We start from the raw sequence: 57,671 nt of genomic DNA, 5'->3' as shown, positions 1-57,671 counted from the left end.
GCACCCTGCGTGCCGTGCTGGAACTGAAACTGCCGATCAACCTGGTGTGCATCCTGGCCTGCGCCGAAAACATGCCGAGCGGCACCGCTTCGCGTCCGGGCGACATCGTGACCACCATGAGCGGCCAGACCGTGGAAATCCTCAACACCGACGCCGAAGGCCGTCTGGTGCTGTGCGACGCCCTGACCTACTCCGAGCGCTTCAAACCGCAAGCGGTGATCGACATCGCTACCCTGACCGGTGCCTGCGTCGTAGCCCTGGGTGCCCACACGTCGGGCCTGCTGGGCAACAACGACGAACTGATCGAGCAACTGCTGAGCGCCGGCAAGGCTGCCGACGACCGCGCCTGGCAACTGCCGCTGTTCGATGAATACCAGGAGCAGCTGGACAGCCCGTTCGCCGACATCGCCAACATTGGCGGGCCGAAGGCCGGCACCATCACCGCTGCATGCTTCCTGTCGCGCTTCACCAAGAACCTGAACTGGGCGCACCTGGACATCGCGGGCACCGCGTGGACCAGCGGCGGCAAGGACAAGGGCGCCACCGGCCGTCCGGTTCCCCTGCTGACCCAGTACCTGCTGGATCGCGCAAAGGCCTGAAACCGATGACGGCAAGCGCCGCACCTTTCGAGGGGCGGCGCTTGCCGCTCAGGAACCGCAATGACCAAAGTCGACTTCTACATCCTGCCCAGCGCTGATCCTTCGGCGCGTCTGGATTTTGCCTGCAAGCTCACCGAGAAAGCCTGGCGCATGGGCCACCGCATCTACCTGCATTGCAGCGATGCCACCCAGCGTGATGACCTCGATGCGCGACTGTGGGCGTTCAAGGGCGAAACCTTCGTGCCCCATGGTCCCGCCGAAAGCGAACCGGAAGGTTTGATTGTGCTCGGCTTGGGGGGCGACTGCGGCCAACATCAGGACTTGCTCGTCAATCTCGACCTGAAAGTCCCGGATTTCGCCAACAAGTTCGCCCGTGTGGCGGAAGTGGTGGTGGAAGATCCGGTGATCCGCGCAGCTGCGCGGGAGAGTTTCCGTTTCTACCGGGAACAGGGCTATCCTCTGCAAGACCACCGTTTACAGCGACTCTGAGTACGCCGATGGACACTCCAAAACCGCTGCAAAAACCCGCGCACCTGCTGGATGACCTTGAGTCGATCCGCCAGTTGCTGGGCGATGACAACCTGCAACCGCCGCTGCTGACCGACACGGTCGATGATGGCGAACAGGAACAGATTCCGATGCTGTTCGACTCGGTCGCCACAGAGCCACCCGCCGTCGAACCGCCGCCAGCCCCCGTCGTGAAGCCCGCTACCGCGCCCGTCGCACCTGTGGATAAAGGCCCCGACGCCCTATTGCATCTGGACAGCGAACTGCGCGCCGCCGCGCAATTGATCATGCAAGACGTGATCGACGACTTCGCCCCGCACATTGAAAATGAAATCAAACGTCGCCTCGAGGCGCGGATGGAACGGCTTCTCGGCCAGTACGAATAATTCCCCGATCTCCTGTGAGAGCTGGCTTGCCGGCGATAGCATCACTGCGGCTTTCCTGAAAAACCGCGGCGCCTGCATCGCTGGCAAGCCGGCTCCCACAATTAAGCCTCCACCCGGCCTCCCCCGCTCGCCCTCGGCCCCATGCCCCGCTATACTTCCCGGCTTTTCCTGAATAAATGCCAATAGGGTCCCGCCGCGCATGGATAAGACCTACCAGCCGCACGCCATTGAAACTTCCTGGTACAACACCTGGGAGTCCGAGAACTACTTCGCCCCGCAAGGCGCGGGCGACTCCTACACCATCATGATCCCGCCGCCGAACGTCACCGGCAGCCTGCACATGGGTCACGGTTTCAACAACGCGATCATGGACGCCCTGATCCGTTTCCGCCGCATGCAGGGTCGCAACACCCTGTGGCAGCCGGGCACCGACCACGCCGGTATCGCCACGCAGATGCTGGTGGAGCGTCAACTCGAAGCCCAGGGCCAGAATCGCCACGATCTCGGCCGGGAAAAATTCCTCGAGAAAGTCTGGGAATGGAAGGATCAGTCCGGCGGCAACATCAGCCGTCAGATCCGCCGCCTCGGCTCCTCCGTGGACTGGAGCCGCGAGCGCTTCACCATGGACGACGGCCTCTCGGAAGCCGTTAAGGAAGCGTTCGTGCGTCTGCACGAAGACGGCCTGATCTATCGCGGCAAGCGTCTGGTCAACTGGGACACCAAGCTGCACACGGCGATTTCCGACCTCGAAGTGGAAAATCACGACGAAAAAGGTTTCCTGTGGAACCTGAAGTACCCGTTGGCCGACGGCGCAAAAACCGCTGAAGGCAACGATTTCCTGATCGTCGCGACCACCCGTCCGGAAACCATGCTCGGCGACTCCGCTGTCGCGGTGAACCCGAACGACGAGCGCTACAAAGCCCTGATCGGCAAATTTGTCGAGCTGCCGCTGGTCGGCCGCCGCATCCCGATCATCGCCGACGATTACTGCGATCCTGAATTCGGCACCGGCTGCGTGAAAATCACCCCGGCCCACGATTTCAACGACTACGAAGTCGGCAAGCGCCACAACCTGCCGCTGCTGAACATCTTCGACAAGAACGCCAACGTGCTGCCTGCGGCCCAGGTGTTCAACCTCGACGGCACACTGAACGACAGCATCGACGGCAAGATTCCGGCGGAGTACGCCGGTCTCGAGCGTTTCGAAGCACGCAAGCAGATCGTGGCCGCGTTCGATGCCGCCGGCCTGCTGGTCAGCGTCGACGACCATAACCTGAAAGTGCCGAAAGGCGACCGCTCCGGCACCGTCATCGAGCCGTGGCTGACCGACCAGTGGTACGTGTCCACCAAACCGCTGGCCGAGCCTGCGATTGCCGCCGTTGAAGACGGTCGCATCCAGTTCGTGCCGAAGCAGTACGAAAACATGTACTTCTCGTGGATGCGCGACATCCAGGACTGGTGCATCAGCCGTCAGCTGTGGTGGGGCCACCGGATTCCGGCCTGGTACGACGAGTCAGGCAAGGTCTACGTCGGTCGCGACGAAGCCGAAGTACGCGCCAAGCACAACCTCGGCCCGGACGTTGCGCTGCAACAGGACAACGACGTTCTCGACACCTGGTTCAGTTCGGGCCTGTGGACCTTCTCCACCCTGGGCTGGCCGGAAAAGACCGAGTTCCTGAAGAAATTCCACTCCACCGACGTGCTGGTCACCGGTTTCGACATCATTTTCTTCTGGGTTGCCCGGATGATCATGCTGACGATGCACCTGATCAAGAACGAGGACGGCACGCCGCAGGTTCCGTTCAAGACCGTTTATGTGCACGGCCTGGTGCGTGATGGCCAGGGCCAGAAGATGTCCAAGTCCAAGGGCAACGTCCTGGACCCGCTGGATATCATCGACGGCATCGAGCTCGAAACCCTGGTGCAGAAACGCACCTCCGGTCTGATGCAGCCGAAACTGGCGAAGAAGATCGAGAAGCAGACCCGCGAAGAGTTCGCCGACGGTATCGCCAGCTATGGCACCGACGCCCTGCGCTTCACCTTCTGCTCGCTGGCGTCCACCGGTCGTGACATCAAGTTCGACATGGGCCGCGTCGAAGGCTATCGCAACTTCTGCAACAAGATCTGGAACGCTGCGCGTTATGTTCTGGACAAGGGCGAAGACTGCGGCCAGAACGGCGAAGCCTACGAGCTGTCGCTGGCGGATCGCTGGATCATCTCGCAGCTGCAACGCACCGAAGCCGAAGTGACCCGTCAACTGGATCAGTTCCGTTTCGACCTCGCCGCGCAAGCGCTGTACGAGTTCATCTGGAACCAGTACTGCGACTGGTACCTGGAATTGTCCAAGCCTGTGCTGTGGGACGAGAACGCGCCGATCGAGCGTCAGCGTGGCACCCGCCGCACCCTGGTTCGCGTACTGGAAGTGGCGCTGCGTCTGGCGCATCCATTCATGCCGTTCATCACTGAAGAAATCTGGCAGCGCATCGCGCCGCTGGCCGGCATTCAGGGCAAGACGATCATGTTGCAAGCCTGGCCGGTGGCCAACGAAGAGCGCATCGATCCGGCGGCCGAAGACGACATCGAATGGCTCAAGGGCCTGATGCTCGGTACGCGCAACATCCGTGGCGAAATGAACATCGGCCCCGGCAAGCCGCTGCCGATTTACCTGAAAAACGTCACCGCTGAAGACCAGCGCCGCCTGACCGAGAACGAAGCGCTGCTGAAGAAGCTGGCGCGTCTGGAATCGATCACCGTACTGGCGACCGGCGAAGAAGCGCCGTTGTCCGCCACCGCGCTGGTTGGCGAGATGGAAGTGCTGGTGCCGATGGCCGGCCTGATCGACAAGAACGCCGAACTGGCGCGTCTGGACAAGGAAATCCTGCGTCTGCAGGGCGAAGTCCAGCGGGTCGGCGGCAAGCTGTCCAACGCCGGTTTCGTTGACAAGGCCCCGGCCGAAGTCATCGAGAAGGAACGCGCCAAACTGGCCGAAGCCGAACAGGCTCTGGGCAAACTGGCCGAGCAGCACGCGCGGATTGCCAGCCTGTAACGGCAAATCGCACTGAAAAAGGGAGGCCCGCAACGGCCTCCCTTTTTTGTGCCCGGCACTTTTCCGGCCAACAACTAGGCTCCCTGTGGGACAATAGCCGCCACTTTCAGCCCTACCCGAATCGACCACGCCCATGAACGCCCCACGTACACCGAAACCTGCGCGCAAGAAGCCTGACTCTGCCACCCCGGCCAAGCCCGTGGAGCCGCGTAAAGAGGCCAGCCTGCACCCGCGCAATCGCCATCAGGGTCGTTACGACTTCCCGGCGCTGATCAAGATCACGCCGGAACTGGCGAAGTTCGTGATCATCAACCCGTACGGCAAGGAAAGCATCGACTTCGCCAGTCCCGACGCGGTGCGCGTGTTCAACCGGGCGTTGCTCAAGTCGTTCTACGGCATCCAGCATTGGGACATCCCGGCCGATTACCTCTGCCCGCCGGTGCCGGGGCGCGCCGACTACATACACTTCCTGGCTGACCTGCTGGCCAGCAACAACGACGGCGTGGTTCCGCGCGGCGCCATCGTCAATGTGCTGGACATAGGCATGGGCGCCAACTGCGTGTACCCGCTGATCGGTAACAGCGAATACCGCTGGCACTTCCTGGGCTCGGAAATCGACCCGACGGCCGTGGCCGCCGCCAGGGCCATCGTCCAGTCCAACGATCTGAGCAAGGTCATCAAGCTGCGTCAGCAGGAGAACCGCAAGCACATCCTGATCGACCTGCTGGAGCCCGGCGAGCGTTTTGACCTGACCATGTGCAACCCGCCGTTCCACGCGTCGATGGAAGAGGCCACCAAGGGCAGCGAGCGTAAGTGGCGAGCCCTGGGCAAGGCCGATCCGAAACGCAAGTTGCCGGTGCTGAACTTTGGCGGTCAATCGGCCGAATTGTGGTGTGAAGGTGGCGAAGCACGTTTCGTGACGCAACTGATCGCCGAAAGCGCGAACCTTGCGCACAAGGTGTTGTGGTTCAGCACCCTGGTCTCGAAAGCCTCGAACCTGCCCGCCATCGAGACAGCGCTGAAGAAAGCCGGCGCGCTGGAAAGTCAGGTAGTGGAAATGTCCCAGGGCCAGAAGCAGAGCCGCTTCGTCGCCTGGACCTTCCAGACCAAGTCCGAGCAGCAGATCTGGCGGCGTGAGCGCTGGGTTCGCAAGTAATACGTTTCAACCGGGGCGGCGCTTGATCGCAAGCAGCCGCCACTACTGCCGAACACAATCGACAGGCACAAAAAAACCGTGCCCGGATCGCTCCGGTGCACGGTTTTTTTTATCGCTGCGTCTTACTTGTTCACAGCGTCGGTCAGGCCTTTGGCCACAACCAGCTTGATCACTTTCTTGGCAGGGATTTCGATGGCAGCGCCAGTCGACGGGTTACGGCCAGTGCGGGCAGGACGCTCGGTCACTTTCAGCTTGCCGATACCTGGCAAAGTGATTTCGGCACCGTTTTCCAGCTGATCGGCAACGATTTGGCCCAGTTGGTCCAGAGCGGCACGCGCGGTGGTTTTCGGCGCGTCGATAGCTTCAGCGATGTCGGCGATCAGTTGGTCTTTAGTAAGAGCCATGTAGTGTTCCTTCCCTATCAAATTCATATGGATTGCAGAGTGCAGTGTCAGCCATCGAGCCCGCTCTTCTGGATCTGGCACCCTCGGCGATAACCACGACGAGTCGGGGTTATAGATGCCGAAATCAGGGTTTGGTTCGACCTGACAAATGCTGAATGCACGCTTAACGCAGTGACTACGCGTAAGACCGGGCAAAACTAGCACAGAGACAAGGAAATATCCGCCTCTAGCTAGCCAAATGGTCAGGTTTATTGCGCTAAATCGGTAAATAAATGCATAAGCGCCAGCCCATGACCCCGAATTGCCCTTCAACCCGCGCCAAAACCAGTGGTTGCGGTACACTGAGCGCTTTTTCGGGGGAGCCCGCCCTCCTCCCTTTCACTTGCCGAGAAGCCCATGCCGATCCGTCATTGCATCGTCCACCTGATCGACAAAAAACCCGATGGCACGCCCGCAGTCCTGCACGCCCGTGACTCCGAACTGGCGGAGTCCGCCGCCATCGAGAACATGCTCGCCGACCTCAACGAGAGCTATAACGCCAAACAGGGCAAAGCCTGGGGCTTGTTCCATCCGGAGTCCGGTGCATTCCCGTTCAGCGGCTGGCTGAAGGAATACATGGAAGGTGGCAAGGACTTCACCGCGTTCAGCAAAGTCGCAGTCGAGCACCTGCAAAAGCTGATGGAAGAGTCGAACCTGTCGGTGGGCGGCCACGTGCTGTTCGCCCACTACCAGCAAGGCATGACCGATTACCTGGCCATCGCCCTGCTGCACCACAGCGAAGGCGTGGCGGTGACCGATCAACTAGACGTGACGCCTTCGCGCCACCTCGACCTCGGCCAGTTGCACCTGGCGGCGCGGATCAACGTCTCCGAGTGGCAGAACAACAAGCAGTCCAAGCAGTACATCTCGTTCATCAAGGGCAAGAACGGCAAGAAGGTCTCGGAATACTTCCGCGACTTCATCGGTTGCCAGGAAGGCGTCGACGGCCCGGGCGAGACCCGCACGCTGCTCAAGGCCTTCAGCGACTTCGTCGAGAGCGAAGACCTGCCGGAAGATTCCGCCCGCGAGAAGACCAAGACCCTGGTCGACTACGCCAGCAGCCAGGCCAAGCTCGGCGAGCCAATGGGCCTGGAAGAACTCTCGGAGCTGATCGACGAAGAACGCCCGAAGGCCTTCTACGATCACATCCGCAACAAGGATTACGGCCTGTCGCCGGAAATTCCGGCGGACAAACGCACACTCAACCAGTTCCGTCGTTTCACCGGCCGCGCCGAAGGCCTGTCGATAAGCTTCGAAGCGCACCTGCTGGGCTCGAAGATCGAATACGACGAAGAAGCCGGCACTCTGGTCATCAAAGGCCTGCCAACTTCGCTCACCGATCAGTTGAAGCGTCGCAACTGATGCTTGGCAATGTGCTGAAAAAGGTTGCGCTGGTTCTGCTGGTGGTCGTGGTCTATCAGAACTGGGGCAAGATCGAGCGGGTGTTCAACCCGTCGCAGATGGCCTCCGAGCAGGTCCGCGCCAACGCCAAAGTGGTGCTGTACACCACGGACTGGTGCGGTTACTGCAAGCAAACCAAGCGTTTTCTCGATCAGAAAGGCATTCCGTTCAAGGAATTCGACATCGAGAAGGACGCCGAGGCGCGCAAGGCGTACGAAGCGCTGGGCGGGCGCGGAATCCCGCTGATCGACGTCAATGGCACGTTGATTCGCGGATTTGATCCGGACGACATTCTCGCCGCACTGAAATGAACGAGGGAGCCAATCGGCTCCCTCGTTTGTTTCAGCGTTTCTCGATCCGGAAACCGAACCGCGGAAAGTGCACATGCACCACGCCACCGCGTTCGTCTTCACGGCGCAGGATCAATTCTTCACGACCGGTAAATACCAGCTCGCCGGCAACCGGATCAACACCGTAGTCAGTGGCCGCAATCACGACTTGCTGGCCCGCTGCAAACCCGTTCGGATCGACAAACTGCTCGTCAGGCAAAGTCGCCGGCGTCGAACTGCGCGCAACTTCCAGTGCCTCTTCTGAAGTCATTGCACTAGCCGCACCATGGCCGAAGCCCAGCACTCGCCCAAGCCACGCCGCCACCGCCGGATAGTCATCCACCAGCGGCGCCGTTACATGCGTAGCCTTGAGGAACCACAGCGGATGCGCCATGGCGAAGTCGGCTATCGACGGCTCACCGAACAGGAAGTCACCTTCCTCGCGCTGCAACTGCTGCTCCAGACGCGTCATGATGGTTGGCCAATTGTGCTTGGCTTGCTCGGCCGAAATTTTGGTCGCGCTGCCACCACTGAACAGTCCGGCACGATCGGCGAGGAAGGCCTTGATTGCTTCCGGCGGCAATTTGCCGAAACGCACCGCTACCGATTCCGGCTGGAACACCAGGCTCACTGCGTGCTGGAACACCACAGAATCAGCCCAGGCAGCGAAACTGGCGGCGATCATTTCCTGACCTTCCGGGAAGAACGAAGGCTGGGCCTTTTCCTGCTCGAGGCGGCGGGCGATCAGCGCGGTGTCGCAATAGATATCGGCGCCAATCTGCAGCACCGGGGTCTTGCGGTAACCGCCGGTCAGAGCGGTCAGATCAGGCTTGGGCATCACCGGCGAGATGTGCACCGAACGCCAGGACAAGCCCTTGAAACCCAACAGCAAGCGGGCCTTTTCGGCGAATGGAGAGGTCGGGTAATGATGCAGAATCAACTCGGACATGCTCGGCTCCGCCGCACAGAAAGTGAACCAGCAGCTTAGCGCGCAATTCGTTCGCAGCCTACGGATCCGGCTGATGGGAACTGATCAGTCAGGTTGATAAGGCACTCGAAAGTTCTCGAAAAAAACCGCCTCAGCCGAAGCCAAGACGGTTTTCCCACATCAATGACCTTACATCAGGTTATCGAAGTGATCTCGCAGGAACTCGTAAAAGCGAAACGCTTTGAACGACCTCCATACGAGGCTCAGAGTACGCAGCAAAAGCTTCATACGTTTTGGCCTCCGGTTGGGGGCCAAACCTCCAGCGTGCTTACCGGACCACGTACGCCTTCGGAAGACACGTCAATATCTCCTGTGAGGCGGCCGGTTGTGATACCCCCTGAAAAATCATTCCGGCACGGGAGCAACTCCGTGTCAGAGGGCATGAAACCGTTACGCCGATCGGCCAGACCTCAATGGTTGCACTGCCATGTGAGCGGACGGATCGTAACCGGGTTTCTGACCCTTCGCTTAAACAAATAAACTCAAAATTGAGTTTATTTGGTAGGCGTGCCTTCAGGCTTGCTCAGTGACGCAAAGAGGAATACTCTCCGCCTACGTCAATGTCTCCTGTGAGATCAGTAAACCCGGCCGCAAACCGAGGTTTACAGAAAAACCGCCCCGCAAAGGCGGTTTTTTTTCGCCTGTCGTTTGCCTGAAAGCGCCGCTTCGATGTGCAGGGGTTTCTACCGTTCGCACCTGATCAGTCCGGCCGATAAGACGCCACCAGACATTCCTTCGCACTCTTCCTGAGTTTCTTGATCAACCGCTCCTGACGTAACGCATCACCCTTGTCGCGGCACAGCTCGGTATAGACCAGCGCCATTGCCGGGCTCGAGAGAAAGAATCGCGCGCCCTTGCCGCTCTGATGCTTGGCGAAACGGCGCACGGGATCATCGCTGATCCCGCAGTACAGCGAACCGTTGGCGGCGCGAACGAGGTAGACGAACCAGGACTTGCTCACTGGAACGTCGGCTTCGGGAGGATTTTCGCTGAGGCTGGTCACGGGACAATTCAGGCGTGAGGAAAACAGGCGGCGATCTTATCAGCGACTCGCCTGAAATGCCTTCAGCCCTTTCAGTGCCTGGGCGCGCACCGCGTTGCGCACCAGCGGCGTCCAGCCCAGCAGCAGCCCCTTGAAGCCCAGCGCCTGACGGGACCAGCGCCACAGGTCGAAGTGGTCGTGGTGCTCACAGATCCTGCCGTCGCGGAAGACGAAGCGTGCCTGGATGTCGTTGATCACGACGTTGCCGGTCTGGCTGAACAGGTAGGTCGCCACCCAGTGGGCGCCGCCGCTGCGCTCGTCGGCGCGGACGTTGTCGAAGGTCAGGGAGAAGTCCTTGGCCCGGGTGGTGAGCATGCGCCACATGTCGCCGGCATCGCGGCCGCGCAGCTCGCCGAAGGCCGGGTCGCTGAACACCACGTCGTCGGTGTAGCAGGCGGCCATGGCCTCGGCGTCGAGGCGCTGGAAAGCCTGGTAGAAACGGGTGATCAAGGCGCTGTTGGCTTCTTCGCTCATGGGCAATCTCCAGGAAATGTACAGATTGCCAGCACGATAATCCGCAAACGCCCGAAACACTATCGGCATTCGCATTCCGAATACCGACAGTGTGTGCGCGTCAGACCTTTTCGCTTTCGACCTGCACGTACAACGCACGCCCGGCACCGAGGCCGGCAAGGATCGCACCCGCACCGAGGATGCCGAAGATCCAGCCCACGGCGTTCCAGCCGCCGGTCCAGTCGTGCACCACGCCGACCGCGAACGGACCCATGGACGCGAGGGTGTAGCCGAAGCCCTGGGACATGCTCGACAGGTTCGCCGCGACATGGGAGTCCCGCGAGCGCAACACGATCAGGGTCAGCGCCAGGCTGAACGTACCGCCCTGCCCCAGGCCCAGCAGGATCGCCCAGCCCCACAAACCTTCGATCGGCGCATAGAGGCAACCGAACAGGCCGCCGAGGGTCAGCGCCATTACCACCACGATCGCCAGTCGCTGATCCTTGCCGCGTGTGGCCAGCCACGGCGCCGCCAGCGAACTGGCGAGCTGGATGATCACCGAACCGGACAGCACCAGACCGGCCTGGGTCGGCGTCAGCCCGCGACCGATGAGGATCGACGGCAACCAGCCGAATACGATGTAGGCCAGCGACGATTGCAGGCCCATGTACAAGGTCACCTGCCAGGCCAGCGGATCACGCAGCAAGCCGCGCACCCGGTAGGCGACATTGTGTGCACCATGCTTCTGGCCGATTTGTGGCAGCCAGAACACCGCAGCAACCAGCGCCGGAATCACCCAGAAGCCGAGACCCATGGCCCAGCTGTGGTCGAAGTGTTCGCTCAACGGCACGGTCGAACCCGCCGCCATTGCCGCCCCCAGGCACAGGGCCATGGTGTAGACACCGGTCATGGTGCCGGCATGCCTGGCGAAGTCACGCTTGACGATGCCCGGCAGCAGCACGCCGATGATGCCGATACTCGCGCCCCCCAAGACACTGCCGGCAAACAGACCGATTTCGCCAAAGTTGCTGCGCAGGATGATGCCGCCGGCCAGTGTCAAAAGAATCCCCAGCACCACCCGCTCGGCACCGAAACGCCGCGCCAGAACCGGAGCCAACGGGGCGAACAGGCCGAGACACAGCACCGGCAACGTCGTCAGCAACCCCGCTTGCGCAGCAGTCAGACCAAGACTTTTCGACACCTCACTGAGCAGCGGCGCCATGCTCGACAGCGCCGGGCGCAGGTTCAACGCCACCAGAATCAGCCCCAGCAGCAACAGCCACGGGCGCCGCACCAGCGGATGACTTTGCTGCACCTGCTCATCGTCAGCCTCGGCATCGATCAGCAGCTCCTCCAGTTCGGCGGTGCGCTTGGGGGCGTTGGCGGTTTCAGGGCGGGACATGGTTTTCTCGGTTTCAGGGTTCATTGATCAGTTGCCTCGACAGGGCCTTGGCCCGTTCCGGGTCACGCTGTTCGACGGCTTCGAACAGGGCGATGTGCAAATCGAAGACTTCCTGTCGACGAGGGACGATGTTCAGGGTCTGGCGCAATTGCGCGCCGACGATGCTGGAAAAGTAGCGATACAGCTCGCTGAGTGTCGGGTTATGCGCGGCGTCCACCAGACGGCGGTGAAACACCAGGTCACAGGCGATGTAGCTGTCGAGGTCACCGTGATAGTGGCTGCCGGCAACGCCAAGCGCCTCGCGCAGGCCCGCCAGATCCTCATCGGTGCGGCGCAACGCCGCCAGGCCGATGGCCTCGACTTCAAGGATGTGCCGGGTTTCCCGGGCCTGATCCAGTGAGCATTTGGACAGCGCCTTGAGCGTGTCCATCGGATCGACCACCGCCCGCAGGTAACTGCCGTCACCCTGGCGGATCTCGATCAACCCGGAGAACGCCAGCACCCGCATCGCCTCGCGCACGGTGTTACGGCTGATACCGAGTTCGGCGCACAGCTCGGGTTCGGTCGGCAGACGCTGACCGACCTGCCAGGTGCCGTCGGTAATGCGCTGGCGCAATTGATCCAGGGCCTGGTCGACCAGGGATCGCTTAATGAGTGGAGAAATGTCTGACATAGGATTCGCCCTTTCATCCAATCATGGGATGAATTTTCTGACATGTTAGTCAGCTCCGTGTAGGACGGCAACCACCTAGGTTGATTAGGAGGCAAATGAAGCGGGATTTTCGATTGGTCAAAATTACCCTTTAAGGGTAATTTCAGGGACAGGGTTTTGGTTTCTTATGGAAAAGAACACACCCCATTACGACTTGGCGGTGATCAAGGCGGATGTCAGGCGACTCGGTTGGAGGGCATTCACGCACACGGCGAGAAAGACGGGGACTGCACTCGAACTGAGTCTCGCAGAAATGCAGGAAATCGTTCTCAAACTGCAGCGCGGCATGTTGTACAAATCGATGACGACTTATGACGACCATCGTATTTGGCAGGACGTCTATCACATCCAATCACATGGTTTGGAGATTTACATCAAGGTGTCATATCACTACGACAGGCGCCCACCCGTGATCTCCTTCAAGGAGAACAATTCATGAACACGCAGCAGTGTTTCAGTTGCGGCGCCCCGGAAGGCATGGTGCATTTCAAAGGTCGAGGCGAAACCTTGAGCGCCAAGGGAATGGAGCGTCGCATCGACGACTTGTCGGGCTGGGAGTGCCAGAAGTGCGGCGAGGTCGAATTGGATGACGAGTGCGGGCAGCGCTATTCGGATGCATGCGATGAACTCGTTCTCGCCTGTAGAAAAATGGTAGGTAACGAAATGAAAAGGATCCGCCGCAAACTGCATCTGACGCAAAAGGAAACGGTGCAATTGCTTTCAGGGGGCGGGCACAACGCATTTTCACGATACGAACGCGGCGAGGTACTTCCGCCGAAAGCATTGATGCTACTCATGCGTCTGCTGGATCGCTATCCACACTTGCTTGCCGATGCGAGAAACCTGGCCGAAGGGGCTGATTTGAGAGGGGCTTTCAAGTTCACCGAGCACAAAGAACAAGAAGCTCTCACCGCCTCCTGACCCACAAAAAACAAACCCGGCACAAGGCCGGGTTGGTTTTATGCATCAGATATCAATGCAGAATCTGACTCAGGAACAGCTTGGTCCGATCATTCTGCGGATTGTCGAAGAAGTCGTTCGGTGCTGCCTGCTCGACGATTTCGCCTTTGTCCATGAAGATCACGCGGTTGGCCACGGTGCGGGCGAAGCCCATTTCGTGGGTTACGCAGAGCATGGTCATGCCGTCTTCGGCCAGGCCGATCATGGTGTCGAGAACCTCTTTCACCATCTCCGGGTCGAGTGCCGAGGTCGGTTCGTCGAACAGCATGATTTTCGGCTTCATGCACAGCGCACGGGCAATCGCCACACGCTGCTGCTGACCGCCGGACAGTTGCCCCGGAAACTTGTGCGCCTGCTCCGGAATGCGTACGCGCTCCAGATAGTGCATGGCGATTTCCTCGGCCTTGCGCTTGGGCATCTTGCGCACCCACATCGGCGCCAACGTGCAGTTCTGCAGAATGGTCAGGTGCGGGAACAGGTTGAAGTGCTGGAACACCATGCCGACTTCACGACGGATCGCTTCGATCTGCTTGAGGTCGTTGGTCAGCTCCACGCCATCGACCACGATGCGGCCCTGCTGGTGCTCTTCCAGACGATTCAGGCAGCGAATGGTGGTGGACTTGCCGGAACCCGACGGGCCGCACAGCACGATACGCTCGCCCTGCTTGACGTTGAGGTTGATGTCTTTCAGCACGTGGAACTGGCCGTACCACTTGTTCACGCCCTGCATCTGAATGATGCCTTCAGGGCCCACTGGCTTTTTGATTGCTTCGCTCATCGAAAAAACTCCTAACGCTTGTGGCCAGTGTCGAGCTTGCGTTCCAGATGCATGGAATAGCGCGACATGCCAAAACAGAAAATCCAGAACACCAGGGCGGCGAACACGTAGCCTTCGGTGGCCATGCCCAGCCATTTCGGATCGGCAGCGGCTTGCTTGACGCTGTTGAGCAGGTCAAAGAGACCGATGATGATCACCAGGCTGGTGTCCTTGAACAGCGCGATGAAGGTGTTGACGATGCCGGGAATCACCAGCTTCAGGGCTTGCGGCAGAATCACCAGGCCCATGGCGCGCCAGTAACCGAGGCCCATCGCGGCCGCGGCTTCGTACTGGCCTTTGGGGATCGCTTGCAGACCGCCACGCACCACTTCGGCAACGTAGGCCGACTGGAACAGGATCACGCCGATCAGTGCCCGCAGCAGCTTGTCGAAGTTCATGCCTTCGGGCAGGAACAGCGGCAGCATCACCGATGACATGAACAGCACGGTGATCAGCGGCACGCCGCGCCAGAACTCGATGAACGTCACGCAGACCACACGAATGGCCGGCATGTTCGAACGGCGTCCCAGGGCCAGCATGATCCCCAGCGGCAGCGCGCCGGCGATACCGACGGTAGCGATCACCAGAGTCAGCATCAGACCGCCCCACTGGCTGGTGGCAACGGCGCTCAGGCCGAACACGCCGCCATGCAGCAGGCACCAGGCAACGATCGGATACACCACCAGGAAGCTCAGCCCGTATACCGCTTTACGCGGCACGCGCTTGATAAACAACGGTGCCACACCGATGACCGCCAGCCACACGGTCAGGTCCACGCGCCAGCGCAGGTCCGCCGGGTAGTAGCCGTACATGAACTGGCCGAAACGCTGCTCGATGAACACCCAGCAGGCGCCTGCCTTGGTGCAGTCGGCGCGAGTGGTGCCAACCCAGTTGGCATCGAAGATCGCCCAGCTGAGCAACGGCGGAATCACCAGGTAGATCAGGTAGAACGCAAACAGGGTCAGCAGGGTGTTGAGCCAGCTGGAGAACATATTCGCGCGGATCCACGCCATCGGGCCGAAGACCTTGGCCGGCGGTGGCATGTCGGGTTTGAAAGTATGAGTACTCATGCGCTATTCCTTACCGCTCGATCAGCGCAATGCGCTTGTTGTACCAGTTCATCAGCAGGGAAATGCTGATACTGATCGCCAGGTACACGCTCATGGTGATGGCAATGACTTCGATCGCCTGGCCGGTCTGGTTCAGCACGGTGCCGGCGAACAGAGAAACCATTTCCGGGTAACCGATACCGGCCGCCAGCGAAGAGTTCTTCGCCAGGTTCAGGTATTGGCTGGTCAGCGGCGGAATGATCACGCGCAGCGCTTGCGGAATGATCACCTTGCGCAGGGTCGGGCCGTTGCGCAGGCCGAGGGAACGGGCCGCTTCGGTCTGGCCGTGGCTGACCGACTTGATCCCCGAACGCACGATCTCGGCGATGAACGCCGCGGTGTACACGGTCAGGGCCAGGGTCAGGGCCAGCAGTTCCGGGATCAGCACCCAGCCGCCGACGAAGTTGAAGCCTTGCAGCTTCGGCATTTCCCAATGCAGCGGAGCGCCGAAGATCAGCGCGCACAGTGTCGGGATCACCAGGAACATCGCCAGGCCGACCCAGAACTTGTGGAACGGCTCGCCGGTTTCCTCGAAACGTTTGGTGGCCCAACGGCTCATCAGCACGATGGCGACAATAGCCACCACGACACTGATCACAAACGCCCAGAAGCCGTCGGCCATCTGCGCGGCCGGCATGTTCAGGCCACGGCTGCTGACGAAGAAGGTGTCGCCGAAGTTGTGACTGTTGCGCGGCCCCGGCATGGTCAGGAACACCGCGAAATACCAGAACAGGATTTGCAGCAGCGGCGGAATGTTGCGAAAGACTTCCACATACACGGTCGCCAGTTTGCTGATGATCCAGTTCGGCGACAGCCGCGCCACACCGATGATGAAGCCCAGCAAAGTCGCCAGGATCACGCCGATGAAGGTCACCAGCAAGGTGTTGAGCAGGCCGATCACGAACACGCGGGCATAGCTGTCCGCTTCGGTGTAGGAGATCAGGTGTTGAGCGATGCCGAACCCGGCACTGCGCTCCAGAAAGCTGAACCCGGACGTGATGCCCCGGTGCTGCAGGTTGGTCTGGGTGTTGTCGAACAGATACCAGCCCATGGCGACCACCGCCACGACGGTGATGATCTGGAATAGCCACGCACGCACACGCGGATCGCTGAGGCTGAACCTCTGCTTTGGTGCGCCGATTGAATTTTGCATGAAGTGCCCCGCAAGAAATGGAACAGAACATCACCCGGCGGTTGGCCCGCCGGGTGATAGAACCATTAGCGCACTGGTGGTGCGTACTGAATGCCGCCGTTGTTCCACAGCGCGTTCAGGCCACGGTCGATTTCCAGCGGAGTGCTCTTGCCGAGGTTTTTCTCGAAGATTTCGCCGTAGTTACCCACCTGGGAAACGATTTTCACCACCCAGTCCTTCGGCAGTTTCAGGTCCTTGCCGTACTCGCCGTCGCCACCCAGCAGACGGGCAACGTCCGGGTTCTTGGTGGACTTGGCTTCTTCGAGTACGTTTTTCGAAGTGATGCCGGCTTCTTCAGCGTTGAGCAGCGCGTAGCCGACCCAGCGCACGATGGCCAGCCACTCGTCGTCGCCGTTACGCACGACCGGGCCCAGCGGTTCCTTGGAAATGGTTTCCGGCAGAACCACGTAATCCTTCGGCGAAGCCAGCTTGCTGCGCTGGGCAAACAGCTGGGATTTGTCGGAGGTCAGCACGTCGCAACGACCGGATTCCAGCGACTTGGCGCTTTCATCGGAGGTGTCGAAAGTGATCGGGGTGTACTTCAGGCCGTTGGCGCGGAAGTAGTCGGAGACGTTCAGCTCGGTGGTGGTACCGGCCTGAATGCAGATGGTCGCGCCGTCGAGTTCCTTGGCACTTTTCACGCCCAGCTTGTTGTTGGCCAGGAAGCCCACGCCGTCGTAGTAAGTGATGAAGCCAGGGAATTTCAGGCCCATGCCCGCGTCACGGGAGCTGGTCATGGTGGTGTTGCGCGACAGGATGTCGATCTCGCCGGACTGCAGCGCGGTGAAGCGCTCCTTGGCGTTCAACTGACTGAACTTGACCTTGGTCGCATCGCCGAACACGGCAGCGGCCACGGCACGGCAGACGTCGGCGTCGATGCCGAGGATCTTGCCGGTCGAATCCGGTACAGAGAAGCCTGGCAGACCGTCGCTCACGCCACACTGCACGAAACCTTTCTTCTGTACCGCATCCAGGGTTGCACCCGCCTGAGCGAACCCGCTGACACCCAGTACTGCAGCAGCAGTCACGATCGCCAGCGTGGATTTCAACATCTTCATTCAAACCTCCAGTTTTGCTCTTGTTGTGTCGGAGCTTGAGTCCAGTCGCACCCTTTTGAGGCGTTGTTGACCCGTGTTGGCTTTTTATGGGGTCAACCGACGCAGGACCTTCGCTATGAGTCTAGTAGGAGAAAATCCACATCATGGACAACTCACTTCTCACCAGTCGGCCGAACGGGCGGTAGCCCTTTCACGTTCGCGAAGCCCGTTGCGGCCATTGGCGAACATCCATCACCGGATTCTTTGCTATCCCGTCGCCGGGCGTTCACTGATAGTGTTACCGCCAGGCGCGAGATCGATTGCACGACTACCTCATAGCAAAGCCCGTACCACACCGCTCGCTGAAGCGATTGAGCGACAGGTCAATAGCAAAACTTGTAGCCTTGCGACATCTTCTTAACGGATCAACCGGGCGCGCACCCCAATCACGCACTTAATGAGAGCGCCCGCACATTTTTGGAGCAGCCATGACCGAGCCCCTGATTCTTCAGCCTGTTAAGGCAGCCGACGCCTGCGTGATCTGGCTGCACGGCCTCGGCGCCGACCGCTATGACTTCCTGCCGGTGGCCGAGGCCTTGCAGGAAAGCCTGCTGAGCACCCGCTTCGTCCTGCCTCAGGCGCCGACCCGCCCGGTGACCATAAATGGCGGATATGCCATGCCGAGCTGGTACGACATCAAGGCCATGAGCCCGGCCCGGGCCATCGATCGCGATGAGCTGGAAGCGTCCGCCGATCACGTCATCGAATTGATCGAACAACAGCGCGCCAGCGGAATAGACGCTTCGCGGATTTTCCTCGCCGGTTTTTCCCAGGGCGGCGCCGTGGTCTACCACACCGCTTTTCTGAAATGGCAGGGACCGCTGGGCGGCGTGCTGGCGTTGTCGACCTACGCGCCGACCTTCAGTGACGAACTGGAGCTGTCCGCCAGCCAGCAACGGATTCCGGCGCTGGCGCTGCACGGCCAGTTCGACAACGTGGTGCAGAACTCCATGGGCCGCACGGCGTATGAGTATCTGAAGGCCCATGGTGTCACCGTGACATGGCAGGAATACCCAATGGAGCACGAAGTGTTACCCGAAGAAATTCGCGACATCGGCGTATGGCTGAGCGAACGCCTGCGCTGATCGTCCGGGGCTCGATTTTCCGGTGGTCGGGCCCCTTTGATCATCCCACTACGCCGCGCCCGTTTCTTGCATTACACTGGCCGGCGTACATTCCTTAACCAATTGATGAGATGACCGTGCTCAAAGCACTCAAGAAGATGTTCGGTAAAAGCGAGGCTGAGCAGCTCGCGCCCGCTCCCAGTGCGCCGTCGCACGCCCCCGGCCATCGCAGCGATGGCAAACAGGCCGACCGCCAGGCTCCCGTAGCCACACCGAAACGCGAACCGAAAACCGAGCCTGTCGCCGCACCGGTCACTGAACCGGCCCGCAGCGAAGCACCCAAACCGGCCAAGCCACGCCGCGAACCGAAGCCCAAGGCGCCGGTCATTCCATGGAAACTCGAAGATTTCGTCGTCGAGCCACAGGAAGGCAAGACCCGTTTCCACGATTTCAAACTCGCCCCGGAACTGATGCACGCCATCCACGACCTGGGTTTCCCGTATTGCACGCCGATCCAGGCCCAGGTGCTGGGTTTCACCCTCGCCGGCAAAGACGCCATCGGCCGCGCCCAGACCGGTACCGGCAAGACCGCCGCGTTCCTGATCTCGATCATCACCCAGCTGTTGCAGACCCCGCCGCCGAAAGAGCGCTACATGGGCGAGCCACGGGCGCTGATCATCGCGCCGACCCGTGAACTGGTGGTGCAGATCGCCAAGGACGCCGCCGACCTGACCAAGTACACCGGCCTCAACGTCATGACGTTCGTCGGCGGCATGGACTTCGACAAGCAGCTCAAGCACCTCGAAGCCCGCCACTGCGACATCCTCGTCGCGACCCCGGGCCGTCTGCTCGACTTCAATCAGCGCGGCGACGTGCATCTGGACATGGTCGAAGTGATGGTGCTGGACGAAGCCGACCGCATGCTCGACATGGGCTTCATCCCGCAAGTGCGTCAGATCATTCGCCAGACCCCGCCGAAAAGCGAACGCCAGACCCTGCTGTTCTCCGCGACCTTCACCGATGACGTGATGAACCTCGCCAAGCAGTGGACCACCGACCCTGCGATCGTCGAAATCGAGGTCACCAACGTGGCCAACGAAAACGTCGAACAGCACATCTACGCGGTGGCCGGTGCCGACAAATACAAACTGCTCTTCAACCTGGTGAACGACAACGGCTGGGAGCGGGTCATCGTATTCGCCAACCGCAAGGACGAAGTGCGGCGCATCGAAGAACGTCTGGTGCGCGACGGCATCAACGCCGCACAACTGTCCGGCGACGTGCCGCAGCACAAACGGATCAAGACGCTTGAAGGCTTCCGCGAAGGCAGGATCCGCGTGCTGGTTGCCACTGACGTGGCCGGTCGCGGCATCCACATCGACGGCATCAGCCATGTGATCAACTTCACCCTGCCGGAAGTCCCGGACGACTACGTGCACCGCATCGGCCGTACCGGTCGCGCCGGCGCCGATGGCGTTTCGATCAGCTTCGCCGGCGAAGACGACTCCTATCAGTTGCCGTCCATCGAAGAAAAACTCGGTCGCAAGATCAGCTGTGAAACCCCGCCGACCCATCTGCTGCGGGCAGTTGAGCGCAAGCGTCCACAGTAAGCGACGCCATAAAGAGAAGCGCAGCCGGCAACGGACTGCGCTTTTTTTTCGCCCGGATATTGTTCAATAAAACTAAAAGTCCATAATGGACAAATTAGTTTAAAAACAGTCTTCGGAGTCCGACATGTCCAGCACGCCGTACGTGATTGATCAAACCCAGGCCCGCGAGCTGTTGGCCCGGATCGATGTGCCGCAGATCCTGCGCAAGCTGTTCCGCGATCTGGCGGCCGGGCATGCGGTGCAACCGGCACAGCAACTGGTGGAATTTCCCCAGGGCGCCGGGGACTTCATCAACTATCTGGGCGTGCTGGCCGAAGACGGCGTGTACGGGGTCAAGACTTCGCCCTACATCGTTCGCGAGCAAGGCCCGCTGGTGACAGCGTGGACGCTGCTGATGTCGATGCAGACCGGCCAGCCGCTGCTGCTCTGCGATGCCGGCGAACTGACCACCGCACGCACGGCTGCAACCACAGCGGTCGCGGTCGATGCCCTGGCCCCTTCGAACGCAAAACGCCTGGCAATCATCGGCAGCGGCAAGGTCGCCCAGGCGCATCTGCATTACGCCAGGAATCTGCGCGACTGGCAGAGCATCAACGTGTACTCGCCCTCCTTGAGCGAAGACGGGGCAACCGCCAGCCTGCTGCAAGCCCTCGATCCGCGCATGCAAATCACCGACAGCCGCGAAACCGCCATTGCCGACGCAGACGTGATCATGCTCTGCACCTCCTCCGCAGGACCTGTGATCGACCCGGCAACCCTGAGCAAACCGGCACTGATCACCTCGATCAGCACCAACGCACCACGCGCCCACGAAGTACCGCCACAGAGCCTCAACGACATGCAGGTGTTCTGCGACTATCGTCTGACCACGCCGGGTTCCGCCGGTGAAATGCTGATCGCCAGCGAACAGCATGGCTGGGACAACCGCGCGATCCTCGGTGACCTCGCGGACCTGCTCAGCGAAAAAGTGCAGCGTCCGGATTACGACCGTCACGTGTTCTTCCGCTCCATCGGCCTGGGCCTGGAAGACATCGCCCTGGCCAACGCCGTCTATCAATTGCAGCGCTGACACCGGAGATTTTCATGAGTCATGCAGATTTCATCATCATCGGCGGCGGGATTGCCGGCGCCTCCACCGGTTTCTGGCTGTCGCAGCACGGCAAGGTCGTAGTGCTGGAGCGTGAATCGCACCCGGCCTATCACTCCACCGGGCGATCGGCTGCGCTGTTCACCGCTGCTTATGGCACTCCGCAGGTTCGGGCGCTGACCCAGGCCAGCCGGGCGTTTTTCGATCACCCGCCCAGTGGTTTCTGCGAACATCCGCTGCTGACCCCGCGCGGTGAAATGACCGTGGATTTCACCGATGACGCCGCCGAACTGAACAATCAATACCTGAGCGCCAAAGCCACGGTGCCGGAGATGCAACTGCTCAGCGCGGAAGAAGCCTGCGTGCGGTTGCCGATCCTGCGTCGGGAAAAGGTCCACGGCGCGATCTACGACCCGACCGCCAGCGACATCGACACCGATGCGCTGCACCAAGGCTATCTGCGCGGCATCCGTCGCAACAACGGGCAAGTCCTGACCGATTGCGAAGTGCTCGGGCTGGACCGTGATGCCGACGGCGTCTGGCAAGTGCAGACCAACGGCCAGACCTTCAGCGCGCCCATCGTGATCAACGCGGCAGGCGCCTGGGCCGACAAGATCGGCGCCCTCGCCGGTGCGCGGCCGCTGGGCCTGCAACCGAAACGCCGCGCCGCGTTCATCTTCGCCGGCCCCGAAGGCGTGGATATCCATCACTGGCCGATGCTGGTCAGCCTCGACGAATCGTTCTACATGAAGCCCGACGCCGGGATGTTCCTCGGCTCCCCGGCCAACGCCGACCCGGTCGAACCCCACGACGTGCAGCCGGAAGAACTGGACATCGCCATGGGCATCTACCAGATCGAAGAAGCGACGACCCTGACCATCCGCCGACCGACCCGCACCTGGGCCGGACTGCGTAGTTTCGTCGCCGATGGCGACTTGCTGTCCGGGTTCGATCCGCAGGTGCCGGGGCTGTTCTGGGTCGCGGCCCAAGGCGGTTACGGCATCCAGACCTCGCCGGCGATGGGCATGGCCAGCGCAGCGCTGGTACGCGGTGAATCGTTGCCTGAGCACCTCAAGCAGTTCGGCCTGACCGCCGCCATGCTCGCCCCTGCCCGCCTGTCCTGACCGCCCAGCCGGATGACTCGCCCAACGGATTGCGGCACACTCGCAACGCCCCCGGACCACGGGGGCGTTGACGTTGCCTGGAGCTCCACAGTTATGACCGCCCCCGAACAAACGCCCGAGCCGAATGACGCCGCGCTGGATAACTACCACGCCATCGCCGATGCCATCGCCACCCTGTTCTTTCCCCACGCCGAAGTGGTGCTGCATGACTTGCGCACACAGAAGGTCGACTACATCGCCAACAACCTGTCGAAACGGGTGATCGGTGATGAATCGTCGCTGGAAGACATGCTCAGCGACGACGTCAGCGAACGGAACATCGGCCCGTACGAAAAGCTCAACTGGGACGGCCAGAAGATTCGCAGCCTGAGCACCGTGCTGCGCGACAGCGAAGGGCGTCCGCTGGCGGTGCTGTGCATCAACCTGAATATTTCGCTGTTCGAGAACGCCAAGGCTGCGCTGGATCTGTTCCTCTCGCCGAGCAAGCTGATTCCGCAACCGGACTCGCTGTTTCGCGATGACTGGCAGGAGCGCATCAACACTTTCCTGCACGCGTGGCTACGGGAACGGCAACTGAGCCTGAATCTGCTGACCCGCGATCACAAACGCGAACTGGTGCTGGCGCTGCACGCCGAGGGAGCGTTCAAGGGCAAGAGCGCCTCGAACTACGTGGCCAATGTGCTGAACATGGGGCGGGCGACGGTGTACAAGCATTTGAAGGAATTGAAGGGCTGAGATCCGGCGGCGCTATTGGCTGGTCTGGCCCCCCACATTGGATGTCTGTGAACACAATATGTATGTTCGGTACAGACCCCTTGTGGGAGCCAGCCTGCTGGCGATGGCGGACTATCAGTCGCCGTAGATGTCGGACTTGAAGTACTTCTCGGAAATCTTCTGATACTCGCCACTGGCGCGAATGCCGTCGATGGCAGTGTTCAACTGGCTGACCAGTTCGGTGTTGCCCTTGCGCACCGCGATCCCGGCGCCCTCGCCCACGTATTTCGGATCCTTCAGCTCAGGCCCGACAAAGGCGTAACCCTTGCCGCGCGGCATCGACAGGAAATCGGTCAGCGGAATGGTGTCGGCAAAAATCGCGTCGAGACGGCCGGCCGCCAGGTCCATGTAGATTTCTTCGTTGTTGCCATAGCGCTTGACGTTGATGCCCTTGGGCTCGAACACCTCGGTGGCGTAGCGATCGGTAGTCGTCGCACGCTGCACGCCGACGGTCTTGCCCTTGAGGCTGGCGTACTGGTCATCGACGGTCGCGCCTTCCTTCATCACCAGCCGCGACGAGGTGAAATAGTACTTGTGGGTGAAGTCCACCGACTTCTTGCGGTCTTCGTTAATGGTCATGGACGACAGCGCCATGTCGATTTTCTTCACTTTCAGGGAAGGAATCAGACCGTCGAACTCGCCCTCGACCCACACGCACTTGACCTGCATCTGCGCGCACAGGGCATTGCCGATGTCGTAGTCGAAACCGACGATTTCACCCTGGTCGGTCTTTGAGGCGAAGGGCGGATACGCCGCTTCGATACCGATGCGCAGGGTTTTCTCGGCGGCAAACACGCTGCTGCACGCCAACAGGCTCAGCGCCAGACCGGTGATGAGGGGGAGTTTCTTCATGTTCGTTCTCTCGCGGGTTGTTGTTGGTTTGGCAAGACAGAAGAAAGAGCTGAAACGGGAAACGCTTTATTTGTACTTGTAAATCCATACTGGACTTTTACGTACAAGCCGTCAATTGGGCGAGATAGAACATTTCCGGCCGATGGTCGGGGAGGCAAATCTCAGGGAATGGGTGATTCGGATGGCCTCTTCGCGAGCAAGCTCGCTCCCACAAAGATCATCGCAATCCTGTGGGAGCGAGCTTGCTCGCGAAGAGTGACGCCAGGCCGACAGAGGCGTTACTGCTTCCAGCGATCCGCCGCCGCATGATCGCTGTCGCGACCCTCGACCCAGCGCGGACCGTCGCTGGTGTTCTCTTTCTTCCAGAACGGCGCGCGGGTTTTCAGGTAATCCATGACGAAGGCGCAGGCGTCGAATGCCGCCTGACGATGGGCGCTGGCGGCGCCGACGAACACGATCGGTTCGCCCGGCTCCAGCGCGCCGATGCGGTGCAGCACTTCCAGCTTCAACAGCGGCCAGCGCTGTTCGGCCTCGACGGCGATCTTGCCCAAGGCCTTTTCGGTCATGCCCGGATAGTGTTCGAGGAACATTCCGGCGACATCGAGGCCGTCATTGAAGTCGCGCACGTAGCCGACAAAACTCACCACCGCGCCGACGCCGACATTGGCCGCGTGCATCGCGTTGACTTCAGCGCCGGGATCGAACGCCGTGGACTGCACACGAATCGCCATGTTTCAGCCTCCGGTCACGGTGGGGAAAAACGCCACTTCGTCGCCATCGATCACTGGTTCGTCGAGCTGGCACAGGTCTTCGTTGCGCGCGCACATGAGGTTCTGTTCGCTCAGTACCTCGGCGCCGTCACGCTTGGCGAGCAATGCACGCACGTCTTCGACCGTCGCAAAATCGCCCTCTACCTTCACCGAATCCATGCCCAGCGCCTCACGGTAACGGGCAAAAAACTTCACGGTCAGGTTCATGGCTGCTCCGCCTGGAAATGCCCGCTCTTGCCGCCGACTTTCTCCAGCAGGCGCACACTTTCGATGGTCATGCCGCGATCTACGGCCTTGCACATGTCATAGATCGTCAGCGCGGCGACGCTGGCGGCGGTCAGCGCTTCCATTTCGACGCCGGTCTGCCCGGACAGCTTGCAACGAGCCACGATGCGCACGGCGTCGTCGCCTTCGGCGCTAAGCTCGACTTTGACGCCGGTGAGCATCAGCGGATGGCAAAGGGGAATCAGGTCACTGGTTTTCTTCGCCGCCTGAATGCCGGCGATGCGCGCCACGGCGAACACGTCGCCCTTGGGATGGCCGCCGCTGACGATCATCTGCAGAGTGTCGGGCAGCATGCGCACCAGCGCTTGGGCCGTCGCCTCGCGGAACGTCACGGCTTTTTCGGTGACGTCGACCATGTTGGCGCGACCTTGGGAATCGAGATGAGTCAGCACGGGATTACTCCTGATCAGGAGCGCCGATTGTAAACCCGAGGGTCAGAATTGCGCACACAAAAAACCGGGCGACTTTGCAGTCGCCCGGTTCCATTTGGCGGGTTACAGATGCGATTCGGCGTATTCGGCCAGAATCGAGCGAGGCACCCCTTGCAGCGTGATGTGTACGCCGTTGGGGAAGTCTTTGAAGCGTTCGGTCAGGTAGGTCAGCCCGGAACTGGTCGCGGACAGGTAAGGGGTATCGATCTGTGCCAGGTTGCCCAGACACACCACTTTGGAACCGGCGCCGGCCCGGGTGATGATGGTTTTCATCTGGTGCGGCGTGAGGTTCTGGCATTCGTCGATCAGGATCAGGCTCTGCTGGAAGCTGCGACCGCGAATGTAGTTGAGCGATTTGAACTGCAACGGCACTTTGCTGAGGATGTAGTCGACGCTGCCATGGGTGTTTTCGTCATCCATGTGCAAGGCTTCGAGGTTGTCGGTGATGGCGCCCAGCCAGGGCTCCATTTTTTCCGCTTCGGTGCCGGGCAGGAAGCCGATTTCCTGATCCAGGCCCTGCACGCTACGGGTGGCGATGATGCGGCGATAACGCTTGCTGACCATGGTCTGCTCGATCGCAGCGGCCAGCGCCAGGATGGTCTTGCCGGAACCGGCGGCGCCGGACAGGTTGACCAGGTGAATGTCCGGGTCGAGCAAGGCGTACAGCGCCAGGCTCTGATAGATGTCACGGGGCTTGAGGCCCCAGGCTTCCTGATGCAGCAGCGGCTCCTGGTGCAGATCCAGAATCAGCAGACGGTCCTCTTCAATCTCCTTGATCCAGCCGACGAAGCCCTGCTCATCGATGATGAACTCGTTGATGTGCACGGCCGGCAGGTTGTCGATCAGTTGCACCTGGTGCCAGGTGCGGCCATGGTCCTGACGGGTTTCGACCTTGCTCACGCGGTCCCAGAAGGAGCCGGTCATGTTGTGGTAGCCGTTGGGCAACAGGGACACGTCATCAACCAGCTGGTCGGTGCTGTAGTCCTCGGCGTCGATCCCGCAGGCCCGCGCCTTGAGGCGCATGTTGATGTCTTTGGTGACCAGCACCACCGGTTTCTTCGGATCGCGGGTGTGCAGATCGATCAACTGGTTGATGATTTTGTTGTCGTTCAGGTGCTCGGGCAGAATCAGGTTCGACTCCGCCTGTTTGCTCATCAGAATTGACAGCAACCCTTTAGGCCCGCCCTTTCCGCGCTGGATCGGCACCCCTTGCTCGACGTCTTCGGGCGAGGCATCGCCCAACGTCTTGTCGATCAGCCGGATGGCCTGGCGGCATTCGGCGGCCACGCTGTGATGCCCGCTCTTGAGCTTGTCCAGCTCTTCAAGCACGGTCATCGGGATCGCGACGTGGTGTTCTTCGAAATTCAGCAGGGCGTTTGGATCGTGAATCAGTACGTTGGTATCGAGTACATAAAGGATTGGCTGGTTGGAGGAAGGGCTACGTCCGTGATCATCCATACTCGGTCACCTTTGTGGGAGCCATTCGACGCAATACCTGGGCGGTGCTGCGCCTCGAAGTGACTGCCGAATCCACCTGCGAAGCTTTTGTTCGGAATAGCAGGTGAATTGCACACAAAATGGGTCTTGGAAGACGCCACCTGTGTTGCAGGTTTCGGCGGTCTGACTTCGTAATACTCCAAAACCCGTGACAGAAAAAAGCACTTTGACGCTTTTTTGAAGTTTATTTTGCAAAGTGACGAAAAGCCCTTGGCGGACCGCCCTGCCCCCGTTAGAGTCGGAAGTCTGCCTGCATCGAATCCTGCAAAAAATTCACCCCAAGCCCAATCTTTCCGGGCTCTTGCCGTTTGTCAGCGAAAAGCGTCCTGACAGTCTTCCCAGCCGATGCCGCTTTGCGCGGTCTGCGTGATCAGCCACGGCAACGCCGTCTTCACCGCATCCTGCTTCATGTTGAAATTGATCACTCCGTGCCGCCACAACAGCATCAGGGTCAGCACCCGCTGTGCGCTCGGATTGCCCTTGAGCTTGCCGGCGCCGTCTTGGGCATCGATGTCCCACAGCGCCACTTGCAGGCCCTGATTGCGCAAGAAACTGCCTGCATCGCTGCGGCGCTGCCCCTCCGGTGGACGGAACAGCGGTACGTAGTTTTCCGGCAGCTTGCTCTTCACCAGATCGCTGCTGCGGCGCACCGAGTCCTGCCAGTCCTGCCAGTGGCTGTGGGAGCGGAATTCCCAGCCCTGCACGCCCACGCAGAGTTTCGAGAATTCCGCTTGCAGGTTGTTCACCGAGCGATCCGCCAGCCGCGCCTGCACATCCTTGCCCAGCAAAAAGAAGGTGCCGCTCAGATTGGATTTGCGCAGGTAGTCGGCGATCCAGTCGGTGTTGTCCGGCTGCAGGTTGGCGGCACTGTCGAAACTCAGCAGGAACAACCGATCGTGCATCTCGTCGCCGTTGCGTTCGTAGTCACCGAAATGATCGACTTCGCTGGTGGTCTGCGGCGACAGCGCCGCCTTGCGCAGCAGTTCATCCAGATACTGCTGATGGAAGATCCGGCTCGGCTCGGCCCACTTGGTGTAATAGCTTTCCTCGCTGACCACGAACTTGGCTGCCTGCTCGCGCAGGGTCGGCAGGTCTTCGACGAGGAAGCAGAAGGAGGCGTCCTGATCGCAGCTCTGCTGGGCGTAGTTGTAGCTGGTCAGCAAACGCTGCCACAGACGCTCGCGCAGGCTGTTGATCGCCTCCAGATTGACTGTGCGCAGCCCCAGACGCTGGGCCAGCGCGGCCTCATCCAGTGCTTCACTGCCCAGCAGGCCCCGGGCGAACATCAGGACTTCCGCCCGGGAGGCGACGTCGAACAGGGTCGGGTTGTCGAGTTTCTCCGGCCAGGTGCTGCGATCAAGCGTGGCAATATCGCCTGGCGCCGCGACAGCCCCGAAGCTCAACAGCCACACGGTGAATAAAAGAACAATGCGCAAAGGGGTGTCTCCATAACAAAACCCGCGCGGCACTATAGCCGATCCGGCTGGAGAACCGCCGATCACCTATGGACCTGATAGCTGGAGTCATCCGCCCCAACCCCCTAGAATCGCCCCCACGATTAAAGGAGACGACTTCATGCTGATGGTGATTTCCCCCGCCAAGACCCTCGATTACGAAACACCGCCGGCGACCCAGCGCTTCACCCAGCCGCAATACCTCGACCATTCCCAGGAGCTGATCCAGCAGTTGCGCGAACTGAGCCCGGCGCAGATCAGCGAACTGATGCACGTTTCCGACAAGATCGGCGGCCTCAATGCTGCACGCTTCGGCAGCTGGACTCCTGCGTTCACCCCGGCCAACGCCAAACAGGCATTGCTGGCCTTCAAGGGTGACGTCTACACCGGGCTCGACGCCCAGAGCTTCAGCGAAGCCGATTTCGATTACGCGCAACAGCACCTGCGCATGCTCTCCGGCCTCTACGGCCTGCTGCGCCCGCTCGACCTGATGCAGCCGTATCGGCTGGAAATGGGCACCAAACTGGCCAACGCCCGGGGCAAGGACTTGTACGCGTTCTGGGGCACCCGAATCAGCGAATGGCTGAACGAAGCGCTGGCCGACCAGGGCGATGACGTGCTGCTGAACCTGGCGTCCAACGAGTACTTCTCGGCGGTCAAGCGCACGGCTCTGAACGCGCGGATCATCAACACCGAGTTCAAGGACCTGAAGAACGGCCAGTACAAGATCATCAGCTTCTACGCCAAAAAGGCTCGTGGCCTGATGAGCCGCTTCGTGATCCAGGAACGCATCAACGATCCGGCGGCCCTCAAACAGTTCGATGTGCAGGGTTATCGCTTCAGCGCCGAGCAATCAAAACCGGACAATCTGGTGTTTCTGCGCGATCACGCACCCGAATAAAGCATGCCCATTGCACGACTCTTTATATAAAGAGTCGTGCACCTCGCACGACGTCAAAAAAACCTCCCTTCTTTTCGCCGATTTCCTGGCGCCATAAAAACATCACCCCCATTTCTATCTTTTCTTTCACTCGACAGTTGTCATTTTTTTCAGTAGTGGCACCCAAATTTTTTCCGGGTAGTGGCACAAAACCATCTAACGCGATTATCTGCCTATTAATAAAGGGCGAAATGGAAAGTGCTATCAATATGAGAGCAGTGCCATCTTTCTCAATATTTCAAAAAATTTCAGATTTCGCGATGAGCGGACAGGAACTATGTCCAAATGCATAGCTCATACCACCGGTAACGATTCTCGCCGAATATGTACGAGATAACTTACGCAGAGATCAAAACCATGTAACCAAGTTGTCACAGCAACTTGCCTGAATGGATAACAACTCTGGACAACTAGCGAAGGACAGGAGATACGCACCATCAATATCCCCTACAAGGCCAAGGCCGCGCCCTTATAAACGTGCTCGCCTGAGCACCCAACCGCCCGGTCTACAGGCCTTCGCCTGACATCGGGCGCGCAATACGAGATTGCACAAGAGTCCTTTTGCCAAAGGATCCGCTGCATAACAGGGCATGTCACAACAATAAGGCCTGGTTGCGCACATCTTGAGTGCACTTATTTAGACACTCGAAACTTAGTATGCCTGCACACGGCATTGTGACGCCTGCAAGTCACACTTTCGAGTGCACTAAGACCGCTGAACACCATTAACTCCGGCCCTCTAACGGCCTGATATATACAGAGGTAATTGCGATGCGCATCAGCATATTTGGTTTGGGTTACGTCGGTGCAGTCTGTGCCGGTTGCCTGTCTGCACGGGGCCATGACGTGGTTGGCGTCGATGTTGCCAAAGACAAGATCGACATGATCAACGCTGGCAAATCCCCCATTGTCGAACCGGGCCTGGGCGAGTTGCTGGCGCAAGGGATCGAGACCGGTCGTCTGCGCGGTACGACCAACTTCGCCGAGGCGATTCGCGACACCGATCTGTCGATGATCTGCGTCGGTACGCCGAGCAAGAAGAACGGCGACCTGGAACTGAACTACATCGAAGCGGTGTGCCGCGAGATCGGTTTTGTCCTGCGTGAAAAATCCACCCGTCACACCATCGTGGTGCGCAGCACCGTGCTGCCGGGCACCGTGGCCAACGTGGTGATCCCTATCCTCGAAGACTGCTCCGGCAAGAAGGCCGGCGTCGATTTCGGCGTGGCGGTCAACCCTGAATTCCTGCGTGAATCCACCGCAATCGCCGACTACGACCTTCCACCGATGACTGTCATCGGCGAGTTCGACAAGGCCTCGGGCGACGTTCTGCAATCGCTGTATGAAGAACTCGACGCACCGATCATCCGCAAGGACATCGCCGTCGCCGAGATGATCAAGTACACCTGCAACGTCTGGCACGCGACCAAAGTGACCTTCGCCAACGAGATCGGCAACATCGCCAAAGCGGTGGGCGTCGATGGCCGTGAAGTGATGGACGTGGTCTGCCAGGACAAGACCCTCAACCTGTCCCAGTACTACATGCGTCCGGGCTTTGCCTTCGGCGGCTCGTGCCTGCCAAAGGACGTACGCGCCCTGACCTACCGCGCCGGTTCCCTGGACGTGGAAGCACCGCTGCTCAACTCGCTGATGCGCAGCAACGAATCGCAAGTGCAGAACGCCTTCGACATCGTTGAAAGCCACGACAAACGCAAAGTCGCCCTGCTCGGCCTGAGCTTCAAGGCCGGCACCGACGACTTGCGCGAAAGCCCGCTGGTGGAACTGGCCGAAATGCTGATCGGCAAGGGTTACGACCTGAGCATCTACGACAGCAACGTCCAGTACGCCCGTGTCCACGGCGCGAACAAGGATTACATCGAGTCGAAGATCCCCCACGTGTCGTCCCTGCTCAATGCGGATTTCGACTCGGTGATCGACAACTCCGACGTGATCATCCTCGGCAACCGCGACGAGAAGTTCCGCTCCCTGGCTCAACAGGCACCGCACGGCAAACAGGTCATCGACCTGGTCGGCTTCATGGCCAAGGCCACCGATGCCGGCACCCGCACCGAAGGGATCTGCTGGTAACGCAGCAGCAAGCCCCGAGCTTCAAGCCGCACGCCGTGAATCGGCGGGCGGCTCGAAGCCCCCATCACCTTCGGATGACGGTCATGTCCAAGCTCAAACATTTTTTCCTGCAATCCGCCGGCTGGCTTTTGTTTCTGAGCCTGCTGATGGGCCTGGCCCTGATGCTGCCCGAGTCCACGTTCGACTCCGAGTCGAAGGACTTCATTTTCCTGATTGGCGCCGTGGGTATCTGGCGCTACTCGATGGGTGCCACGCACTTTGTGCGCGGCATGATTTTTCTCTACATCGTCTACCCGCACCTGCGCCGCAAGGTTCGCAAGCTGGGTAAAGCGGCGGACCCGTCGCATGTGTTTCTGATGGTCACCAGCTTCCGTATCGACGCGTTGACCACCGCGCAGGTTTACAGCTCGGTGATCCGCGAAGCCATCGACTGCGAACTGCCGACCACCGTGGTCTGCTCCATCGTCGAAATGTCCGATGAACTGCTGGTCAAGGCGCTGTGGGCGCGGATGAATCCGCCGGATCGGGTCAAGCTCGACTTCGTGCGCATTCCCGGCACCGGCAAACGCGATGGCCTGGCTTACGGCTTCCGTGCGATCTCCCGTCACCTCCCGGACGACCGCGCCGTGGTGGCCGTGATCGACGGCGACACCGTGCTTGCCGAAGGCGTGGTACGCAAGACCGTGCCGTGGTTCCAGATGTTCGGCAACGTCGGCGGCCTGACCACCAACGAATTCTGTGAAGTGCGCGGCGGCTACATCATGAGCGAGTGGCACAAGCTGCGCTTCGCCCAGCGCCACATCAACATGTGCTCGATGGCCCTGTCCAAGCGCGTGCTGACCATGACCGGCCGGATGTCGGTGTTTCGTGCCTCCGTGGTCACCAATCCGGACTTTATCGCCGACGTCGAAAGCGACTCGCTGCAACACTGGCGCCTGGGCCGTTTCAAGTTCCTGACCGGCGACGACAAGTCGAGCTGGTTCAGCCTGATGCGCCTGGGCTACGACACCTTCTACGTGCCGGACGCGGCGATCAACACCGTTGAACACCCGCCGGAAAAGAGCTTCATCAAGGCCAGCCGCAAACTGATGTTCCGCTGGTACGGCAACAACCTGCGGCAGAACTCGCGAGCCCTGGGCCTGGGTGTGAAACGCCTCGGCGCCTTCACCTCGGTGGTGCTGTTTGACCAGCGCGTGTCGATGTGGACCTCACTGCTGGGCCTTACCGTGGCGATCATCGCCAGCTTCAAATACGGCGGTGCGTTCATCCTCGCGTACCTGCTGTGGATCGGCATCACCCGCCTGATTCTGACGCTGCTGCTGTCGTGCTCCGGTCACCGCATCGGCCCGGCCTACCCGGTGATTCTCTATTACAACCAGATCGTCGGTGCGCTGGTGAAGATCTACGTGTTCTTCCGCCTCGACCAGCAATCCTGGACCCGCCAGCCCACTTCCCTGACCCGTGATCTCGCCAGCTTTCAACGTTGGTTCAACACCTGGTCGTCTCGGACCATGACCTTCTCCGCCGGCAGCATTTTCGTCGCCGTGCTGCTGATGATGGTCTGACCTGCCCCTCTTGAATTAACAAGGAAATCGCCCCCATGAATACCGCCGTCAACGTCAACGTAGTGCATGAATCCGAAGCCCAGCGTCAGCACGCCCGGGTGAAAATCCCGGCCAAGCTGCGGTTCTTCGGCCCTGACCGCACACCGGTCGAAGCGCGGGTCATCGACCTGTCCGCCGGTGGTCTGGCGTTCAACGCCGGGCAACTGCCGCTGACCGTCGGCCAGGTGTACAAGGCGCGCCTGCAATTTGTCATCGACAACCTCGGCATCGCCATGGACGTTGAACTGCAAGTGCGCTCTTACGACCGCCAGACCGGCCGCGCCGGTTGCCAGTTCCAGAACCTCGAACCGCAGGACATTTCCACCCTGCGCCACCTGATCACTTCGCACCTGGCCGGCGACATCGTCAGCATTGGCGAAGTGCTGGCGACCCTGCAGCGCGACAACTTCACCAAGGCACGCAAAACCAAGGACAGTGGCCACGGCATGACTCCATTCGGGCGTCTGAAAGCCGTGACCTTCAGCGCCGGCATCTTCGCGATCGGCCTCGTGGCGGCGGGTTTCGTTTTCAAGTCGGTGTACAGCATGTACTTCGTCAGCCATGCACAGGCCGGTCTGGTCAGCGTGCCGGGGATGAACATCACCATGCCCCGCGACGGCACCGTGCAGAGCCTGGTGAAGTCCGACGGCGTTGCCGCCAAGGGCGCACCGCTGGCGACGTTCAGCACCAGCATGCTCGACGTGCTCAAGGGCCATCTGGATGAAGATCAGCTGCAACCGGCCAAGGTTGAAGAACTGTTCGGCAAGCAGATGACCGGCACCCTCACCTCGCCGTGCGATTGCACCGTGGCCCAGCAACTGGTGGCTGACGGTCAGTACGCGAGCAAGGGCGACGTGATCTTTACCCTGGTACCGCGCAACACCCAGGCCACCGTCGATGCACGTTTCTCCTATCGCCAGTTCGGCGACGTGCGCCCGGGTACACCGGTGAGCTTCCAGATCGCCGGCGAAGACAAGACCCGCACCGGCAAGATCATCAGCAGCACCAGCCTGAAAAGCGCCGACCTGTCCTCCGACATCCGCGTGCAGATCCAGCCGGACGAGCCGCTGGACAGCACCTTCGCCGGCCGCCCGGTGGAAGTGAACAGCGACCGTGGTCCGAACCTGAACTGGCTGATCGACAAAGCCATGGCTGCCGGTCTTTAAGTCGAGGACATGCCCGTGACGAGCCCTATCAGAATCCTGCCGGTCCCGCTGACGCTGGCCATGGCAATCGCTTTGGCCGGTTGCGCCGGCCTGCCCGACCAGCGTCTGGCCAACGAAGCGCTGAAGCGCGGCGACACTGCGACCGCCGCGCAGAACTACCGTGCGCTGGCCGATCTGGGTTACAGCGAAGCTCAGGTTGGTCTCGCCGACATCCAGGTCGACAGCCGCGACCCTGCGCAGATCAAACAGGCCGAGGCGACCTATCGCGCAGCGGCCGATGTGTCGCCGCGTGCCCAGGCCCGACTCGGTCGCTTGCTGGTGGCCAAACCCGGCTCCACCGAAGCCGAGCATCACGAAGCCGAAACCCTGCTGAAGAAAGCCGCTGCCAACGGCGAAGGCAATACGTTGATCCCGCTGGCGATGTTGTACCTGCAATACCCGCACAGTTTCCCGAACATCAACGCCCAGCAGCAGATCGACCAGTGGCGCAAATCCGGTTACCCGGAAGCGGGTCTGGCGCAGGTGCTGCTGTATCGCACCCAGGGCACTTACGACCAGCATCTGGATGAGGTGGAAAAGATCTGCAAGGCCGCACTGCACACCACCGACATCTGCTACGTCGAACTGGCCACGGTCTATCAGAAACGTGCCCAGCCGGACCAGCAAGCCGAGCTGATCAAGCAACTGCAGGCCGGTTACAGCCGTGGCAGCGTCACGGCCCAGCGCGTGGACTCCGTTGCCCGTGTGCTCGCCGATTCGACCCTCGGCAAGACCGACGAAAAAACTGCGCAATCGCTGCTCGAGCCGATCGCACCGGGCTACCCGGCCTCCTGGGTGACGCTGGCGCAACTGCTCTACGACTTCCCGGAACTGGGCGACGTCGACCAGATGATGAAATACCTGGACAACGGCCGCGCCGCCGATCAGCCCCGCGCTGAGCTGTTGCTGGGCAAGCTCTACTACGAAGGCAAACTGGTACCGGCCGACGCGAAAGTCGCCGAGGAACATTTCCAGAAAGCCGTTGGCCGCGAAGTCGCCGCCGACTACTACCTCGGCCAGATCTACCGCCGTGGCTACCTGGGCAAGGTCTATCCGCAGAAGGCCCTCGACCATCTGCTGACCGCTGCGCGCAACGGCCAGAACAGTGCCGACTTCGCCATCGCCCAACTGTTTTCCCAAGGCAAGGGCACCCAGCCCGACCCGCTCAACGCCTACGTGTTCAGCCAGTTGGCCAAGGCCCAGAACACGCCGCAAGCCGATGAACTGGCGACCACCCTCGCGGCGCAATTGCCCCCCGAGCGCCTGGCCGAAGCCCAGCGCCTGTTGCAACAGGAACAGGCCAGCCGTGGCGCCCTGAATCAGAACACGCTGCAACTGCACGCCCTGCAAGAAGAAGACGGCGAGGAAAAATTATGAAGTTGAATCCATTCGTGAAGGCCGGCATTGGCCTTACGTTCGCGCTGATCTGGTCTTGCCCGACACTGGCCGCGATCACTGAAACCAAGAACTTCGGTCTCGAAGTGAAAATCACCGGCCAGTCCGAAGACGACCGTGATCTCGGCACCGCGCCCGGCGGCGACGTCAACGGCGTCGGCCTGGATCTGCGTCCGTGGATCTACGGCGAAAGCGGCGCGTGGAGTGCCTATGCCATGGGCCAGGCCGTGACCTCGACCGACATCATCGAGACCGACACCCTGCAACAGTCTGACGGTGCCGAAACCACCGACAGCGGTGATCGCAAGACCAAGAAAAATTACCTGGCGATGCGCGAGTTCTGGGTCGGCTACAGCGGCCTGACGCCCTACCCCGGCGAGATCCTCAAGTTCGGTCGCCAGCGCCTGCGCAACGACGACGGCCAGTGGCGCGACACCAACATCGAAGCGCTGAACTGGACCTTCGACACCACCCTGCTGCGCGCCAACGCCGGTGTCGCCGAACGCTTCAGCGAATACCGCACCGACCTGAAAGAGCTGGCGCCGAAAGACAAGGATCGCCTGCACGCCTACGCCGATGCGGCGTATCAGTGGACACCGGGCAACTGGGTCGGCATTCGCGGCCATCACACCCACGATAACGGCAAACTCGATAACGCCGAACCGGGCGTGCCCCGCGACACCCTCGACAAAACCCAGAACGGCGACATCAGCTGGCTCGGCCTGACCGCCGACAGCGACGCCTACAACTGGCGCAACACCAACACCGTCAACTACTGGGGCAGCATCACGGGCATGAGCGGCGACCGCGACACGGTCAACCCGCTGAACGCCGATGGCACCCGCCCGGCGCAGGCCAAGCGCAGCGAAGACATCAACGGCTGGGCCACCGACATCGGCGTGCGCCTGCGCCTCGATCCGCAATGGCAAGTCGGTGCGGCCTATGCCCGCGCCAGCGCCGATTACCAACAGAACGGTCTGGAAAGCAACCGCTCCAACTACACCGGTACACGCTCGCGGGTACACCGCTTCGGTGAAGCGTTCCGTGGCGAAATGAACAACATGCAGACCGCCACGCTGTTCGGTTCCTGGATGCTCAACGACCAGTACGACGCCAGCCTGATCTACCACAAGTTCTGGCGCGTGGACGGCAACAAACCGGTGGGCAGCAACGGCATCAACGCGGTGGAAAACAACACCGACGACGTCACCGGCGCAATCCTCTCCAGCACCTCGCTGCCACTGCAGGACGGCAACAAGGATCTGGGCCAGGAAATGGATCTGGTGGTCACCAAGTACTTCAAGCAAGGCCTGCTGCCGGCGGCGTTGAGCCAGTCGATCGACGAGCCTTCGGCGCTGGTGCGCTTCCGTGGCGGCGTGTTCAAGCCGGGTGACGCCTATGGCAGCCAGGTCGATTCGTACATGCACCGCGCGTTCATCGACGTGATCTGGCGCTTCTGATGCAAACCGCGAAGGGAGTGCCCGACATGAACAACCCAAGGAAAGGCTCGCTCAGCCTGTTGGCCGGCGCAATGCTGCTGGCCTCGACTGGCGCCTTCGCCACGGTCGAACCGGCGGCCCCTCAGCCAGGCAAGCCGGTCACCATCGCCAAGGAGCTGCAACAGGCCAAGACCTACACCGTCAGCAGCGCGCCAACTGAAGCGCTGGAGCTGGCCAAGCCGAAACTGCCCGACCTCTCCGGCTTCACCGCCGAAGCCGCTGCCGCGAAAATCGTGCGCAGCAAACCGGGCAAGATCAGCGTGCGCCGGATGATGCAGGAAGACGCCCTGAAGGACTTCATCGGTGGCGACAACAAGATGGCCGAATGGGTAGTGCGTCAGCACGGCATCCCGCAGGCGATCTTCGTCGACGACGGCTACATGAACCTGAAAGAGCTGGCGCAGAAACTGCCCAAGCAGTACTTCAGCGAAACCTCGCCGGGCGTGTATCTGGCCAAATTGCCAATCGTCGTGGGCCGCAAAGGCATCCTCGAAATCGACGGCCAGACCCAGGAACTGCGCCTGTCCCAGGAGGCCGGTTCGTTCCTGGTCAACGACGGTCAGTTGTTCGTGCGTGACACCAAGGTCACCGGCTGGCGCGAGAAGGACAACGGCCCGGCGACTTTCCGTTCGCCGAAGGAATTCCGCCCGTTCCTGCTGGCCTGGGGCGGCACCGAGACCTACATCGTCAACAGCAAGATGGCCAGTTTCGGCTACGCGAACAGTAAGTCTTACGGGGTGAGTATTTCCCAGTACACGCCGAACATGGCCAAGGTGCTCAAGCGTCCCGAACCGACCGGCTGGATTGTCGGTTCCGAGTTCTCGGACATGTGGTACGGCTTCTACTGCTACGAGACCCGCGACTTCGTGGTCAAGGGCAATACCTACAAGGACAACATCGTCTACGGCATCGACCCCCACGACCGTTCCCACGGCCTGATCATTGCCGAGAACACCGTCCACGGTACCAAGAAGAAGCACGGGATCATCATTTCCCGAGAGGTGAACGACAGCTTCATCTTCAACAACAAAAGTTTCGACAACCACCTCTCGGGCCTGGTGATCGACCGTAACAGCGTGAACAACATCGTCGCCTACAACGAGATCTACAAGAACCACACCGACGGCATCACGCTTTACGAGTCCGCCGACAACCTGCTGTGGGGCAACAAGGTCATCAGCAACAAGCGCCACGGCATCCGCATTCGTAACAGCGTGAACATCCGCCTCTACGAAAACATCGCCATGGCCAACGGCCTGACCGGCGTCTACGGCCACATCAAGGACCTGACCGACACCGACCGCGACATCAAGCTCGACCCGTTCGACGCCCAGGTTTCGCTGATCGTGGTCGGCGGTGAACTGGCAGCCAACGGCAGCGGCCCGATGGCCATCGACTCGCCGCTGAGCGTCGAGTTGTACCGCGTGTCGATGCTGGCGCCGACCAAATCCAGCGGCATCAGCTTCAACGGCGTCCTGGGTGACCGACAGGATGAAATTCTCGACCTGCTGGTGCGCCAGCAGAAAGCCGTGCTGATCGACCCCGTCGAACGCCAGACCGAAATGCGGGACTGAGGATAATTTTATGCACCCACACCTGATCAAATTACTCAGCCTGTCGGCCCTGACCGTGGGCATTCTGGCGGCCAGCAACGGCGCCCGCGCGGATGAAGTCCAGGCACCGAAATTCACCGCCGAACCCTGCTGCAGCCTGTGCCCCGCCGCTCATGACGCGAAGAACTACACCACGCGTTATCAGCAGAACTTCACCACGCTGGTGCAAGCCCAGGGCGACTGGTTGTTCCGGACCCAGGAAGACCTGCGCACCGAGTTCAACACCACCCCGGCCGGCTACAAGCGCCTGCAACAACTGCATGATGCGTTCAAGGCCAAAGGCGTCGAACTGGTGATCGTCTATCAACCGACCCGTGGCCTGGTGAACCGCAACAAGCTCAACCCGGCGGAAAAAGCCGCGTTCGATTACGAGAAAGCGCTGGGCAACTACAAGACCATGCTCGGCCGTTTCGCGCAGATGGGTTACGTGGTGCCGGACCTGTCGCCGCTGACCAACGAATCGCTGCCCGACACCCTGCCCGCCCACGATTTCTACTTCCGTGGCGACCAGCACTGGACGCCGTACGGTGCGCAGCGCACGGCGAAAATCGTCGCCGAGAAGGTCAAGCAGATCCCGGCCTTTGCCGACATTCCCAAGCGTGAGTTCGAGACCAAACGCTCCGGGCGCATGGGCAAGACCGGCACCCTGCACAACATGGCCGGGCAGCTGTGCGGCACCAGTTACGCGATCCAGTACATGGACCAGTTCACCACCGAGCCGAAAGGCGAAGCCGGTGACGGTGACCTGTTCGGCGATTCCGGCAACCCGCAGATCACCCTGGTCGGTACTTCCCACAGCGGCAAGAACTACAACTTCGCCGGCTTCCTCGAAGAAGCCATCGGCGCCGACATCCTCAACGTCGCCTTCCCCGGCGGCGGTCTGGAGGGTTCGATGCTGCAGTACCTGGGCAGCGACGAATTCCAGAAGACCCCGCCGAAGATTCTTATCTGGGAATTCTCGCCGCTGTACCGCCTCGACCAGGAAACCATCTATCGCCAGATGATGTCCCTGCTCGACAACGGCTGCGAAGGCAAAGACACGCAAATGTCCGCCAGCACCACGCTCAAGCCCGGCGGCAAACAGGAACTGCTGGTCAACAGCAAGAACCTGAACCTGCAGAACAGCGGCCATCAGGTCGACATCCGCTTCGCCGACCCCTCGGTGAAGAAACTGCAAGCCACCCTCTGGTACATGAACGGTCGCCACGAGGACATCAAGATCGAGAAACCGGAAACCTCCGACACCGACGGTCGTTTCGCCTTTGAGTTGCGCACGGACGAAGACTGGGCCTCGCAGAACCTGCTGGCGGTCGAAGTCCAGGGCCCGGATGCGGGCACCGCGCCACAGAAAGTCGAAGCGAAAATCTGCAAACGCAACGTATTCCCGGGTGCTGGGCAACAAACCGCTCAGGTCGGGCAATGAGGTCTGCCATGCGAAACCGAACGATCAAACACCTGCTTGCGCCATCCCTGCTGACCCTGGCGATGTTCGCCGGGGCCACTCAGGCCGCCGCGCCACTGCGTCCGCCTCAGGGCTACTTCGCCGCCGTGGATAAATTCAAGACCGGCGACAAGAGCGAAGGCTGCGACGCGATGCCGGCGCCCTACACCGGGCCGCTGCAATTTCGCAGCAAATACGAAGGCTCGGACAAGGCCCGCGCCACGCTGAACGTGCAGTCGGAAAAAGCCTTTCGCGACACCACCAAAGACATCACCACGCTGGAACGCGGCACCGCCAAGCGCGTGATGCAGTTCATGCGCGACGGTCGCCCGGAGCAGCTCGACTGCACGCTGAACTGGCTGGTTACCTGGGCCCGGGCGGACGCGCTGATGTCGAAGGACTTCAACCACACCGGCAAGTCGATGCGCAAATGGGCGCTGGGCAGCATGGCCTCTTCGTACATTCGCCTGAAGTTCTCCGACTCGCATCCGCTGGCCCAGCATCAGCAGGAAGCGCAGTTGATCGAAGCCTGGTTCAGCAAGATGGCCGATCAGGTGGTCAGCGACTGGGACAACCTGCCGCTGGAAAAAACCAACAACCACTCCTACTGGGCCGCGTGGTCGGTGATGGCGACGTCCATCGCCACCAACCGCCGCGACCTGTTCGATTGGGCGGTCAAGGAATACAAGGTCGGCGTCAATCAGATCGATGCCGACGGTTACCTGCCGAACGAGCTCAAGCGCCAGCAACGGGCCCTCGCCTATCACAACTACGCCCTGCCGCCGCTGGCGATGATCGCCAGTTTCGCTCAGGTCAACGGTGTGGATCTGCGCCAGGAAAACAATGGCGCGCTGAAACGCCTGGGTGACCGGGTGCTGGCCGGGGTGAAAGATCCCGGGGACTTCGAGAAGAAGAACGGCAAGGAACAGGACATGACCGACCTGAAAGAGGACATGAAATTCGCCTGGCTTGAACCGTTCTGCAGCCTCTACACCTGCTCGCCGGATGTGTTGGAGAAGAAGCATGGGATGCAGCCGTTCAAGACGTTTCGACTGGGTGGGGATTTGACCAAGGTTTATGACCCGTCCCATGAAAAAGGCAACAAGGGATCGTGAAAAGCGAAAGTCAAAAGCCCCCTCACCCTAACCCTCTCCCGGGGGGAGAGGGGACTGACCGGGGGGGCTGTACGAGATCCGCCGACCTGAAATACCGAGTCGCTCTCTGGTTCTGAAAACAACCGAGATCAGGCTGCAAAGAAATACCAAGCCGATCTCAATGTTTGCAACAACCGAGATCAGGCGCCCTCTCCCTCCGGGAGAGGGCGGGGGGTGAGGGCTGCGTTCGCAAGGCCACCCACGACCTTCGAAGAAACACCGTTTCACCCCTCCAACACCACGGGGGGTTTGGGGGGGCTTTGGCCCTTGACTGTTGGTTCAAACATGGAGAGATCGGGATGGTATTTTCATCCAACGTGTTCCTGTTTCTGTTCTTGCCGATCTTTCTCGGCTTGTACTACCTGAGCGGGCAACGCTATCGCAACCTGCTGCTGCTGATCGCCAGCTACGTGTTCTATGCGTGGTGGCGGGTGGACTTCCTGGCGCTGTTCGCCGGCGTCACCCTGTGGAACTACTGGATCGGCCTGAAAGTCGGCGCCGCCGGCGTACGCACCCAACCTGCCCAGCGCTGGCTGTTGCTCGGCGTGGCGGTGGACCTGTGCATCCTCGGCTACTTCAAGTACGCCAACTTCGGCGTCGACAGCATCAACGCGATGATGACGTCGGTCGGTCTCGAGCCGTTCATCCTGACCCACGTGCTGTTGCCGATCGGTATCTCGTTCTACATCTTCGAGTCGATCAGCTACATCATCGACGTGTATCGCGGCGACACCCCGGCGACCCGCAACCTGATCGACTTCGCGGCATTCGTGGCGATCTTCCCGCACCTGATCGCCGGTCCCGTGCTGCGTTTCCGTGACCTGGCCGACCAGTTCAACAACCGCACCCACACCCTCGACAAGTTCTCCGAGGGCTGCACACGGTTCATGCAAGGCTTCATCAAAAAGGTCTTTATCGCCGACACCCTCGCCGTGGTCGCCGACCATTGCTTCGCCCTGCAAAACCCGACCACGGGCGACGCCTGGCTCGGCGCGCTGGCCTACACCGCGCAGCTGTATTTCGACTTCTCCGGTTACAGCGACATGGCGATTGGTCTGGGCCTGATGATGGGTTTCCGCTTCATGGAAAACTTCAAGCAGCCCTACATCAGCCAGTCGATCACCGAGTTCTGGCGCCGCTGGCACATCAGTCTGTCGACCTGGCTGCGCGACTACCTCTACATCACCCTCGGCGGCAACCGCAAAGGCACGCTGATGACCTATCGCAACCTGTTCCTGACCATGCTGCTCGGTGGTCTGTGGCACGGCGCGAACATCACCTACATCGTCTGGGGTGCATGGCACGGCATTTGGCTGGCGATCGAAAAAATGCTCGGCCTCAACACCTCGCCGCGCAGCCTCAACCCGATCCGCTGGGCGCTGACGTTCCTGCTGGTGGTCATGGGCTGGGTGATCTTCCGCGCCGAGAACCTGCACGTTGCCGGGCGCATGTATGGCGCGATGTTCAGCTTCGGCGACTGGTCGCTGTCGGAACTCAACCAGGCCAGCCTCACCGGTCTGCAAGTCGCGACTCTGGTGGTCGCTTACGTGACCCTGGCGTTCTTCGGCCTGCGTGATCTGTACACCAATCAGCCTCCGGTCAAAACCAAACCTGCGGTCAACGTCGAGTCCGATGGCCCTGCCGCAGCGACCCCGGGCCTGATCAAGGCTGCCCCCGGCGAAAACCCAGCGAGCATCCACGAACCTGGCTACACCGTCGGCGTCGACGCCCAGGTGCAACCGGCGTACTGGACGGCGGACTGGTCGCGCTACGTGATGCGCGGGCTGATCCTGCTGCTGTTCATCGCCTCGATTCTCAAACTCTCGGCGCAAAGCTTCTCGCCGTTCCTTTACTTCCAGTTCTGAGGGATCTGACATGACCCGCTCATTACGCATCTTCTACATCGCGCTGTTTCTGGTGACCCTGCTGGTGCTCGGTCTGTGGTCGGTGCGCAGTTTCTTCGGCTTCAGCACCAATGCCGACGCGACGGTGCTCAACGGCCGCTGGACCAAAGCCGTGGAAACACACTACGACGATGAATTCCCGATCAAGCGTCTGGGCACCAACCTCTGGGCCGCGCTGGATTTCAAACTGTTCAACGAAGGTCGTCCGGGCGTGGTGCTCGGTCGCGATCAGTGGTTGTACAGCGATGAGGAATTCAACCCGATCGTCAACGAAGAGTTGAACCTGCAAGGCAACTACGCACTGGTCGAAGGCGTGCGCCAGACCCTGAAAGAGAAAGGCGTGAAACTAGTGATGGCGATCGTGCCGGCCAAGGTTCGCCTGTACCCGGAACACCTGGGTGAAGTGAAACCGGCGAGCATCCACGCCAACCTCTATCAGGATTTCCACGCCCGTGTCGCGGCGGACAAGATCCTCGCCCCCGACCTGCTCGGCCCGCTGCAAAAAGCCAAGCAGAACGGTCAGCAAGTGTTCCTGCGCACCGACACCCACTGGACCCCGGAAGGCGCGGAAATCGCCGCCAACACCCTGGCCAGGACCATCGCTGACAAGTTCCCGCTCAGCGGCGAGCCGCAGCGCTTCGTCACAACGCCAGCCGAGAAGGTCACGCACAAGGGCGACCTGCGTCTGTTCCTGCCGCTGGATCCGCTGTTCGAAAACCTGATGCCGGCGCAAGAGCCGCTGCAAAAGCGCAACACCGTGGCCGCCGCCGAGCAGCCTGCCGGTGACGACGCGCTGTTCGCCAACAGCGAAGTGCCGGTCGCGCTGATCGGCACCAGCTACAGCGCCAATCCCAACTGGAACTTCGTCGGTGCGCTCAAGCAAGCGCTGCACAGCGACGTCGTGAATTACGCCGAAGACGGCCACGGCCCGATCCTGCCGATGCTCAGCTACCTGAAAAGCGATGACTTCAAGAACAGCCCGCCACAGGTGCTGATCTGGGAGTTTCCTGAACGATATCTGCCTGTGAACAACGAAATCGGTGACGCCGACCCGCAGTGGGTCGCAGAGCTTAAACAAGCCGGCGCGCGCTCCGGGCTGGGTAGAAGCGTCGCGAGCGAAGACAAGACAAGGCAAAAACAGGCGAGGACGCGGAGTTTACGAGCTGTAAATGAGCAGTCCGAGCCTGTTTTTAACGCTGGATTGTCGAGCGCAGCAGCTTCTACCCAGTCCGGCCAACAAAACGTAGCAAGCAACACTAACTCCGAGACGCCCGATCGGGCGCAAAACTGAAAGAGAGGTACACCATGACTTTCACTACAACTCCTCGTCGTCTCGCCAAACGCATTGCTCTGGTTGCTGGTCTGAGCGTGCTGTCGGTCCAGGCCTTCGCCGGTGGCGACGCTGCGCTGTACGGCCCGACCGCACCGAAAGGCTCGACCTTCGTGCGCGTTTACAACGCCAGCAACGCTGAAGTCAGCGCCACCGTCGGCAGCACCAATCTCGCCGACGTCGCGCCGCTGGCCAGCAGCGACTTCAGCTTCATGCCGGGCGGCGACTACAGCGCCAAGGTCGGCAGCCAGACCCTGCCGGTGAAACTCGCCGGTGACCACTACTACACCCTGGTCAACAACGCTTCCGGCGCGCCGCAACTGATCGAAGAACCACCATTCAAGAACAAGCAGAAATCCCTGGTGCGCGTACAGAACCTCAGCGACAAGCCGCTGACCCTGAAGACCGCCGACGGCAAGACTGACGTGGTGCCGAACGTGGCCGCCAAGGGCCGTGGCGAACGTGAAATCAACCCGGTGAAAGTCAGCCTCGCGCTGTACGAGGGCGACAAGAAAGTCGGCGACGTGAAACCGGTTGCGCTGGAGCGCGGTGAGGCAGCAGTGCTGTACGTCACCGGCAACGGCAGCAACCTGTCGCCAGTCTGGGTGAAGCGCCCGGTATCGACTCGCTAAGCACATGAAACCAGGCAGCCGTCGCTGCCCGGCACGGAATAACAACAAGAGTGAAACGACACAGGCTCGTGGCTCTAACCCAATCGATTTTATGGAGTAAACAATATGATTCCGGTGATCTTGTCAGGTGGTAGCGGTTCACGTCTTTGGCCGCTTTCGCGCAAGCAGTTTCCCAAGCAGTTCCTCGCCCTGACCGGCGAACACACACTGTTCCAGCAAACCCTCGAGCGTCTGGTGTTCGAAGGCATGGACACCCCGATCGTGGTCTGCAACAAGGATCACCGCTTCATCGTCAACGAACAGCTGAGCAACCGGAACCTCGAATGCCAGCGCATCCTGATGGAACCGTTCGGCCGCAACACCGCGCCGGCCGTGGCGCTGACCGCGATGATGCTGGTCAATGAAGGTCGCGACGAACTGATGCTGGTGCTGCCGGCCGACCACGTTCTCGAAGACCAGAAAGCCCTGCAACGCGCGCTGGCCCTGGCCACCGTCGCTGCAGAAAACGGCGAGATGGTGCTGTTCGGCGTACCGGCCACCAAACCGGAAACCGGTTACGGCTACATCAAGTCCACCGGCGATTCACTGCTGCCGGAAGGCGTCAGCCGCGTCTCGCACTTCGTGGAAAAACCCGACGTCAAACGCGCCACCGAATACGTCGAGTCCGGCGGTTACTACTGGAACAGCGGCATGTTCCTGTTCCGCGCCAGCCGCTTCCTCGAAGAGCTGAAAAAACACGATCCGGACATCTACGACACCTGCCTGCTGACCCTGGAGCGCAGCACTCAGGATCCGGACACCATCACCTTCGACGAAGCCACCTTCGCCTGCTGCCCGGACAACTCCATCGACTACTCCGTGATGGAAAAAACCCAGCGCGCCTGCGTGGTGCCCCTGTCGGCAGGCTGGAGTGATGTCGGCTGCTGGTCGTCGCTGTGGGAAGTCAACGAGAAGGACGCCAACGGCAACGTCAGCAAGGGCGATGTGGTGATCCAGGACAGCAAGAACTGCATGATCCACGGCAACGGCAAACTGGTGTCGGTGATCGGTCTGGAAAACATCGTGGTGGTCGAAACCAAGGACGCCATGATGATCGCCCACAAGGACAAGGTTCAGGGCGTCAAGCAGATGGTCAACACCCTCAACGAGCAGGGCCGCAGCGAAACCCAGAACCACTGCGAGGTCTACCGTCCGTGGGGTTCCTACGACTCGGTGGACATGGGCGGGCGCTTCCAGGTCAAGCACATCTCGGTCAAACCGGGCGCGTGCCTGTCGCTGCAGATGCACCACCACCGCGCCGAACACTGGATCGTGGTCAGCGGCACCGCCGAAGTGACCTGCGACGAGAACGTGTTCCTGCTCTGCGAAAACCAGTCGACCTACATCCCGATCGCCTCGGTGCATCGCCTGCGCAACCCGGGCAAGATCCCGCTGGAAATCATCGAAGTGCAGTCGGGCTCGTACCTGGGCGAAGACGATATCGAGCGCTTCGAAGATATCTACGGTCGCTCGACCCCGATCGAACGCGGCGTGTCGGTGAAAACCATCGCGCAGTGATCGCTCTGCAATAAGAAGCCCCCGTCCAGCCCGCTGCGTCCCCTATCCGCAACGGGTTGGGCGGGGGCTTTTTTTAACCGGTCTTTCGCCCGAAGATCGGTATGACCGCCCGGCTCATGGTTTTCCTGACGCGCGTCTGTGGATAAACCGAAACCGTTGCATTGGTTTTCTTGAAAAAACCGGCGCTGCCCGGGCTGTAATGCTCGATCCCGCTGGCGCCCTGAATGGTCTGGTAATGGATGTTCCAGTGTTGCTGCTTGCGGTCGTATTTCATGAAGGCGAAACCGGTCGTGAGGTTTTCCTGACGACCCTGATCGTCGGGTGCATAGCCGTAATCCTGATACTCCATGGCAGCGGCCTGGCCCATTCCGTGGCCTTCGGAAAGGTCGTTGTATTGCGCGTTTTCCTTTCCACCCTCCACATGCCGGACACGAAGCACATTGTCGTTCAGTTGATCCACCGTCAGTGAGCAACCACTGAAACCGGGGGTAAATACATGGTCCGGTTGCGTTCCCGACGGATTCAGCGGGATATCGACATAGCCACCCTGAGGCGCCCAGAACCCCGAGACTGCATTGTGCTTGTCGGGCATCTCGCCCTTGCCGATGTCGACAATTCTCAATGCATTGAACTCACCTTTGCTGGTGCCCGAATAGGCGATTCGGTCCAGGCTGAAGATCAACTCGCCCTTGCCGTCCTTACGCGTCAATTGAGCCACCGTGTCGCTTGAATAGCGGCCAGGCGCCGGATCGAGAAACTGAGTACTGATCTCGATCTTGCCGAGTTCGCCAACCTCCAGCGCCTTCTGGATATTGCCGGGCTTGCCTGTCGCGGGAACGCTGCGCAGCGGATTGCCCCGGTCGACTTGCACAGCGTCCGCAATCTCACGAGCGGCCCCCGTGGCGATCACTGGTTGCCATAAACCGTTGGCCAGTTTCTTGCGGGTAACCGCTCCCTCGTCGTCGATGAAGGTAAGCGGATTGTTGTGAACCATTCGAAAGAGATTCACCCCGTCGGCATACTCCGCAGGATCGGCACTGGCCCAGCGCAGCAACCACGAGATGTAATAACGCAGCCCGAAGTAGTCGAGCCCGGTGGCATCGCGCTCCTTGCTCGAGTAACGGACGAATTTGTAGCTGAATTCGCCGTCCTGCCAGGCGCTGGTGCCGAAAGGGTGAAACTTTTCCCGGCTGATCACCGCACCGTCATCGGCGGTTTCCAGACTGACCGACCCCAGGTGATCAACATGCTGGTATCGATAACGATTGTTGAGTCCCGAAGGCGGCGGGCTCTCCCAGTGCTGTACTTGAACGTTGTCGGCAATGATGACCTGCAACCGTTCGCCGGTACCGTTGTCGGTGCGCAATTGCAGTCCAGGCAAATAGCGCACATCGGCAATCAGGGTGCGGACGTTGGTTAAAGAAGAACGGATCTTGCGTACTCGCTGGCTGCTGCCATCGTAGAGATAGACCTCTTGATCACTGAGCCCGGAGGCACGCTCCACCGGGCTGACCGATTGCAGTTGGTTGCGCAGGTTCCAGCTCAGCAGCCGCCCCGGTTCCAGCTGCAGCAGGTTGCCTCTGCGGTCGTATGCGGCTTCGATTTGAGCGTCGTCGGGAGGTGCGTCGTCATAAGGCAGAGCGCGGTTGCTATAACTCGCCGGTTGCAGTTTGCGGCCATGATTTTGTGCGCCGACATGAGTCAGCCTGCGCAGGTTGCCACCCGGATCAAATTCGTAAGTCTGTTGATAGTTACTGACCGCCGCCGGATCGACACGCCCCATCGATTGCGGGCTCTGACTGGCACTCCCGGCTTCCCAGCCAGACGCCATGATCAACTGATAAAGGCTGTCGTAGACAAAGCGGCTGACCGGATCGATTCGCTGGTTGGCGAAGTAACGGATCGGTAGTGCCTTGTCTTCGATGTTCAGGACATTGCCTATCCTGTCGTACCCATAACTCAGGTGTTGCAGCACCCCACCATGAGTGTCTTCGTCCCGACGGACCATCAGGCGACCGTCTTCGGGCCGGTATGCGCGGGTAGTTTGCACACCGTTGCCGGCGGTTTCCTGCTCGATACTGCCGTAAGCGTTGTAGTGAATATCGCTGATCAGGATCTGTTCAGGCTCCCCCCTCAACTGCAATCGGCGCTCGTGCAAGCGGCCATCGACGGTCAGCGCAAATGTATGCCGGTTTTCTCGGGCGTCCGTCTGCTCCAGTACATCGCCCAGCGCACCATGGCGCCACCGCGATGTCGCACCGGCGCCGGGTTCCCACAGCCGTGCACGATCCGCCTCCTGCTCCGGCCAGTGGGGTGTCAGCGGTTCCAGCGTGAAGTGGCGGGTGTCCTCGGTGCAGAGACCGCTGATTGCAAACGCGCCGAACAGCACACTGCCCGCCGGATGGTCATGACGAATCAGCTGACCGTACTGGTTATGCGACTGATCCCCGCTGCCGGGATGACCGTAGGTCAGGCGCTCGACACAACGCCGAGGCTCGCCTGTGCCTTCTTCGAATATCGTGACGGGGCGCAGCAAATTGTCGTATTCGATCTCGCGCAGCGTCTGACGGCTGTCCCAACCGAGCACCGTTTGCGTGGCGAGCCCCTTCAACTCGATTTGCGTGCCGGCATCGACGCTGTCCGAACGTATGACCGAGGCGTCCAGTACAAACACCTGCGTCAGATTGGCCGGCGTCAGCGGGTCGCCGGCCTGTGACAGCCAAAGCCGCGGATCCCAGTGTTTCACCGCATTCCCTGCCGGATCGTGAAGCGTGCGGTTAATCCGGAGATCGACCGGGCCGCCCTCGACGGTTCGACAATAGTCGACCGTGCGAACCGGCAAGCCGCGCGGGTCGACCACAGACACCCTCGGCGTATTGATGTGCAAGCTCATGGAGCGCGCTCCCCCGCAACCGGCACTCGTTGTGACTCTGGCATCTGAGCAAGCTCAGCGCTATTTCGGCTACTGTCAGAAATTACAGTCACGACCAACGGCGCACTCGATCAATCCGTGAATGTCCATTCCCGCGCCCCTTCGGTAGGATGGTCATCACGAGTTCAAGGAGCGTTCGAACATGTTCATCGGCGTCTTGCTGGTCATCACCTGGCTGATCCTGCTGTTGCGCTATCCGGCCAAGGCCTTGCCGGTGTCCATGGCGGCCGCAGTCGGCCTCGGGCTGGTGGCGATGTGGGTGGTGTGGCTGGACAACCGCGAGGTCAAGCAACTGGCGCGGCTCGAGTTGCGCATCAGCTATGCACCCGGGCAGTGCCCGGCGGATCGTCCGCTGCAACTGAAGATGAACAACGGCAACGACGTGCCGCTGACCGAACTGCGCTGGCGTATTGCAGCTTATGCGCCGGGCGACACGGTGAATCTGGCCGACAATCAATACGCCGCCCCGCGCTATCGCGGCCCCGGCGAACTGCAGGCCGGCGGTAATTGGGAAGACTGCTTGCCGCTGCCGCCGTTGCGTCCCGGTTATCGCCCGCAAACCCTGGAGTTTCGCGCCGAGCGATTGCAGGGTAGTTTCTCCGACTGATCCCCTCCCCTCACACTTTGCACAAGGAATGCGCCATGCCCGTTGCGTTGATTACCGGTTGTTCCAGCGGCATCGGCCGCGCCCTCGCCGATGCCTTCAAGAGCGCTGGCTACGAGGTCTGGGCCAGTGCGCGCAAGGCTGAAGATGTCGCCGCGCTAAGCGCCGCCGGGTTCACCGCGGTGCAGCTCGACGTAAACGACAACGCAGCGCTGGAGCAACTCGCCGAGCGAATCAACCAGCAGCATGGCGGCCTCGATGTGCTGATCAACAACGCCGGTTACGGCGCCATGGGCCCGCTGCTCGACGGCGGCGTGGCGGCCATGCAGCGCCAGTTCGAAACCAACGTGTTTTCGATTGTCGGCGTGACCCGTGCGCTGTTCCCGGTGTTGCGTCGGGCGAAGGGGCTGGTTGTGAATGTCGGCAGTGTTTCCGGTGTTTTGGTCACGCCATTTGCCGGGGCGTATTGCGCGTCGAAAGCGGCGGTGCATGCGCTGAGCGATGCGTTGCGCATGGAACTGGCGCCGTTCGGCATTCGCGTGCTGGAAGTGCAACCGGGGGCGATTCAGTCCAGCTTCGCCAAGAATGCCGGGCACGAGGCCGAACAACTGATCAACGAACAATCGCCGTGGTTTCCCCTGCGCGATGGCATTCGTGCACGAGCCAAGGCGTCCCAGGACAAACCAACCCCGGCCAGCGAGTTTGCTGCCGAGTTGCTCAAGGCTGTGCAGCAAAGCAAGCCGCCACGGCTGATCCGCATCGGCAATGGCAGCCGGGCGTTGCCGTTGCTGGCGACGTTGTTGCCAAAAGGGTTGCTGGAGTCGACGTTGATGAAGCGGTTCGGGTTGCGTGGGCAGCTTTGAAATACAAGGCGTGACGCAGAGCGTCACAGGATGCATTCCCACGCAGAGCGTGGGAACGATCAATGGCTAAAACGCGGTCTGTCAGTGATCCACGGTGTCCTGCTTCACCACCACCGTGCAGGTAATCCCCGCCGCCAGCAGCACACCCTCCGGCACTTCATCGATGTGAATCCGCACCGGCACCCGCTGGGCCAGACGCACCCAGTTGAATGTCGGGTTCACATCGGCAATCAGTTCGCGGCTTTCCGGGTTGTCACGGTCGTAGATGCCACGGGAAATACTTTCCACGTGGCCCTTCAGGACTTCGCCGCTCATCAATTGCATGTCGGCTTTGTCGCCAACCCGCACGTGAGGCAGTTTGGTCTCTTCGAAGAAGCCGTAGACCCAGAACGAGTTCATGTCGACCACGGCCATTTTCGCTTCGCCGATTCGGGCGTAGTCGCCGCGATGCACATTGAGGTTGGTCACGTAGCCGTCAACCGCCGCCCGCACTTCGGTGCGTTTGAGGTTGAGTTCAGCCGCTTCAAGTTGCGCCTGGGCCTGTTGGTAATCGGCCAGTGCGGAATCGGCGATGTTGCTGGCGTCGTCGCGGTTTTCCTTGGAGATCACCAGGTTGTCCAGATCGGCGCGGCGATGGGCGTTGACCTTGCGCATCTCCCACGTGGCCTTGCGCGAAGCCACCAGCGACTGCGCCTGTTTCACCGCGAGGCGATAATGCTCGGCGTCGATCTGCATCAGCAGATCCCCCTTCTTCACCAATTGGTTGTCACGTACCGGCACGTCGACCACTTCACCGGTGACGTCGGCCGCGACGTTGATGATGTCGGCGCGGACCCGGCCGTCGCGGGTCCACGGGGTGTTCATGTAGTGTTCCCACAACGTGCGGCCGATCCACAACGCCAGGGCCAGCACCAGCAGGGTCGCGAGCAGGCTGAAAAACTTTTTCATCAGAACGTTCTCAACGGTAGACAGTCAGCGCCATCGCGCCGAACAGACAGGTAAACAGGCTCAGACGCAGCAGCGCCGGGTGCCAGAAAAAGCGGTACAGATCGAACCCGGACAAGAACCGGTCCAGCGCCCAGGCCAGTGCCGCAGCGACGAAAAACATCAGGGCCATGGTCGGCATGTACACGCCGTGGAAGGCGATTTCACGAGGCATGGGCAAGTCCTTCGGGCTTGGCGATGGCGTAGGCAGCAAGGGGCGATTGCGGGTCGAGCAACGAGGTGCGGATGAAGTGCAGGTAACTTTTCACCCGCCGCAGGGCCGAGGTATCGAAGTGCGGCGCGAACGGTTCATCGGTGGCGGCGACACGGCTGATCGCGTGATCGACCGCGACCAATGCGCGTTCCAGATTGCTCGAATTCGGTTGCAGGAACAGCCGCACCAGCGAACGCCCCATGACCCGGATCGCCTGACGCCATGGCTGGGATTCGGCATACGCCGGGTGCACCGGCAGGATCGCCTGTTCCTTGCGCAGCTCGATGATCGCGTGGCCGACTTCCAGCACCACGAACATCCAGCGCAGCAGGTTTTTCTGCACCAGCGGCTGACCGGCCGCCAGACCGTAAGCCTGATGCATCAGGTCGCGGGTACGGCTTTCGAAACTCGACGCCAGGCCCTTGAGCTTGCCGCTGATCGCGTACACCACTTGCCCGCGCAGGTCCTGCTCCAGGCGTCGCCACAACCAGCGGCTGTTCGGCGGCAGAATGATCGCGCCCGCCGCTGCGCAGACCAGCATGCCCATGACCATGGCGATGTAATCGTTGATGAAGGTGTAGGGGTTGTAGATCGTCAGGTTGTCCGGTACTGAACCGGTGCTGAAGAAGATCAGCAGACCGAGGCCGACGCCTGCGTATTGCGGCCGCGACGCGAGGAACGAACCGAGCACGATCACCGGCGCGAGCATCACGCACAGCAGCGGGAAACCATCGATCCACGGGAAGATGAAAAACATCTCGACGAAGCCGATCAACGCCCCGAGGAATGTACCGCAGGCCATCTGGAACGCCATGCGTTTCGGGTTCGGTGTCGCCGCCGAAAGGCCCACGGTGGCGGCAGCGATCAGGGTCATGGTCGCGCCGCTCGGCCATGCAGTGGCGACCCAGTAACTGCCGAGCACGACGAGGATGAACGTGGCGCGAATCCCCGAAGCCGCAGCCGCCCACCAACTGGTCTGCGGGGTGAACGGCTCGTCCCAGCGCTCGCGCTCGTGGCTGTGATCGGCCAGCGAGGCGTGGGTCTGTGCATAACCGTGCAGGTCATCGACAAAGCGATAAAGCAGTTCGTACGCGGTGTGGAAATCCAGCAGCTCGGCGTCGCTCGGCGCGCGCTCCTGGAAGGCCGCCCGCAGACTGCGCACCCGCGTCGGCAAACCTTCCTTGTACGCCGTCAGCGCCGTCACCAGACGCGCCGCATCCGGGCTGGTCAGGGCACGACCACTGAAGCCGTCGAGCACTTCGGCCAGATCCTGCAGGCCCGGCTTGATCGCCGCCACGACATGCTCTTCGTCATTGACGCGCAGACGCTCGAGCAACTGGTGCAAGGCATTGAAACGGGTGGTGATGCCCATGAACTCGCTGTTCAGGCGACTGAGCCGACCGTTGCGCCGACGCATGTGCGGGTCTTCGAACACGGTCACGCTGCGCAGCCCTTCCAGCCCCACCGCTTCGGCGATGAAGCGCACGTTGCTGGCCTCGAACGACTCCGGTTTGCTGCGTCCGCGCAGGCCATCGGTGACGAATAACGCGAACACACCGAAGCGCTGATACAAGGCATTGCGCATCGCCGCACTGGCGGTCTGCGGCAGGATCGCGGCGCTGACCAGGGTCGAGCAGAGAATCCCCAGCGAGATTTCCAGCACCCGCCACACTGCCGCCATGAACGCACCGTCAGGATGGGCCAGCGCCGGCAGGCCGACCATCGCGGCGGTGTACCCGGCCAGCACAAAACCGTAGGCGCGGAAGTTGCGGCAACGGGCGGCGCCGGCCGAGCAGATCCCGACCCAGATCGCCAGCGAACCGAGGAACAATTCGGTGTTCTGGGCGAACAGGGAAATCAGCGTGACCATCATCGCCGACCCGGCCAGGGTGCCGAGGAAGCGATAGAAACTCTTGGCGAATACCTGGCCGCTCTGCGGCTGCATGACGATGAACACGGTGATCATCGCCGTGCGCGGTTGCGGCAGCTCCAGGCGCATCGCCAGCCACAGGGTCAGGAACGCGGCGATCAACACCTTGAAGATGTAGACCCAGGTCACGCCGTCGCTGCGCGCCCAGTCGAAGAAACCCCGGCGCCATTCCAGGGAGTAGAGCCAGCGCAAAGGTGCGGGCAAGGGAGTCATTAAGGCTTGCTCAGTGGTCGAGGGCTTGAAGAAGGGCCGGGGTTTTCGGTGCGGCGGTCTGTTCGGCAGTCGGCACGTCTTTACCTGCGCCAAGACCACCACCCAATGCCGTCACCAGTTCCGCATGGGCACTCAAACGCGCGGCCTGCACCTGCTGCTGAACCTGCTGCTGTTTGAACAGCAGGGTCTGGGCGTTGAGCACATTGAGGTAATCGGTGAGCCCGCGCTGGTAGGCGATCATCGCGATGTCGTAGGTCTTCTGCGCCGTGGCCACGGATTCGGCGGCGAACGTCTGCTGCTTGTCCATCGACTCGCGGCGGATCAACTGGTCGGAGATATTCTTCAACGCATTGACCAGGGTCTGGTTGTAATGCGCGACGGCCATGTCATAACCCGCCGACGCTTCACCGAGTTCGGCGCGCAGTCGTCCGCCGTCGAAGATCGGCAGGGAGATCGCCGGCCCGACGTTGTAGTTGAGCTTCTTGCCGGTCAAAAACTCCAGCGCCCCACCGCCGGTGGCCATGTAGCCGAGGCTGCCGACCAGATCGACGTTGGGATAGAACCCGGCATGCGCGACTTCGATCCCGCGCGCCTGCGCCGCCACTTGCCAGCGACTGGCGACCACGTCCGGACGCTGGCCAAGCAGTTCGGCGGGCAATGCCGACGGCAGTTTCAGCGCAGCGCCGAGGGACAGGGTCGGACGCTGCAATTGCGCGCCGGCGCCCGGCCCTTTGCCGGCCAGTGCCGCGATCTGGTTGCGGCTCAGGGCGATTTCTTCGTCCAGCGCATCCAGTTGCCGATGGGTTTCCGGCAGCGGGGTTTCAGCCTGGCTGACTTCGAAGTGCGTGCCGATCCCGCCGTTCAGGCGCTTCTGCGCCAGTTCGAGAATCTGCTGTTGCTGCTTGAGCGTCGCCGCGACGATGTCGCGCTGAGCGTAATGCAGCGACAACTCGATGTAGGCGCGCACGATGTTGTTCTGCAACTCGAGCTGCGCCTGGCGCGCCTCGGCAACGCTCATGTGCGCGAGGTCCACCGCACGTTCGGTGCTGTTGCTTTCACGGCCCCAGAGGTCGAGGGCGTAACTGAAACCCAGCGCGGCGTTGTTGTCCCAGGTCGTGGTATTGGCCAGCTCGCCGGGGCCGTAGAACTGGTCGGTGGGCCAGTTGTGGCGCTTGAGGGTCGACTCGCCATTGATCTGCAACGACTCGGCGGATTCGGCGACACCGGCCATGGACCGGGCCTGACGCACTCGCGCGGCGGCCATGGCCATGGTCGGGCTGCCCTGCACGGCAAGGTCGATCCAGTGATTGAGTTGCGGGTCGCCGTAGGCTTGCCACCACTGCGCGGTGGGCCAGTTTGCGTCACGGGCGGCGTGGGCGATGGCCTCGTCGGTGGCCAGTTCATTGGCCTCCAGAGCCTTGCCCTGCGGGGCAATCCCTCCAGTTCCGATGCAGCCGCTGAGACCTAACGAAATAGCCAGAACACTGAGCGGCAAAAGCGCTCTGTTGATGCGACGCGGCACTGCTGCGAATTCCTGAGGTGGGGGATGTTTCGAGGTGGGCGCAATTCTAGGGGGCGCCCCGAACGGCGATAAGCTGGGTTTTCTGCGAATCTTTGTTACGGTTAACGAGATAATCCCTTGGTCGGGGGTCTCAGCCCCTGAAACTTCGTGTCACAATTTGCCATCTCCCTTGAGAGCACCCCATGGACACTTTGCAAAACATGCGCGCCTTCAGTTGTGTGGCCGAAGCCGGCAGCTTCACCGCCGCCGCCGTGCAACTCGACACCACCACGGCCAACGTCTCGCGCGCGGTCTCCAATCTGGAAGCCCACCTGCAAACCCGCCTGCTGAATCGCACGACTCGACGCATCGCCCTCACCGAGGCCGGCAAGCGCTACCTGCTGCGCTGCGAGCAGATCCTCGCCTATGTCGAAGAGGCCGAAGCCGAAGCCAGCGAAGCCCACGCGCGCCCGGCCGGTCAGTTGAAAGTGCACACCATGACCGGCATCGGCCAACACTTCGTGATCGACGCCATCGCCCGCTACCGCAAGACCCACCCGGACGTGACCTTCGACCTGACCATGGCCAACCGCGTGCCGGACCTGCTCGACGAAGGCTACGACGTGTCCATCGTCCTGGCCCGCGAACTGCCGGACTCGGGCTTCGTCTCGCAACGCCTGGGCATCACCTACAGCATCGTCTGCGCCTCCCCGGCCTACGTGAAAGCCAACGGCTGCGCACAGAAACCCAGCGACCTGCTGAACCACGCCTGCCTGCGTCTGGTGAGCCCGGTGATCCCTCTGGAAAAATGGGCCTTCGACGGCCCGGAAGGCCAGGAAATGGTCACCATCAACAGCTCACCGTTCCTGGTGAACTCCGCCGACGCGATGAAAACCGCGATCACCAGCGGGATGGGTGTCGGTGTATTGCCGGTGTATGCCGCGATCGAAGGCCTGCGCAATGGCTCGCTGGTGCGGGTCATGCCGAACTACCGCTCACAGGAACTGAACCTGTATGCGATCTACCCGTCGCGGCAGTATCTGGATGCGAAGATCAAGACCTGGGTCGAGTATCTGCGCGGGTCGTTGCCGGAGATATTGGCGGGGCATCAGGCGGAACTGGCGGCTTATGAGATGAGTGGGAGTCTGGCGGGGGTTCGGGTGGCGAATTGAGTTGGTCCTCCTGAAATTGGTGCGATGTTGAGAGCGCCCCCCCTCACCCTAACCCTCTCTCCGAGGAGAGGGAACTGACCGAGTTGTTTGGGAGAGGTGCGCCGACGTGAACGACCGAGTCGAACTCAAGAAAAAAAGCACACATTCCGCTTCTACTTTGGCTTTCCACCACTCAACACAATGAGCGTTAGCTCGAGTACCGCTTTTGACGTGCCGGCCCCATCACGCCCTGAGCCTGTCCGTCAACTCGTGAGCACCTCGGGCAGCGGCTTTATCAACGCTGATCCGCGTTGCACTAAAGCCTGCAAG

Annotated in this window: 50 protein-coding genes and 1 pseudogene (1 of these 51 running past the window's edge); 30 read left to right on the top strand and 21 right to left on the bottom strand. The window is 60.9% G+C overall.

Features of this window, described 5'->3' with window-relative positions:
• The 5 genes from M5B98_RS26510 to rlmF all read left to right on the top strand — a co-directional run.
• Positions 1-599 carry the final stretch of a leucyl aminopeptidase gene (locus M5B98_RS26510; protein ID WP_114881502.1) on the top strand. Its footprint begins 892 nt before the window's first position, so the window shows 599 of its 1,491 coding nt (coding positions 893-1,491); its start codon lies off the left edge, out of view; its stop codon occupies positions 597-599.
• 60 nt (positions 600-659) lie between these two features.
• The gene (locus M5B98_RS26505) at positions 660-1,088 is read left to right on the top strand and encodes a DNA polymerase III subunit chi (RefSeq protein ID WP_248744448.1); all 429 of its coding nucleotides are present in this window, start codon (positions 660-662) and stop codon (positions 1,086-1,088) included.
• A gap of 8 nt (positions 1,089-1,096) precedes the next feature.
• On the top strand, positions 1,097-1,492 hold the full coding sequence (locus M5B98_RS26500; RefSeq protein WP_248744447.1) for a DNA polymerase III subunit chi: 396 nt from the start codon (positions 1,097-1,099) through the stop codon (positions 1,490-1,492).
• A 199-nt stretch (positions 1,493-1,691) separates the two neighbouring features.
• Entirely contained in the window at positions 1,692-4,538 is a 2,847-nt protein-coding gene (locus M5B98_RS26495; protein ID WP_248744446.1) for a valine--tRNA ligase, read from the top strand.
• Positions 4,539-4,671: 133 nt separating this feature from the next.
• Positions 4,672-5,694 carry a 23S rRNA (adenine(1618)-N(6))-methyltransferase RlmF gene (gene rlmF, locus M5B98_RS26490; protein WP_248744445.1) on the top strand — a complete coding sequence of 341 codons (1,023 nt, stop codon included), beginning with the start codon at positions 4,672-4,674 and terminating at the stop codon, positions 5,692-5,694.
• A gap of 122 nt (positions 5,695-5,816) precedes the next feature.
• On the opposite strand, the gene M5B98_RS26485 is transcribed toward rlmF, so the two are convergent.
• A complete protein-coding gene (locus M5B98_RS26485) occupies positions 5,817-6,098 on the bottom strand; it encodes an HU family DNA-binding protein (RefSeq protein ID WP_007957357.1) in 282 nt (93 codons plus the stop codon).
• Positions 6,099-6,494: 396 nt separating this feature from the next.
• Between M5B98_RS26485 and yejK the strand changes: the two genes are divergently transcribed.
• Positions 6,495-7,499 (top strand): nucleoid-associated protein YejK, encoded by a 1,005-nt coding sequence (gene yejK, locus M5B98_RS26480; RefSeq protein WP_007957356.1) that lies wholly within the window; start codon positions 6,495-6,497, stop codon positions 7,497-7,499.
• The gene (locus M5B98_RS26475; protein ID WP_085729721.1) at positions 7,499-7,849 is read left to right on the top strand and encodes a glutaredoxin family protein; all 351 of its coding nucleotides are present in this window, start codon (positions 7,499-7,501) and stop codon (positions 7,847-7,849) included. Before yejK ends, M5B98_RS26475 begins: the two co-directional genes overlap by 1 nt.
• Before the next feature lie 31 nt (positions 7,850-7,880).
• On the opposite strand, the gene M5B98_RS26470 is transcribed toward M5B98_RS26475, so the two are convergent.
• The 5 genes from M5B98_RS26470 to M5B98_RS26450 all read right to left on the bottom strand — a co-directional run bounded on the left by M5B98_RS26470 (position 7,881) and on the right by M5B98_RS26450 (position 12,425).
• A complete protein-coding gene (locus M5B98_RS26470) occupies positions 7,881-8,816 on the bottom strand; it encodes a glutathione S-transferase family protein (RefSeq protein WP_248744444.1) in 936 nt (311 codons plus the stop codon).
• A gap of 739 nt (positions 8,817-9,555) precedes the next feature.
• The gene (locus M5B98_RS26465; RefSeq protein WP_248744443.1) at positions 9,556-9,858 is read right to left on the bottom strand and encodes a GIY-YIG nuclease family protein; all 303 of its coding nucleotides are present in this window, start codon (positions 9,856-9,858) and stop codon (positions 9,556-9,558) included.
• Positions 9,859-9,897: 39 nt separating this feature from the next.
• Positions 9,898-10,371 carry a nuclear transport factor 2 family protein gene (locus M5B98_RS26460; RefSeq protein ID WP_248744442.1) on the bottom strand — a complete coding sequence of 158 codons (474 nt, stop codon included), beginning with the start codon at positions 10,369-10,371 and terminating at the stop codon, positions 9,898-9,900.
• 100 nt (positions 10,372-10,471) lie between these two features.
• Positions 10,472-11,776, bottom strand: a complete 1,305-nt coding sequence (locus tag M5B98_RS26455; RefSeq protein WP_248744441.1) for a CynX/NimT family MFS transporter — start codon at positions 11,774-11,776, stop codon at positions 10,472-10,474.
• A complete protein-coding gene (locus M5B98_RS26450; RefSeq protein WP_085711680.1) occupies positions 11,766-12,425 on the bottom strand; it encodes a FadR/GntR family transcriptional regulator in 660 nt (219 codons plus the stop codon). Before M5B98_RS26450 ends, M5B98_RS26455 begins: the two co-directional genes overlap by 11 nt.
• A gap of 166 nt (positions 12,426-12,591) precedes the next feature.
• Here M5B98_RS26450 and M5B98_RS26445 point away from each other — a divergent pair, with 166 nt between their 5' ends.
• On the top strand, positions 12,592-12,903 hold the full coding sequence (locus tag M5B98_RS26445; protein ID WP_248744440.1) for a type II toxin-antitoxin system MqsR family toxin: 312 nt from the start codon (positions 12,592-12,594) through the stop codon (positions 12,901-12,903).
• On the top strand, positions 12,900-13,385 hold the full coding sequence (locus M5B98_RS26440; RefSeq protein WP_248744439.1) for a type II TA system antitoxin MqsA family protein: 486 nt from the start codon (positions 12,900-12,902) through the stop codon (positions 13,383-13,385). The genes M5B98_RS26445 and M5B98_RS26440 overlap by 4 nt, the downstream gene beginning before the upstream one ends.
• A 52-nt stretch (positions 13,386-13,437) precedes the next feature.
• Here the strand turns inward: M5B98_RS26440 and M5B98_RS26435 are convergent, their stop codons facing one another.
• The 4 genes from M5B98_RS26435 to M5B98_RS26420 form a co-directional block, all read right to left on the bottom strand.
• Complete coding sequence (locus tag M5B98_RS26435; RefSeq protein ID WP_003221897.1) at positions 13,438-14,202, bottom strand: amino acid ABC transporter ATP-binding protein; 765 nt, start codon at positions 14,200-14,202, stop codon at positions 13,438-13,440.
• 11 nt (positions 14,203-14,213) lie between these two features.
• Entirely contained in the window at positions 14,214-15,311 is a 1,098-nt protein-coding gene (locus tag M5B98_RS26430) for an amino acid ABC transporter permease (RefSeq protein WP_096819186.1), read from the bottom strand.
• A 10-nt stretch (positions 15,312-15,321) separates the two neighbouring features.
• On the bottom strand, positions 15,322-16,503 hold the full coding sequence (locus tag M5B98_RS26425; protein ID WP_085711684.1) for an amino acid ABC transporter permease: 1,182 nt from the start codon (positions 16,501-16,503) through the stop codon (positions 15,322-15,324).
• 65 nt (positions 16,504-16,568) lie between these two features.
• Positions 16,569-17,600 carry an amino acid ABC transporter substrate-binding protein gene (locus tag M5B98_RS26420; protein WP_085711685.1) on the bottom strand — a complete coding sequence of 344 codons (1,032 nt, stop codon included), beginning with the start codon at positions 17,598-17,600 and terminating at the stop codon, positions 16,569-16,571.
• 467 nt (positions 17,601-18,067) lie between these two features.
• Between M5B98_RS26420 and M5B98_RS26415 the strand changes: the two genes are divergently transcribed.
• The 5 genes from M5B98_RS26415 to M5B98_RS26395 all read left to right on the top strand — a co-directional run bounded on the left by M5B98_RS26415 (position 18,068) and on the right by M5B98_RS26395 (position 23,259).
• Positions 18,068-18,724, top strand: coding sequence for an alpha/beta hydrolase (locus tag M5B98_RS26415; protein WP_085711686.1), 657 nt, complete (start codon positions 18,068-18,070; stop codon positions 18,722-18,724).
• A 110-nt stretch (positions 18,725-18,834) separates the two neighbouring features.
• On the top strand, positions 18,835-20,313 hold the full coding sequence (gene rhlB / locus M5B98_RS26410) for an ATP-dependent RNA helicase RhlB (protein WP_248744438.1): 1,479 nt from the start codon (positions 18,835-18,837) through the stop codon (positions 20,311-20,313).
• 124 nt (positions 20,314-20,437) lie between these two features.
• Positions 20,438-21,382, top strand: coding sequence for an ornithine cyclodeaminase family protein (locus M5B98_RS26405; RefSeq protein WP_248744437.1), 945 nt, complete (start codon positions 20,438-20,440; stop codon positions 21,380-21,382).
• Positions 21,383-21,396: 14 nt separating this feature from the next.
• Positions 21,397-22,524: an NAD(P)/FAD-dependent oxidoreductase gene (locus M5B98_RS26400; RefSeq protein WP_248744436.1), complete on the top strand. Its 1,128-nt coding sequence runs from the start codon at positions 21,397-21,399 to the stop codon at positions 22,522-22,524.
• Positions 22,525-22,617: 93 nt separating this feature from the next.
• Complete coding sequence (locus tag M5B98_RS26395) at positions 22,618-23,259, top strand: transcriptional regulator (protein WP_085711690.1); 642 nt, start codon at positions 22,618-22,620, stop codon at positions 23,257-23,259.
• Between the two features lie 114 nt (positions 23,260-23,373).
• Here the strand turns inward: M5B98_RS26395 and M5B98_RS26390 are convergent, their stop codons facing one another.
• The 6 genes from M5B98_RS26390 to M5B98_RS26365 form a co-directional block, all read right to left on the bottom strand.
• Positions 23,374-24,150: an ABC transporter substrate-binding protein gene (locus tag M5B98_RS26390; protein ID WP_085711691.1), complete on the bottom strand. Its 777-nt coding sequence runs from the start codon at positions 24,148-24,150 to the stop codon at positions 23,374-23,376.
• Positions 24,151-24,428: 278 nt separating this feature from the next.
• Positions 24,429-24,881 (bottom strand): molybdopterin synthase catalytic subunit MoaE, encoded by a 453-nt coding sequence (moaE, locus tag M5B98_RS26385; RefSeq protein WP_085711692.1) that lies wholly within the window; start codon positions 24,879-24,881, stop codon positions 24,429-24,431.
• Positions 24,882-24,884: 3 nt separating this feature from the next.
• Positions 24,885-25,127 (bottom strand): MoaD/ThiS family protein, encoded by a 243-nt coding sequence (locus M5B98_RS26380; protein WP_248744435.1) that lies wholly within the window; start codon positions 25,125-25,127, stop codon positions 24,885-24,887.
• Entirely contained in the window at positions 25,124-25,597 is a 474-nt protein-coding gene (gene moaC / locus M5B98_RS26375) for a cyclic pyranopterin monophosphate synthase MoaC (RefSeq protein WP_007957321.1), read from the bottom strand. The genes M5B98_RS26380 and moaC overlap by 4 nt, the downstream gene beginning before the upstream one ends.
• A gap of 102 nt (positions 25,598-25,699) precedes the next feature.
• Entirely contained in the window at positions 25,700-27,094 is a 1,395-nt protein-coding gene (locus M5B98_RS26370) for a PhoH family protein (RefSeq protein WP_085711694.1), read from the bottom strand.
• 350 nt (positions 27,095-27,444) lie between these two features.
• A complete protein-coding gene (locus tag M5B98_RS26365) occupies positions 27,445-28,569 on the bottom strand; it encodes a polysaccharide deacetylase family protein (protein WP_248744434.1) in 1,125 nt (374 codons plus the stop codon).
• 139 nt (positions 28,570-28,708) lie between these two features.
• Between M5B98_RS26365 and yaaA the strand changes: the two genes are divergently transcribed.
• From yaaA to M5B98_RS26300, 13 genes and pseudogenes are all read left to right on the top strand, one after another.
• Complete coding sequence (gene yaaA, locus M5B98_RS26360) at positions 28,709-29,488, top strand: peroxide stress protein YaaA (protein WP_248738249.1); 780 nt, start codon at positions 28,709-28,711, stop codon at positions 29,486-29,488.
• An 810-nt stretch (positions 29,489-30,298) separates the two neighbouring features.
• Positions 30,299-31,615, top strand: a complete 1,317-nt coding sequence (locus M5B98_RS26355; protein ID WP_085711697.1) for a nucleotide sugar dehydrogenase — start codon at positions 30,299-30,301, stop codon at positions 31,613-31,615.
• A gap of 83 nt (positions 31,616-31,698) precedes the next feature.
• Entirely contained in the window at positions 31,699-33,180 is a 1,482-nt protein-coding gene (gene alg8 / locus M5B98_RS26350; RefSeq protein WP_162803455.1) for a mannuronan synthase, read from the top strand.
• Positions 33,181-33,215: 35 nt separating this feature from the next.
• Positions 33,216-34,385, top strand: a complete 1,170-nt coding sequence (locus tag M5B98_RS26345) for an alginate biosynthesis protein Alg44 (RefSeq protein WP_119429974.1) — start codon at positions 33,216-33,218, stop codon at positions 34,383-34,385.
• A gap of 9 nt (positions 34,386-34,394) precedes the next feature.
• Positions 34,395-35,801, top strand: coding sequence for an alginate biosynthesis TPR repeat lipoprotein AlgK (gene algK, locus M5B98_RS26340; RefSeq protein ID WP_248744433.1), 1,407 nt, complete (start codon positions 34,395-34,397; stop codon positions 35,799-35,801).
• Positions 35,798-37,279 carry an alginate export family protein gene (locus M5B98_RS26335; protein ID WP_248744432.1) on the top strand — a complete coding sequence of 494 codons (1,482 nt, stop codon included), beginning with the start codon at positions 35,798-35,800 and terminating at the stop codon, positions 37,277-37,279. The genes algK and M5B98_RS26335 overlap by 4 nt, the downstream gene beginning before the upstream one ends.
• Before the next feature lie 26 nt (positions 37,280-37,305).
• Positions 37,306-38,892, top strand: coding sequence for a mannuronan 5-epimerase AlgG (gene algG / locus M5B98_RS26330; RefSeq protein WP_085711702.1), 1,587 nt, complete (start codon positions 37,306-37,308; stop codon positions 38,890-38,892).
• 10 nt (positions 38,893-38,902) lie between these two features.
• The gene (locus tag M5B98_RS26325; RefSeq protein WP_248744431.1) at positions 38,903-40,354 is read left to right on the top strand and encodes an alginate O-acetyltransferase; all 1,452 of its coding nucleotides are present in this window, start codon (positions 38,903-38,905) and stop codon (positions 40,352-40,354) included.
• Positions 40,355-40,362: 8 nt separating this feature from the next.
• Positions 40,363-41,487, top strand: a complete 1,125-nt coding sequence (locus tag M5B98_RS26320) for a mannuronate-specific alginate lyase (RefSeq protein ID WP_248744430.1) — start codon at positions 40,363-40,365, stop codon at positions 41,485-41,487.
• 338 nt (positions 41,488-41,825) lie between these two features.
• Complete coding sequence (locus M5B98_RS26315; protein WP_248744429.1) at positions 41,826-43,391, top strand: MBOAT family O-acyltransferase; 1,566 nt, start codon at positions 41,826-41,828, stop codon at positions 43,389-43,391.
• A gap of 10 nt (positions 43,392-43,401) precedes the next feature.
• Positions 43,402-44,520, top strand: a pseudogene (locus tag M5B98_RS26310) (alginate O-acetyltransferase); the annotation flags it as partial.
• 215 nt (positions 44,521-44,735) lie between these two features.
• Positions 44,736-45,392: an alginate O-acetyltransferase AlgF gene (locus M5B98_RS26305; protein WP_127796978.1), complete on the top strand. Its 657-nt coding sequence runs from the start codon at positions 44,736-44,738 to the stop codon at positions 45,390-45,392.
• A gap of 105 nt (positions 45,393-45,497) precedes the next feature.
• A complete protein-coding gene (locus tag M5B98_RS26300) occupies positions 45,498-46,949 on the top strand; it encodes a mannose-1-phosphate guanylyltransferase/mannose-6-phosphate isomerase (RefSeq protein WP_114881476.1) in 1,452 nt (483 codons plus the stop codon).
• 73 nt (positions 46,950-47,022) lie between these two features.
• Here M5B98_RS26300 and M5B98_RS26295 read toward each other — a convergent pair whose 3' ends face one another.
• Positions 47,023-49,842, bottom strand: coding sequence for an RHS repeat domain-containing protein (locus tag M5B98_RS26295; protein WP_248744428.1), 2,820 nt, complete (start codon positions 49,840-49,842; stop codon positions 47,023-47,025).
• A 181-nt stretch (positions 49,843-50,023) separates the two neighbouring features.
• On the opposite strand from M5B98_RS26295, the gene M5B98_RS26290 reads away from it, so the two are divergent.
• Complete coding sequence (locus M5B98_RS26290; protein ID WP_248744427.1) at positions 50,024-50,488, top strand: multidrug transporter; 465 nt, start codon at positions 50,024-50,026, stop codon at positions 50,486-50,488.
• A gap of 35 nt (positions 50,489-50,523) precedes the next feature.
• Entirely contained in the window at positions 50,524-51,348 is an 825-nt protein-coding gene (locus tag M5B98_RS26285; RefSeq protein ID WP_248744426.1) for an SDR family oxidoreductase, read from the top strand.
• 81 nt (positions 51,349-51,429) lie between these two features.
• Here M5B98_RS26285 and M5B98_RS26280 read toward each other — a convergent pair whose 3' ends face one another.
• From M5B98_RS26280 to M5B98_RS26265, 4 genes are read right to left on the bottom strand one after another with little or no spacing between them, the layout of a single operon-like run.
• Positions 51,430-52,296, bottom strand: coding sequence for an HlyD family secretion protein (locus M5B98_RS26280; protein WP_248744425.1), 867 nt, complete (start codon positions 52,294-52,296; stop codon positions 51,430-51,432).
• Between the two features lie 10 nt (positions 52,297-52,306).
• Positions 52,307-52,507, bottom strand: coding sequence for a DUF1656 domain-containing protein (locus M5B98_RS26275; protein ID WP_248744424.1), 201 nt, complete (start codon positions 52,505-52,507; stop codon positions 52,307-52,309).
• The gene (locus tag M5B98_RS26270) at positions 52,497-54,689 is read right to left on the bottom strand and encodes an FUSC family protein (RefSeq protein ID WP_248744423.1); all 2,193 of its coding nucleotides are present in this window, start codon (positions 54,687-54,689) and stop codon (positions 52,497-52,499) included. Before M5B98_RS26270 ends, M5B98_RS26275 begins: the two co-directional genes overlap by 11 nt.
• 10 nt (positions 54,690-54,699) lie before the next feature.
• The gene (locus M5B98_RS26265) at positions 54,700-56,211 is read right to left on the bottom strand and encodes an efflux transporter outer membrane subunit (protein WP_248744422.1); all 1,512 of its coding nucleotides are present in this window, start codon (positions 56,209-56,211) and stop codon (positions 54,700-54,702) included.
• Between the two features lie 182 nt (positions 56,212-56,393).
• Here M5B98_RS26265 and M5B98_RS26260 point away from each other — a divergent pair, with 182 nt between their 5' ends.
• Positions 56,394-57,362, top strand: coding sequence for a LysR family transcriptional regulator (locus M5B98_RS26260; protein ID WP_085711718.1), 969 nt, complete (start codon positions 56,394-56,396; stop codon positions 57,360-57,362).
• The last annotated feature ends 309 nt before the right edge of the window (positions 57,363-57,671 follow it).

Origin of the sequence: Pseudomonas sp. MWU12-3088 (genome assembly GCF_023242405.1) — a bacterium.
GTDB classification, from domain to species: Bacteria; Pseudomonadota; Gammaproteobacteria; order Pseudomonadales; family Pseudomonadaceae; genus Aquipseudomonas; species Aquipseudomonas kribbensis.
Note: the sequence above shows the minus strand (reverse complement) of the source record. Positions and strands in the feature narration are given on the sequence as shown.

What these genes read in the sequence shown, in the direction of transcription:
- M5B98_RS26320 (WP_248744430.1), top strand. Translation starts at nt 40,363, where the DNA reads ATGCGAAACCGAACGATCAAACACCTGCTTGCGCCATCCCTGCTGACC.
- M5B98_RS26435 (WP_003221897.1), bottom strand. Translation starts at nt 14,202, where the DNA reads ATGAGCGAAGCAATCAAAAAGCCAGTGGGCCCTGAAGGCATCATTCAG.
- yejK (WP_007957356.1), top strand. Translation starts at nt 6,495, where the DNA reads ATGCCGATCCGTCATTGCATCGTCCACCTGATCGACAAAAAACCCGAT.
- M5B98_RS26380 (WP_248744435.1), bottom strand. Translation starts at nt 25,127, where the DNA reads ATGAACCTGACCGTGAAGTTTTTTGCCCGTTACCGTGAGGCGCTGGGC.
- M5B98_RS26475 (WP_085729721.1), top strand. Translation starts at nt 7,499, where the DNA reads ATGCTTGGCAATGTGCTGAAAAAGGTTGCGCTGGTTCTGCTGGTGGTC.
- M5B98_RS26440 (WP_248744439.1), top strand. Translation starts at nt 12,900, where the DNA reads ATGAACACGCAGCAGTGTTTCAGTTGCGGCGCCCCGGAAGGCATGGTG.
- M5B98_RS26345 (WP_119429974.1), top strand. Translation starts at nt 33,216, where the DNA reads ATGAATACCGCCGTCAACGTCAACGTAGTGCATGAATCCGAAGCCCAG.
- M5B98_RS26460 (WP_248744442.1), bottom strand. Translation starts at nt 10,371, where the DNA reads ATGAGCGAAGAAGCCAACAGCGCCTTGATCACCCGTTTCTACCAGGCT.
- M5B98_RS26395 (WP_085711690.1), top strand. Translation starts at nt 22,618, where the DNA reads ATGACCGCCCCCGAACAAACGCCCGAGCCGAATGACGCCGCGCTGGAT.
- M5B98_RS26315 (WP_248744429.1), top strand. Translation starts at nt 41,826, where the DNA reads ATGGTATTTTCATCCAACGTGTTCCTGTTTCTGTTCTTGCCGATCTTT.
- M5B98_RS26370 (WP_085711694.1), bottom strand. Translation starts at nt 27,094, where the DNA reads ATGGATGATCACGGACGTAGCCCTTCCTCCAACCAGCCAATCCTTTAT.
- M5B98_RS26400 (WP_248744436.1), top strand. Translation starts at nt 21,397, where the DNA reads ATGAGTCATGCAGATTTCATCATCATCGGCGGCGGGATTGCCGGCGCC.
- M5B98_RS26300 (WP_114881476.1), top strand. Translation starts at nt 45,498, where the DNA reads ATGATTCCGGTGATCTTGTCAGGTGGTAGCGGTTCACGTCTTTGGCCG.
- M5B98_RS26290 (WP_248744427.1), top strand. Translation starts at nt 50,024, where the DNA reads ATGTTCATCGGCGTCTTGCTGGTCATCACCTGGCTGATCCTGCTGTTG.
- M5B98_RS26455 (WP_248744441.1), bottom strand. Translation starts at nt 11,776, where the DNA reads ATGAACCCTGAAACCGAGAAAACCATGTCCCGCCCTGAAACCGCCAAC.
- M5B98_RS26260 (WP_085711718.1), top strand. Translation starts at nt 56,394, where the DNA reads ATGGACACTTTGCAAAACATGCGCGCCTTCAGTTGTGTGGCCGAAGCC.
- yaaA (WP_248738249.1), top strand. Translation starts at nt 28,709, where the DNA reads ATGCTGATGGTGATTTCCCCCGCCAAGACCCTCGATTACGAAACACCG.
- M5B98_RS26470 (WP_248744444.1), bottom strand. Translation starts at nt 8,816, where the DNA reads ATGTCCGAGTTGATTCTGCATCATTACCCGACCTCTCCATTCGCCGAA.
- M5B98_RS26285 (WP_248744426.1), top strand. Translation starts at nt 50,524, where the DNA reads ATGCCCGTTGCGTTGATTACCGGTTGTTCCAGCGGCATCGGCCGCGCC.
- M5B98_RS26505 (WP_248744448.1), top strand. Translation starts at nt 660, where the DNA reads ATGACCAAAGTCGACTTCTACATCCTGCCCAGCGCTGATCCTTCGGCG.
- M5B98_RS26415 (WP_085711686.1), top strand. Translation starts at nt 18,068, where the DNA reads ATGACCGAGCCCCTGATTCTTCAGCCTGTTAAGGCAGCCGACGCCTGC.
- algK (WP_248744433.1), top strand. Translation starts at nt 34,395, where the DNA reads ATGCCCGTGACGAGCCCTATCAGAATCCTGCCGGTCCCGCTGACGCTG.
- M5B98_RS26485 (WP_007957357.1), bottom strand. Translation starts at nt 6,098, where the DNA reads ATGGCTCTTACTAAAGACCAACTGATCGCCGACATCGCTGAAGCTATC.
- rlmF (WP_248744445.1), top strand. Translation starts at nt 4,672, where the DNA reads ATGAACGCCCCACGTACACCGAAACCTGCGCGCAAGAAGCCTGACTCT.
- M5B98_RS26270 (WP_248744423.1), bottom strand. Translation starts at nt 54,689, where the DNA reads ATGACTCCCTTGCCCGCACCTTTGCGCTGGCTCTACTCCCTGGAATGG.
- M5B98_RS26305 (WP_127796978.1), top strand. Translation starts at nt 44,736, where the DNA reads ATGACTTTCACTACAACTCCTCGTCGTCTCGCCAAACGCATTGCTCTG.
- M5B98_RS26280 (WP_248744425.1), bottom strand. Translation starts at nt 52,296, where the DNA reads ATGAAAAAGTTTTTCAGCCTGCTCGCGACCCTGCTGGTGCTGGCCCTG.
- algG (WP_085711702.1), top strand. Translation starts at nt 37,306, where the DNA reads ATGAACAACCCAAGGAAAGGCTCGCTCAGCCTGTTGGCCGGCGCAATG.
- M5B98_RS26500 (WP_248744447.1), top strand. Translation starts at nt 1,097, where the DNA reads ATGGACACTCCAAAACCGCTGCAAAAACCCGCGCACCTGCTGGATGAC.
- M5B98_RS26495 (WP_248744446.1), top strand. Translation starts at nt 1,692, where the DNA reads ATGGATAAGACCTACCAGCCGCACGCCATTGAAACTTCCTGGTACAAC.
- moaE (WP_085711692.1), bottom strand. Translation starts at nt 24,881, where the DNA reads ATGGCGATTCGTGTGCAGTCCACGGCGTTCGATCCCGGCGCTGAAGTC.
- M5B98_RS26355 (WP_085711697.1), top strand. Translation starts at nt 30,299, where the DNA reads ATGCGCATCAGCATATTTGGTTTGGGTTACGTCGGTGCAGTCTGTGCC.
- M5B98_RS26420 (WP_085711685.1), bottom strand. Translation starts at nt 17,600, where the DNA reads ATGAAGATGTTGAAATCCACGCTGGCGATCGTGACTGCTGCTGCAGTA.
- M5B98_RS26405 (WP_248744437.1), top strand. Translation starts at nt 20,438, where the DNA reads ATGTCCAGCACGCCGTACGTGATTGATCAAACCCAGGCCCGCGAGCTG.
- M5B98_RS26425 (WP_085711684.1), bottom strand. Translation starts at nt 16,503, where the DNA reads ATGCAAAATTCAATCGGCGCACCAAAGCAGAGGTTCAGCCTCAGCGAT.
- M5B98_RS26430 (WP_096819186.1), bottom strand. Translation starts at nt 15,311, where the DNA reads ATGAGTACTCATACTTTCAAACCCGACATGCCACCGCCGGCCAAGGTC.
- M5B98_RS26325 (WP_248744431.1), top strand. Translation starts at nt 38,903, where the DNA reads ATGCACCCACACCTGATCAAATTACTCAGCCTGTCGGCCCTGACCGTG.
- M5B98_RS26335 (WP_248744432.1), top strand. Translation starts at nt 35,798, where the DNA reads ATGAAGTTGAATCCATTCGTGAAGGCCGGCATTGGCCTTACGTTCGCG.
- M5B98_RS26450 (WP_085711680.1), bottom strand. Translation starts at nt 12,425, where the DNA reads ATGTCAGACATTTCTCCACTCATTAAGCGATCCCTGGTCGACCAGGCC.
- rhlB (WP_248744438.1), top strand. Translation starts at nt 18,835, where the DNA reads ATGACCGTGCTCAAAGCACTCAAGAAGATGTTCGGTAAAAGCGAGGCT.
- M5B98_RS26445 (WP_248744440.1), top strand. Translation starts at nt 12,592, where the DNA reads ATGGAAAAGAACACACCCCATTACGACTTGGCGGTGATCAAGGCGGAT.
- M5B98_RS26275 (WP_248744424.1), bottom strand. Translation starts at nt 52,507, where the DNA reads ATGCCTCGTGAAATCGCCTTCCACGGCGTGTACATGCCGACCATGGCC.
- alg8 (WP_162803455.1), top strand. Translation starts at nt 31,699, where the DNA reads ATGTCCAAGCTCAAACATTTTTTCCTGCAATCCGCCGGCTGGCTTTTG.
- M5B98_RS26295 (WP_248744428.1), bottom strand. Translation starts at nt 49,842, where the DNA reads ATGAGCTTGCACATCAATACGCCGAGGGTGTCTGTGGTCGACCCGCGC.
- M5B98_RS26390 (WP_085711691.1), bottom strand. Translation starts at nt 24,150, where the DNA reads ATGAAGAAACTCCCCCTCATCACCGGTCTGGCGCTGAGCCTGTTGGCG.